A 57,671-nucleotide genomic window follows, 5' to 3' on the forward strand; every position below is an offset into this window, starting at 1 on the left:
AATCGCTGGCGATTTGTACGCTGCTGGATAAACCGGAGCGTCGTGAAGTGCAGGTGCCGGTAGAGTTTGTCGGTTTCTCCATCCCGGACGAGTTCGTGGTGGGTTACGGCATTGATTACGCGCAGCGTTATCGTCATCTGCCGTATGTTGGGAAAGTGGTATTGCTGGACGAGTAATTGCAGGCTGATGCCCTCACTCCGACCCTCTCCCACAGGGAGAGGGTGAAAACCCCCGGCTTTATTTATGGTTCACATGCTTAAGCTTGAGGTTGGCAATCCCCGAACGGTAACGCTGCTCCAGCGTTTCGCGATTGGTGGCGGTGACTTCCAGATTGCGCAGCAGGCCATCGTGAATACCGTACGCCCAGCCGTGGATTGATACCTTCTGCCCGCGTTTCCACGCCGACTGCATGATGGTCGAATGCCCAAGGTTATATACCTGCTCCATCACGTTCAGCTCGCACAGCGTGTCCATGCGTCGCTCCTGCGGCATTTCGCCGAGCAGTGAACTATGTTTGAACCAGATATCGCGGATGTGCAGCAGCCAGTTATCAATTAAACCCAGTTCCGGGTTTTCAACCGCCGCCTGCACGCCGCCGCAGCCGTAGTGGCCGCAAATAATGATGTGCTCGACTTCCAGGACGTCAACGGCATATTGAACCACGGAAAGGCAGTTGAGATCGGTATGAATCACCAGGTTGGCGACGTTGCGGTGAACAAACAGTTCGCCGGGCTCAAGGCCGGTCAGGCGCTCGGCAGGTACGCGGCTGTCTGAACAGCCAATCCAGAGAAAGCGCGGGTTCTGGGCTTGTGCGAGTTTTCCAAAAAATCCGGGGTCTTCCTCCACCAGCATTTTTGACCATAGTGCATTGTTGCTAATGAGTGTATCTATGTCGTTCATGGAGGTTAGCGACCTGTAACCAAGTAATTGCGTTGCGCTACTATAGGGTAACCCGACTTTTAATGAAACCACACAACGTGTGTAAGAACTGAAGGTAAGTTAAATTCATGGCAATTGCACTGGAGCTTGAGCAGCTTAAAAAAACCTATCCGGGTGGCGTTCAGGCGCTACGCGGGATAGATCTAAAAGTAGAGGCCGGGGATTTTTACGCGCTTCTGGGGCCGAACGGGGCGGGGAAATCCACCACCATCGGGATCATCAGCTCGCTGGTGAATAAAACGTCCGGACGGGTGAGCGTCTTTGGTTACGACCTGCAAAAAGATGTGGTAAACGCCAAGCGCCAACTGGGGCTGGTACCGCAGGAGTTCAACTTCAACCCGTTTGAGACGGTGCAGCAGATTGTCGTTAACCAGGCGGGTTATTACGGCGTTGAGCGTAAAGAGGCGCTTGAGCGTAGCGAAAAGTACCTGAAACAGCTCGATCTGTGGGAAAAGCGTAATGAACGTGCGCGGATGTTGTCCGGGGGGATGAAGCGCCGCCTGATGATTGCCCGCGCGCTGATGCACGAGCCGAAGCTGCTGATCCTTGATGAACCCACCGCAGGCGTGGATATCGAACTGCGTCGTTCTATGTGGGGTTTCCTAAAGGATCTTAACGACAAAGGCACCACCATCATTTTGACCACCCACTACCTTGAAGAAGCAGAGATGCTGTGCCGCAACATCGGCATCATTCAGCACGGCGAGCTGGTGGAGAACACCTCGATGAAGGATCTGCTCTCCAAGCTGAAATCCGAAACGTTTATTCTCGATCTGGCGGCAAAAAGCCCGCTACCGAAGCTTGAAGGGTACCAGTATCGCCTGGTTGATACCTCAACGCTGGAAGTGGAAGTGCTGCGCGAGCAGGGGATCAACAGCGTGTTCTCCCAGCTGAGCGCGCAGGGGATTCAGGTTTTAAGCATGCGTAACAAAGCGAACCGACTGGAAGAGCTGTTTGTCTCTCTGGTGCAGGATAAACAAGGAGACAAGGCATGACGCATCTTTATTGGGTCGCGCTGAAAAGTATCTGGGCGAAAGAGATTAACCGCTTTATGCGTATCTGGGTGCAAACCCTGGTACCGCCAGTCATCACTATGACGCTCTATTTCATTATCTTCGGCAACCTGATTGGTTCCCGCATTGGTGAGATGCACGGTTTTACCTATATGCAGTTTATCGTGCCGGGCCTGATTATGATGGCGGTGATCACCAACGCCTACGCAAACGTGGCCTCGTCGTTCTTCAGCGCTAAGTTCCAACGCAATATTGAAGAGTTGCTGGTGGCGCCGGTGCCAACGCACGTCATCATAGCCGGTTACGTGGGCGGCGGCGTGGCGCGCGGGCTGTGCGTGGGCATCCTGGTGACGGCGATTTCGCTGTTCTTCGTGCCGTTCCAGGTACACTCGTGGCTGTTCGTGGCGCTGACTCTGCTGCTGACGGCAATTCTGTTCTCGCTGGCCGGTCTGCTGAACGCGGTGTTCGCTAAAACGTTTGACGACATCAGCCTGATCCCGACCTTTGTGCTGACGCCGCTGACCTATCTCGGCGGGGTGTTCTACTCCCTGACGCTGCTGCCGCCGTTCTGGCAGGCGCTGTCGCATCTGAACCCGATCGTCTACATGATCAGCGGCTTCCGCTTTGGCTTCCTCGGCATTACCGATGTTCCGCTGTTTACCACGGTGGCGGTGCTGGTGGTGTTCATCATCGCCTTCTACCTGCTGTGCTGGTATCTGATCCAGCGCGGGCGCGGTCTGCGTAGTTAACCCTCAGCCCGGCGACGCTCTGGTTGCCGGGCACTTTCTTTGACGGTTATCACCGTAAGCAAACCTTCACTCCGCTAAACTACTTGCCTGCTAAGGAGAGAGTTATGCTGGGATGGGTGATCACCTGCCACGATGAACGAGCGCAGGACATGCTGGATAAGCTTGAGGCCAAATTTGGCCCGCTGGCGCAATGCCGGGTGGTTAACTACTGGCGCGGGTTGAGCACCAACATGCTCAGCCGGATGATGTGCGATGCCCTGCATGAAACGGATACCGGTGATGGGGTGATTTTTCTTACCGATAAATCCGGTGCCGCACCTTACCGGGCCGCGGCGTTGCTTAGCCACAAGCATAATAACTGTGAAGTAATCTCCGGTATCAACCTGCCTTTACTCGAAACCCTGTATCCTTTTCGCGCCTCATTAAGCAGTGCTGAATTTCGAAATGCCATTGTGGCGCAGGGCTCGCCGGGCGTGAGCAGCCTGTGGCACCAGCAGCAGAAAAACCCGCCTTTCGTTCTGCTTCACGATCTGTATAAGCATTAAACATTGGTATTGATGTCGCTTTTGCTACAATGGCGACTGATTTCCTGTGTCGATTTATATCCTATGTTCATGCGCGTGTTCTTTCTCCTTTTGCTGCTGGTTTCCGGCGGGGCGTCTGCCAGCCTGATAAGTCAGCAAGGGCTTCCTGCTCAATATATGCAAACCACTGAGGATGCTGCCATCTGGGCTCAGGTAGGTAACTCCGTGGTTAACGTGGGCAATATTCGCGCAGGGCAGATCATCGCGGTCTTTCCCGCCGCGGCGGATTATTACGAATTTCGCTTCGGGTTCGGTACCGGCTTTATTGATAAAGACCACCTTGAGAAAGTGCAGGGTAAGCAACGCGTTGAGGACAGCCTGGGCGACCTGAACAAGCCGCTCAGTAACCAGAACCTCATCACCTGGAAAGATACGCCCGTCTATAACGCGCCCAGCAGCGGAAGCGCGCCCTTTGGTACTCTGAGCGCCAACCTGCGTTATCCCATTCTGAACAAACTTAAAGACCGCCTGAACCAGACCTGGTTTCAGATCCGCATCGGCAACCGCCTGGCGTGGATAAGCAGCCTGGACGCGCAGGAAGATAACGGCATTCCGGTTCTGACCTATCACCATATCCTGCGCGATGAGGAGAACACCCGTTTTCGTCATACCTCCACCACCACCAGCGTGCGCGCGTTCAGCAACCAAATGACCTGGCTTCGCGACCAGGGGTACACCACGCTGACGATGTATCAGCTGGAAGGCTACGTGCGCAACAAGATGAACCTGCCCGCGAAGGCGGTGGTGATTACCTTTGACGACGGCCTGAAGTCGGTGAGCCGCTACGCGTATCCTGTGCTGAAAGAGTATGGCTTCAACGCGACGGCGTTTATCATTTCGTCACGTATTAAAGGCCATCCGCAGAAGTGGGATCCGAAATCGCTGCAGTTTATGAGCGTTCAGGAAATTAAGGGCATTCAGGATGTGTTCGACATTCAGTCGCACACTCACTTCCTGCATCGCGTTGACGGGTATAAACACCCGATCTTACTGAGCCGCAGCTATCACGTGACCCTGTTTGATTTTGAGCGTTCTCGTCGTGCGCTGTCACAGTTCAACCCGCGCGTGCTGTACCTTTCTTATCCGTTTGGTGGCTATGACAATAAGGCGATCAAGGCGGCGAACGACGCCGGTTTTCATCTGGCGGTGACGACGGTGAAAGGGAAGGTGAAGCCGGGGGATAATCCGTTCTTACTCAAACGACTATATATCTTAAGAACGGATTCGCTGGAGACGATGTCGCGGCTGATCAGCAATCAGCCGCAGGGATAAGCTATTCGTAGGTGATCTGCAACGTGCCGATGGCGCTGAACGTGCCTGAAGTGATTTTTTCTGTACCAGACTTAACCAACTGAGCCGTGAGAGACTCGCTAAATGAAGGGATGATAGTGTTCCCTTTTGTCGCATAGTTGTTAGTTGAATTAGGCACCGCCAGGCTGTTGTCCGGCCACTTCAGCAACACGCCCACGCCTTTTGCCGCATTCGACGATGCAGTGTTCGCGAGTAAAGAGCCATCAGTCCCGGTTGTCTTGCTGGTGGTCAACTTCATCGTAATTTTGCGTGTGTTGGTGCAATTCCCTGACACGGTAGCAGAGACTTTTTGCGTGTTATCGTTCTCGACATCGGAAACATCATACTCCCCCAGATCTACGGTTTTAGGGGCCGTAAGAGTGCAGGTCGGTTTTTCAACAGGAACATTGAAGGCCATATCGGGTATCGTGATTAACGGACGTGGATGGTCCTGTTCATCTGATGTGTTGGGGTTACCTACGACAATATTGCCAATATTCCCGGCCACTGGACCAATCTGTGTGACGCTTGCGGGCACGCCAGCATATGAGGGTAATTGATAAAATTCCATACGGGCAGACCACCATACTGCTTTAACCAGATCTGAATTATCTCCCTGATTGGCCGTTACTACATAACTTCCTGTAGTCGAAGGGAAAAAGGCATTAAAAGCGTTGTTGGTCGGGTACATGGCCAGCGTATAGGCGATCCCCGTTACGTTAGTTTTAAAGAGTGCTTTTCCGTCCACGCCACCGACAACCAGTGTACTGTCCGTTTTCTGATAGACGCGCTCGCCATCATTACCCATTGAGCACCAGGAGTAGAGGCCGGGAGTCACCTGCAACTCAATAAGGCCGCTTATTTTTGTTGGCGCGCTGACGCTCTCCAGGGGAACGATCTTGGGCTTTGCACCTTTGACATCCGAAATAGGCTGAACACTGTAACTATTAAATTTGCATTCCCATAAATCGGCCGATGCAGAGAAACTTATTGCAAGAATTGACAAAGCAAGGCCTGCACCTTTTATGAAGAAATGACTTGTTCCGGCTCCTGCTATATAACACATTCAAAAATTCCTTATATCGGATGCTTGGTATATTTTAATTGTAAATAACGCTGACCAGCACGCTTGTGGTAACTTTCCCCGCGCTGACAATCCCTGTGTCTTGATAACGGGCATAGAAATTATAATTTGTTAAATACTGGCTTTCGGTTTGGTTAGATACATCAAAAATAACATCTGACGTTCCTGACGCATTGACCACATTGGTATTGTCTTTTTCTGAGAAAATCACAATGCCGACGTTCTCTGCTCCTCCCCCGGAGGCGGGAATTTCATTGGCGAACACCTGTTGAGAGCTTCCGATAACTATCCCACTTTGAGGTTTAAACTCAAAATGCAGGGTTTTTGCCAGTCCAGATTCACTTTCCGCACAGCTTTTCAGCTGTATTTCGAAGCGAGTTCCCCCAGCTGCGTCACCGGGTTGTAGCCGTGGGCTGCCGTCGGAGTTATAAAACCAACCCTTGCCAACGATCGGTAAAATAACTTTGCCATCATTCGGAATACTTACCTGACACGTATTGTTGATGATGTTTGCCGTCATATCCATCTCCAGGCTCGAGGCAAAACCTGCTGCGGGAAACCCCAGACAGCAGGCGAGCCATAACATCGCACTTCTAAAGTTAAAGCGGGAGTGGAACATCCTGTTTAAGCTATCAGTCTTAATAAACATTATTGATAGGTCACGATAAAAGTCACAGGGGCGCTGACCGAACCAGTGGTCACGTCAGAAATGGTTTTATCTTTAGCAATAACGATGCGCGCATCCATTTCAAATTTTCCCGCCCCGTTAGACAGGTTGACGATAGAAGTTGGGGCCGTGGCGCAGTTCAGCAGGGAACCTGAGTCGACAGAACCTTTCCAGATTTCAAAACCAACGTTATGCCCGGCTGCATATGAGTTCCCATTTTTGGCATTGCCAGTACAGGACCCGCCAGCACCCGGCGTGGCTTGAACGGAGGCATTTTTGACCCCGGCACAGTTAGTGAACGCGATTTTGAATGCCCCTGTTCGGTTCTGGCTCACCAGATCGGACTTAAATACATCGCCAAACGGCAAAATGCTAATGGGAGCCCCGCTCGCATCCTGAATCTCGGCATTACAGGTTCCGGCTTCAATGGTGGACGTAAAGGTGGCCTGAACGCTCGTCGTACCCGTAATGGCGCTCAAACAAACGGAAGGCAGGATGGCAGTCATCGCAAACACCAGTGATGTCATTTTCTTTTTCATATTAACGCTCCGTATTGCGCCAGTTATTCATAGGTGAAATTAAACGTAGCGATACCGCTAAAGTTGCCGGTCATGCCTTGCCCGCTTGCAGTTTCCACCAGCGTCGCCAGGAGTTGAACTTCGCCAGCACTTATTTCTCCGCTCGACCAGACGAGGCGCTGAGTATCAGTGGATGAATTAATGACAAAAGGGGCATCCGGAGTGGCGGTGCGGGAAATCGCCACGCCAATATTTTCTGCGCTGCCCTCACCGGAGAGTGAATTTTTAATTGCCGTATTCAGTGGGCTGGCACTACCACTAATGGTCGTGTTCAGCTTTGTCAGACTCGAAGGGCATGAGACCATTTTGAGTTTAAAATTTGTTGTTGCTTTGGCATTTTTGAGGATGATGTAATCCAGGCGTACCTTGCCGTCGGTGCCAATGGGAATAACGTTGCTGGAGCCATCACCGCTGCCACCTTCAATTTTCATATCGCAGGTGGTGTCACGGATATTAGCGGTAAAGGTAATATCGAGATTATCGGCGTATGTTCCGAGCGACAGCGCCATCAGACTCGAACTTAATACCCATAATCCTGTTTTTTTCCCAGGTTTAAAAAGCATGCTCTAACTCCTTTTATAATACTGTGATGCGGCAGGTCTGGCCTGTCAGCAGCGTTGTTGGTCCAATCTTTTTCGCATTGGGCGGAATCTGATAGGAGACAGTACAGGATGTGCCGGACTCACTTCCCCAGACGATTTTTAACAACCCTTTATCTTCAATTCCGCGAATCCAGGCTTGCCCGGCCTGGCCTACGCTACCTACGGATACGCCTTGCTCAGTTTGAACATCGGCACCAAGCGGAATAAACCCACCGTCGTCACGCGTCAGTTCCATTAACACTGAACGCCCTTGATCGGTCTCAAAATTAACCAGCACAACGGCACCGCTACGCGGGACAGTAGTGGAACGGGTATTTTTCACTTCAACGTCAGAGCGCATATCGCTGATATCAAGACCGACGTTGTTTTCACGGTAGGCAGACAGATAGGGCATAAGGGCATAGCCTGAAGAGCCAATTTCACCGTTACCGATGGAGACTCGGGCACCTTCTGCTCCCTCAGCTTTAATCAGCGCAAGCGTATCGCTTTCGCTAATGCTGCCAGGGGCGAGTGTTATGCCACCAGAGTGCAGAATCATCCCGCCGCTATAGCTGGCGGAATATTGTCGGCTATCGTCATCGGATGCGGAGACGGAAAGACTCACCGGTCCATGCGGGCCGTTATAACTCCCGTAACCGCTTAGCTGATTTAATGTATCGTCGTTACGCGTGGTGCTTTCGGTGATGCTGTAACTGAACCGGTTATCTTCGGTGTTGCCGTTGGCGCTGGCGTTAAAACTTCCACCGCCTTTTAGATCGCTGCCGATGCCCGTGGTGAGGGATGAGAACCCGCCTGCACGCTTGCCGTTACCCATCAGCGTGTCGAAAGGAATTGTGAGGCTCAGATAGACACTATCATCTTTTTCCCCGAACTCGTTGTAGGTGCGCTGCACGGAGAGGCTGTAACTTCCCCAGCTTAACGATTGACTGTGGCCAACCGAGTACTGCGCTGATGAGCTGCTTTCATTCCAGTAATCCTGCCAGGTGGAGTTGACATACAGCGATCCCAAATCAAGGCCGTTAAAGGCCAACGGCTGGCTGATGTTCACCTGGATCTGGTTCTTCATGCGCTGGAAAGTCTGGTACACATCGCTGTTATCACGGTCAGGGTTAAGCTCCCTGTCACGGTATTTGATCTCGTTGGTCAAGGAAGCTGCATCGCTCAGGCTGAGATAGTCAGATGTCGAAAACCGGTATGCTGCTACGTTGAAAGAGGTATTCGTGGCTTCCATGAGTTTGCTGTAGGAGATACGATAACTCTCACCCTTAAGATGCCGTAAGCCGTCGATCCGGGCATCAGAATGCGTGACATCAAAGGCGAATGCGCCAATGCGGGTGTTCATAGCCAAACCCACTAATGCGGCGTAAAAATCGCTATCGGTGTACTCCAGACCCGCATAACCTGTGAAGGTATTGGTTAATCCATAATAGCCCGTGGCGTAACCTACCTTTGGCTTGTCACGTAGGTTATCGTCACGCAGTTCACCCACGCCGACATCCCATCGGGAGTAGCCCGGGCGCAGCATTTGCGCGACCGAGGAATACGCGACCGAGAAGGAACGTTTGCTGCCATCCGCTTCTTCTACAGTGACGATCAGATCGCTGCCATAACCCGTCGTACTCAGATCTGAGATTTCAAAGGGCCCCGGCGGGACGGAGGTTTCGTAAATCGTGTTTCCGCTCTGGGCGATCGTGACTTTGGCGTTGCTGTTTGCCACACCCCGAATCACCGGCGCATAAGTCGATATGCCATTAGGAAGCATACGATCATCGTTATATAAACGCGCCCCGCGCAGACTAATGGAATCGAAAGCATCTCCACGGGTGTAGGAATCTCCCGCGATAAACTGTGCTTTCAGCGGCGTGATATCACGCTGGAGATAAATGTCCTGGCTGGCGTAATGAGTACCGGAATCCCGATCCCAGTTCAGATTACCTCGTGCCCGGAGCCGCCACGGGCCCAGGTTTGCTCCATAGCGCAACCCTGCGTAGGCCGTATCGGTGCTGTAATCAGACGTGTCCGCGTGCCAGCCGTTAAGATCCCAGGAGAGCATCGCCGCCGGGATCCCGTCTTCCCAAAGTGAAGGATCGACAAATCCCGCCGGGCGCTGAATGACGAAAGCCTGGGGAATAGAAAGGTCCAACTCCTGTGTGGAAGGATCGTAAGCCACACGTGAGCCGGGATAGGCGTCTGACACAGAGATGCACGTATCTTCGGAATCATCCCCTGCTGGTTTAAGTTGCTCGGTTGCTACATTTGTCTGGGTGAGCAGTTTACGCGTGATGCAGGGCGTGGCGCGCGGTGTACCATTCTCCTTAAACACAAGATCCGTGGTAATGGAAGGTTTCCCGTTAATAACAACCTTCACCTTATACGTCCCGGCAAGAACAGGGTTGCCTTTTGAAAAACGGCTGACATCAATTGATGTACCGGTGTTATAAAGAAACTGATCGTTAAACTGCACGTCTTCTTCTTTATTATTTTCAGCAGCAAATGCACAAAACGGCAATACCGCACTTATCGATAAACATAGTAGTGAACGTTTAAACCGCATGATGTACTCTGTCCCAGAGTTAAGCTAATTATAGTTATTCCGAATGATACGAGGCGGATAAATAATTAATTCTGTATGGATTCATACTTATCAATTCCACCGAAATCATTGATGGCTTGCCAGGTGATTTTGTTATACCCCAAGGTGTTATGATTTTTTACGTTCATAGTCTGGCTTGAGAATGGCTCAATATAATGCGTTTCAATATCGTAGCTTTTAGCACCAGCAATAAGCGTTGCCCCCGCCAGTGATACATAATAAGGTGAATCATTCTTCGCACTTAAAACGATATTTTGACCTTGCCGGGTTTCAGTCCATTTAAGATTTTTAGCCGCATCTGTCGGTTCTCCTTTCAAACCTGTAGGCCGGAAAAAGAGTTTTATGCGGGTACGGAATGCCAGCTGAAGCATGCTTTGCGTATCGCTTTCCTTTGCCTTTGGCGGAACTTCCAGAACGTTAAACCAGAACAGGGATTCTTTATCTTTTGGCAATGACTGACCAAGCCAGGTGATTCTGACCGTTTGCCCTTTTTGCGGTTCTACACGCGATACAGGAGGCGTGACAATAAAGGGAAGTTTCAGCTCTTGAGGATTAGTGGTATCTCTTCCGTCATCGAGCCAGGTTTGTACCAGTAAAGGTCTGGTGCCACGGTTATCCATAGACACCGTTACGTCTTTTGCTGATTCTGGATAAATGACACGGGTGCCGGAAATCACAATATCTGCACTGGCGTTAAGAGCAAAAACGCTCACCGAGGCCAGCAGCAGGGCTTTTAATCCGCTCTTAATATTCAGTAAGTACATGTCTACTCTCAAATAATACGAAAAAATGTGCCCGGCTGGGCACATTAACAGGACGAATAAAATTATTCGTAGCTCATGGTGAAGTAAGCGTTGGCGCTAACTTTACCTGACTGCACAGGGCTAGTATCTTTCACCCAATTGGAGCCAGGGACATAAGCAACGCGGTAGAACAGTTTACCGGAGCCGGCTTTCAGGTCTGTTTTCTGCGTATTATTGTCAGGCTGGCCTACCATAATACGAGATGAAATGGTTGGGGCATTGTTAAACAGGGCAAGTGCAACGTTGGTTGCAGAGCCTTGTACGTTAGCATCGGGTTCAATAGTACCGTTCGCAATAGCGCCCATATTTTTTGACATGAAGCTTGCAGAGGCATTCTTTAATGTTTCAGGGCAATTGGTGAGCAGCAGTTCAAAGTTTTTGGAACCGACGCCAGTATCAATAGTTGTGGATTCAACTTCAGATTTTTTAACGACGGGTAAGGTAATAGTAATATTGCTTTGTGATTCACCATTAGAGGTGGAAATATTACATGTTGTGTCTGTTACCGCACCATCAAAGGTGATTAAACCAAGATCCGTATCTGCGATTGCTGAAAAAGAACCTACTGCAAACAAAGCTACAGCTGAAGCTAATAACGTTTTTTTTAACATAATTGAAATTCCATTTAAAAAACATTGTAATGATTTAATACAAGCAAAATGATGATAGGGATCTCTGTATACGTTGGGTATTTAGAATTACTAAAAGTTATAATTAGAAAAAATTAAAGATTGATAAGTCATTGAAAAAGATCTTGAAAATGATCTCAAAAAAAACACTGGGGGTTATTTTTTATTGCGTTGATATGCTATTGGCAGGCTTGGATTATTAATGACATTGATCATTTTCCCTTTGTATATAATTGAGGGGAATGTTTATTTAAGAAAGGAGACGCGAAAAGAGAGGTGAAAATAAGTGAAATGAGTAAAGAGATGCTATTTACATAATTCAGAATGATGTGTTTTTTCCCGTTAAGGAGCGGATCCAGAGGGTTCCGCTCCTTGTTGGAATCAGGCAACCTGAACCGGAATCGCCTTTGCGGTGCGCTTCATTTCATTGTCGCCTTCGAAGTAGGCCACTTTAGGCTGCCAGCGGCGGGCTTCTTCGTCAGACATCATCACGAAGCTGGCGATGATCACAATGTCGCCCACGTCCGCACAGTGCGCCGCAGCGCCGTTAACGGAGATGATTTTAGAACCGCGCTCGGCGGCAATCGCATAAGTAGAGAAGCGTTTACCGTTGTTCACGTTCCAGATATCAATCGCTTCGTTTTCAAGGATACCCGCCGCGTCGAGAAAATCCTGGTCAATGGCGCAGGAGCCTTCATAGTGCAGGTCGGCCTGGGTGACTTTCACACGGTGAAGCTTACCTTGCAGCATTTTGCGAATCATTACATTTACCTTTAATTATCAAGGGTGAAGAACTACGCCAGCTCAACCACTTTATTGTCAATCAGGCGTGCCTGGCCGAGCCATGCCGCCACCAGGATGACTGCGCGCTTGCTGTTCTGGGTTAATTCCAGCAGCGTATCAGCATCACGAATTTGTACGTCGTCAGCACGAAGGCCCTTATCGTTAAGCGCCTGCTCGGCAAGGGCAATAATCTCTTCTGCTGTTAACTCTTTTGCCAGCATCTGCTCTGCCATGGTGTTCATAACCTTGCTCAGGCCCGGCGCGATTTTACGCTGTTCGGCGGTCAGGTAACCATTCCGCGAGCTGAGTGCCAGACCGTCTTTCGCACGCACAATCGGTACGCCGACGATCTCAATATCGTAACCCATGTCAGCAACCATCTTGCGGATCAGCGCCAGCTGCTGGAAATCTTTCTCACCGAAGCAGGCAACGTCCGGCTGCACCAGGTTAAATAGCTTGCTGACGATGGTGGAGACGCCGCGGAAGTGGCCCGGACGGCTTGCTCCTTCCAGCATGGTAGAAATGCCCGGGACGTCAACGTAGGTCGCCTCTTCGGTACCCTGCGGGTAAACGTCCGCCGGTGCAGGTGAGAAGACGATATCCGCGTGGCGTTTTTTGAGCTTCTCGCAATCTTCCTGCAGGGTGCGCGGATAGCGTGCCAGATCGTCGGCGCGGTCAAACTGCATGGGGTTCACGAAGATACTGACCACCACGATATCTGCTCGCGCACGGGCTTCGTCGACGAGCTTCATGTGGCCGTCATGCAGATTGCCCATGGTCGGGACCAGTGCGATACGTTTACCTTCCTGACGCGCGCGGCGGATATGCTGGCGAAGCAGCGGCAGGGTTTCAATGATTAGCACAACGAGACTCCTTAATGGAAACTGTGTTCTTCACCCGGGTAAACACCGGATTCAACGTCGGCAATATACTGCCTGACCGCAGCGCGCATGTCGCCCGCTTCAGTGAGGAAATTTTTGGCAAATTTCGGGATATGCCCGCCTGTAATACCAAAGGCGTCGTGCATCACCAGAATCTGACCGTCGGTCACGTTGCCTGCACCAATACCAATCACCGGAATGGAGAGTGCGTCGGTGATGCGTTTCGCCAGCTCAACCGGCACGCACTCCAGCACCAGCAGCTGTGCGCCAGCGGCTTCCAGCGCCAGGGCATCCTCAAACAGCGTCTGCGCTGCGTCGCCGCGGCCCTGCACCTTATACCCGCCAAAGATGTTGACGGACTGCGGGGTCAGGCCCAAATGACCACACACCGGCACGGCGCGTTCGGTGAGCATTTTCACCGTATCCACCAGCCAGGCGCCGCCTTCAATTTTGACCATGTTAGCGCCAGCGCGCATCACTGCCGCCGCGTTTTCAAATGCCTGCTCTGGCGTGGCATAGGCCATAAACGGCAGGTCGGAAAGCAGAAGGCAGCCTGGCGCACCGCGGCGTACCGCACGGGTGTGATATGCAATATCTTCGACCGTGACCGGCAGGGTGGAATCATGTCCTTGTACCGTCATCCCTAACGAATCCCCGACCAGCATGACGTTGATCCCCTCTTCGGCAAACAGTTTGGCGAAGCTGTAGTCATACGCGGTGATGGTGGCGAAGCGTTTTTTTTCCTGTTTGCATTTCTGCAGTAAGGAGATGGTGGTTGGTTTCATACTGTTTCCTGATAGCCCAAAAGCGAATCTTTGCGCATTCTAACAGTAACATTCGAGGGAACAATGATTTTAGGCAACCGATTAACCACAATTATTTTGTGGTCAACCGGTGAGGGAAGAGGATCACCAGCGAGCGGGTCTTTCCGCGTTCAGGTTGTCCAGAACGGCCTTGAGCGGGATGCCTTCCGGGAAGGTGAGATCGGGCGCCACTTCAAAGAGCGGCCAGAGCATAAAGCCACGATTTTTCATGTCGTAATGCGGTACGGTGAGGCGTTCAGTGTTAATCACCTCATGGCCGAACAGCATAATATCGAGATCAAGCGTGCGCGGCCCCCAGCGTTCGGCTTTGCGTACGCGCCCCTGCTGCAGTTCGATGCGCTGAGTGTTGTCCAGCAGCGTTTCGGCATCGAGGGATGTTTCCAGCACCACGGCGGCGTTCAGATAATCAGGCTGATCCTGCGGGCCTAGCGGCGGCGTGCGGTAAAAGGAGGAGACCGCCACGATACGGCTTTGCGGGATCTCACCCAGCGCCTGTACGGCAGCATTCACCTGCTCCAGCGGAGAGGCTAAATTGCTGCCGATGGCGATATACGCGAGGGTCATGCTGTTCCTTCACGCCGCGGTGCGCGTTTGCGCGGACGACGATGACGGCGACGCGGGGCAGGTTCTTCATCCAGCCCGGTCAGCATATCTTTCTGCTCCGGCGGGGCGGAAACCTGGAATTCGGCCCACCACTGCGCCAGGCGCTGCAGCTCCTGATTGCGTTCAGTTTCCGCACGCAGCGACAGCAGGTCGAAGGCGGCGCGGAACTTTGGATGCTCCATCAGCTTCCAGGCACGTTTGCCCTGACGGCGGGACATGCGCAGCTGAAGCTGCCAGATGTCGCGCACCAGCGTGGTAATACGTTTTGGGATAGCCAGCGTGCGGCACCCTTCGTCCAATACATCGTTCGCGGCCAGCGCGAAGGCATCGTAATAGGCGAGGCCGCTCTCCTGGGTGATTCTTTGAGCCGTTTCCAGCAGCGGGTACCAGAACATTGCCGCAAACAGGAATGCCGGGTTCACGCGCATATCGTTATGGATGCGGGTGTCAGTATTTTTCAGCACCTGCGCAATCATCCGCTCCATTGGGCTGTCACCGTTTTCGGTGAAGTAACGGGTAATGGTCGGGAACAGAGGCTGGAACAGGTTGTATTCGCGCAGCAGATTGTAGGTTTCGAACCCGTAGCCGGCCTGCAGCAGCTTCAGCGCCTCTTCAAACAGGCGGGCAGGCGGCACGTCGTTAATCAGCGTCGCCAGACGCGGGATCGGCTCTGCGGTTTCCGGGCTGATGCGCATGTTCAGCTTGGCGGCAAAACGCACGGCGCGCAGCATGCGCACCGGATCTTCACGATAGCGCGTTTCCGGCGTGCCGATCAGGCGGATCAGACCCTCTTTCAGGTCCTGCATGCCGCCGACGTAATCACGCACGGTAAAATCCGCCACGCTGTAATAAAGGCTGTTGATGGTGAAGTCGCGACGCTGGGCATCTTCTTCGATAGAGCCGAAGATATTGTCGCGCAGCAGCATACCGTTCTGGCCGCGCTGTGACGTGGTGCGGTCGGATGCACCCGCTTCGTGGTGGCCGCGGAAGGTCGCCACTTCGATGATTTCCGGCCCAAACATCACGTGAGCCAGACGGAAACGGCGGCCAACGAGACGGCAGTTGCGGAATAATTTACGCACCTGCTCGGGCGTGGCGCTGGTCGTCACGTCGAAATCTTTCGGTTTTTTGCCCAGCAGTAAATCACGCACCCCACCGCCAACGAGATAGGCCTCGTAGCCCGCTTTATTCAGACGATAGAGTACCTTGAGGGCATTTTCACTGATATCTTTGCGGGAAATATTGTGCTGCTCACGCGGAATAACCGACATGTGTGGCTGTGCAATAGCGTCGTTCGCCATGCTCTCTTCGCGACTTAGCACTTTTCGGCAAAAATTAGCGACTCGGGTAAAAATGGTACACCTCGTAGTGTGTTTTGTTATGAAAAAAGCGGCTAATCATAGCTCAGCGCAACGCATTTGAGAATGCTGGATTTTTGGCACTGCCGCGAGCGTCCAGTTGGCAATGGCTATTTTCAGCAATTCGTCAATGCGCAGATCCTGCCATTCGTTGGTTACATTCTGGTTGAGAAATCGCAGCGCGTCGATCAAAACAGGACGCGGATCGCCGTCTGGCAGGGCCGGGGCGTGGTTCTGCTTGGAGAGCTTAACGCCCTGCGCATTGACCGCCAGCGGCAGATGAATGTAATCCGGCACCGTCCAGCCAAACTGATGATAAAGCGAGATTTGCCGTACGGTCGGTTCGACCAGGTCCGCCCCGCGCACAATTTCCGTCACGCCCTGGAAATGATCGTCGACGACCACCGCCAGGTTATACGCAAACAGACCATCACGACGGTGAATAATAAAATCTTCACATGCCAGACGTTCATCCGCCCTAATCTCACCGGAGAGCCGATCGTGGAAGCGGGTGACGGGCGCGCGCTGTAGCAAGCGTACGGCGGCATTTTCCGGGGGAAGATTCAGCGTGCGGCAGTGGCCGTCATACACACCTCCCACGCTCTGGATACGCGCGCGGGTGCAGGTGCAGTTATAGGAGAGTCCCTGAGCGCTGAGCCAGGCCAGACGTTCCCGATAAGCCTCATGACGTTGTGACTGCCACAGAACGTTGCCGTCCCAGTGAAGACCGTAATGTTCCAGCTGACGCAGAATGGTGTCTGCAGCACCGGGAACTTCACGCGGAGGGTCAATATCTTCGATGCGGACGAGCCATTTACCCTGACTGGCGCGAGCCTGCAGGTAGCTGCCAAGCGCGGCAATTAATGAGCCGAAGTGTAATTCACCGGAAGGAGATGGCGCAAAGCGCCCGATATAGTGTGATTCAGACATATCAACAGTAACAAGGCGGGAGAGACTCCCGCCTTTGAAGTGTATAAACAGCGCTGGCGTTAGCCGGCCATCTGTTTTTCGCGGATTTCGGCCAGCGTTTTACAGTCGATGCACAGATCGGCGGTTGGACGCGCTTCCAGGCGACGAATACCGATTTCAACACCGCAGGATTCGCAGTAGCCAAAATCTTCGTCTTCGACTTTTTTCAGCGTTTTCTCGATCTTTTTGATCAGTTTGCGTTCGCGGTCACGGTTACGCAGTTCGAGGCTGAACTCTTCTTCCTGAGCGGCACGGTCTACCGGATCCGGGAAGTTAGCAGCTTCATCCTGCATATGCGAAACGGTGCGATCCACTTCATCCCTGAGTTGATTACGCCATGCTTCAAGAATACGCTTGAAGTGCGACAGCTGGGCTTCGTTCATATACTCTTCGCCCGGCTTCTCTTGATACGGCTCCACCCCAGCGATGGCGAGAATACTCAGGGACGATGTTTTACGGTTTTGCCCTTCTTGCATGTTGCTTCTCCTTAACACGCACTATCGATCCCCGTGTTGGGGGAAAAATCAGGTCGCTATAAATAGCAGATGCTTTTCCGTATGGCAATTATCTAAACGTAACACTTGACAAGCCTGTGAGGAAAAGCGTATTTGCGCACGCGGCCAGAACACTTATTCATCAATCGTCTAATCCCTTATAAGACAATGGGAAGAGACGATCTCAGAGTCATATTATCGGCAGAAAGTTCCGCTTTATAAGCTAAAACCTCTACCCCCTGCTTTTGTGCCTCATTCAACAGTTGTGCGTATTTAGGATCGATATGGCGGGCAGGGGAAAACCGTTCAATCGCTGTATGCAACACCGCAAACAGCAATACGGCGCGTTTGCCCGCCGCCGCAACACTCATTAGCTCTCGCAGATGCTTCTGCCCGCGCAGCGTTACCGCATCCGGAAAGAAGCCGTTTTCCTGTTCCGCTAACGTCACTGATTTTACTTCAATATAGCACTCAGGACGGCCTTCCGCCTGTAACATGAAGTCAATTCTGCTGCCTTCATCGCCGTATTTCACTTCTGTTTTATGCGTACCGTAACCCACCAGTTCGGGAATGGCGCCATTCGTCAGCGCTTCCTTAACCAGCTGATTTGCACGCAGAGTATTAACACAAATAAACGCCCCGTTTTGCGTTTCGGTTATTTCCCAGGTATGGGGATATTTGCGTTTAGTATTTTCTGAAGTGGAATACCAGACCGTGTCACCCGGTGCGGCGCAACCGGTCATGGCGCCGGTGTTGGGGCAGTGCAGGGTGAGCTCTTCGCCTTCCGGCGTCACCACGTCGGCGAGGAAGCGTTTGTAGCGTTGGATCAGCGTGGCGGACTGGAGTGCAGGACTAAACTTCATCGGAATTCCTTGTGGTGTCGCCCAACGTCCAGCGCTGTAGCGGCCTGTAGCGGGTGCGTCCCCGTGCAAAGACGGATTCATAAAGCGCGAATTCATTAACCGGAAAAGCCCAGTGAAAACCCGGCGGCGGAATGGCAACAGCCTGACCGGCATCGCGCAGCAGCGTGACGTGCGGATGAAACGGCTGCGGGCTCTGGTAACAGCCGCTGCGCGCTGCCTGCGCGCGCAACATATTGGCGAGCTGTAACAACCCGCGCGGCGGCTGGCGCGTACCCAGCCAGACCACGCGCGAACGCAGCCACTGACCCGCATCGTCAAGGTGCAGCGTAAACGCCGGCTGGACAATACGCCCGGCCATGGCGGCTAATGCCCGCTGTTTTTCGGCGCTCACGTCACCCAAAAAGGCCAGCGTCAGGTGCAGGTTTGCCGCCGCAACGGGTCGGCCCGCTTCCGGTGGAAAATGTTCCGCGCGCCAGCGAACGATTTGCCGCTGAAGGGGGGTGGGCAATTCAATGGCAAAAAACAGCCGTTTCGAATCAGACATACGGGGGACTCGGTAATGATATGCGCCGATGCTACAATGTACGCCGACTAATGTTAACCCTCTGGAGCTGTTAGTGTCCTCATTGCCGGTCGCCGTCGTTCTTCCTGAGCTTCTCGCTGCCTTACAACATGCCCCGCAGGTTTTGCTTAACGCGCCTACGGGGGCGGGTAAATCTACCTGGCTGCCGCTGCAGATCCTTAAAGAGGGGAAGATTGCCGGGAAAATTATCCTGCTGGAGCCGCGCAGGCTGGCCGCGCGCAACGTGGCGCAGCGCCTGGCGGAACTGCTGAATGAAAAACCGGGTGAAACGGTAGGCTACCGGATGCGCGCCGAAACCTGCGTCGGCCCGTCCACGCGGCTTGAGGTGGTCACCGAAGGCATTCTTACCCGCATGCTGCAAAACGACCCGGAGTTGAACGGCGTCGGGCTTGTGATCCTGGATGAATTCCACGAGCGCAGCCTGCAGGCCGATCTGGCCCTCGCGCTGTTGCTCGACGTTCAGCAGGGGCTGCGCGACGATCTGCGGCTGCTGATTATGTCGGCGACGCTGGATAACGAGCGGCTACGACAGGCATTACCCGATGCGCCGGTCATCATCTCAGAAGGACGGGCATTTCCTGTTGAGCGGCGCTATCAGCCGCTTCCTGCCCATCAGCGCTTTGACGAAGCGGTAGCTATTGCCACTGCTGACCTGCTTCGCCAGGCGCCCGGCTCGCTGCTGCTGTTTTTGCCCGGCGTGGGGGAGATTCAGCGCGTGCAGGAGCGGCTGGCCTCCAGGGTGGGCAGTGACGTACTGCTTTGCCCGCTCTATGGCGCCCTGTCGTTGACCGAGCAGCGTAAAGCCATCCTTCCCGCCCCGGCGGGGCAGCGTAAAGTCGTCCTGGCAACCAACATTGCCGAAACCAGTTTAACCATCGAAGGCATTCGCCTGGTGGTGGATAGCGCGCAGGAGAGGGTGGCGAGCTTTGATCCGCGCACCGGGCTGACTAAACTGCTGACACAACGCATCAGTCAGGCGTCAATGGTGCAGCGCGCGGGCCGTGCGGGGCGTCTTGAGCCGGGTATTTGCCTGCATTTGACCAGCGCGGAGCAGGCTGAACGCGCGGCACAGCAAAGCACGCCGGAGATTTTACAAAGCGATCTCTCCGGGCTGGTGATGGATCTCCTGCTTTGGGGTTGCCCGGATCCTGAACAGCTCACCTGGCTTAATCCACCGCCTGTCGTGAATCTCGCCGCCGCGCGCAGCCTGCTCACCCAGCTTGGCGCGCTGGAAGGGGAACGTCTGACGGCGCGCGGTCAGAAAATGGCGGCGCTGGGCAACGATCCGCGTCTGGCGGCGATGCTGGTGGCCGCTCAGGGCGAAGATGAAATTGCCACAGCGGCGAAACTGGCGGCTATTCTTGAGGAGCCGCCGCGCGGAGGCAGCAGCGATCTGGGGCAGGCGTTTTCGCGCAATCAGGGAAACTGGCAGCAGCGGGCGCAGCAGCTGTGCAAACGCCTGAACTGCCGGGGCGGTTCACCTGACGGCGATAAGATTGCCTCCCTTCTGGCGCTGGCCTTCCCGGACAGGATTGCGCGCCGCCGCGGGCTGGATGGACGCTACCAGCTGGCAAACGGCATGGGGGCGATGCTGGACAGCGATGATGCCCTGACGCGACATGAATGGCTGATCGCGCCGCTCCTGCTTCAGGGCAGCCAGTCTCCTGATGCCCGTATTTTACAGGCGATTGCCGTGGACATAGATGCCCTGACGCGTACCTGCCCGCAGCTGCTCCAGCAATCGGACATCATGGAATGGGATGACGCTCAGGGGACGCTAAAGGCGTTTCGGCGTAGTCAGATTGGCAAACTGATCCTCGGGACGAAACCGCTGGCGAAGCCGTCGGAAGAAGAGTTACACCAGGCAATGCTGAACGGCATTCGGGAAAAGGGCCTTAACGTCCTGAACTGGACGCCGGAAGCTGAACAGTATCGCATTCGTCTGCACTGCGCCGCGAAGTGGCTACCGGAATACGGCTGGCCCGCGGTGGATGATGAGACGCTGCTCGCGACGCTTGAGCAGTGGCTGCTGCCGCAAATGAGCGGCGTGCACTCTCTGCGCGCCCTTAAGGCGCTTGATGTTAAGACCGCGTTACAGAATTTACTGGACTGGTCATTACGTCAACGTCTGGATAGTGAGCTTCCTGGGCATTACACTGTGCCCACCGGGAGCCGGATTGCCATTCGTTATCATGAGGATAATCCTCCGGCGCTGGCGGTTCGGATGCAGGAGATGTTTGGTGAGGCAACCACGCCGTCTATTGCGGAAGGGCGGGTGCCGTTGGTGCTTGAGCTGCTCTCGCCTGCGCATCGTCCGTTGCAGATCACCCGCGATCTGGGGGCGTTCTGGGCGGGAAGCTACCGTGAAGTGCAGAAAGAGATGAAAGGGCGCTACCCCAAACACGTATGGCCGGACGATCCGGCGAATACGGCGCCGACGCGGCGGACGAAGAAATATTCGTAGTGGGGAAAGTGCGGTCTGATGCCCTCACCCCGGCCCTCTCCCACGGAGAGAGGGAGAAAACCAATTTTGAGAGATTTCTTCTTTCACAGGCCTGTGGAAGAAAAGAAAATCTGGCCTTTGCGCCTGAAAGTTGCGGAGAAAAAGCATGGCGGGGAATGACCGCGAGCCAATAGGACGTAAGGGAAAACCCGCGCGTCCGGCGAAAGAAAAGGTAAGCCGTCGTCGCCTCAGAGATGAGGAGTATGACGATGACTATGAAGACGATTATGAGGATGAAGAACCCATGCCGCGTAAAGGAAAAGGCAAAGGGCGTAAGCCTCGTGGGAAGCGCGGCTGGTTCTGGCTGCTGCTGAAGCTGTTCATTGTTTTTGTTGTGCTGATCGCGATTTACGGCGTTTATCTGGATCAGAAGATCCGCAGCCGTATCGACGGGAAAGTCTGGCAATTGCCGGCGGCAGTGTATGGTCGCATGGTGAACCTTGAGCCGGACATGTCCATCAGCAAGAACGAGATGGTGAAACTGCTGCAAGCTACGCAGTATCGTCAGGTCACGAAAATGACCCGCCCGGGCGAATTTACCGTCCAGGCGAAAAGCATTGAGATGATCCGCCGCCCGTTCGACTTCCCGGACAGCAAAGAGGGGCAGGTGCGCGCGCGTCTGACTTTTGACGGCGATCGGCTGGAAACCATTGAGAACATGGACAATAACCGCCAGTTCGGTTTCTTCCGTCTTGATCCGCGTCTGATCACCATGCTCTCGTCCGCCAATGGCGAACAGCGCCTGTTCGTGGCGCGTAACGGCTTCCCGGATCTGCTGGTGGATACCCTGCTGGCAACCGAAGACCGCCATTTCTACGAGCACGACGGTATCAGTCTCTACTCCATCGGCCGTGCGGTGCTGGCGAACCTGACTGCGGGCCGTACCGTGCAGGGAGCGAGTACGCTTACCCAGCAGTTGGTGAAGAACCTGTTCCTCTCCAGCGAGCGTTCTTACTGGCGTAAAGCCAACGAAGCGTACATGGCCGTGCTGATGGATGCGCGCTACAGCAAGGATCGTATCCTTGAGCTGTACATGAACGAGGTGTACCTCGGCCAGAGCGGCGATAACGAGATCCGCGGCTTCCCGCTGGCGAGCCTGTACTACTTTGGCCGTCCGGTGGAAGAGCTGAGCCTCGATCAGCAGGCGCTGCTGGTGGGCATGGTAAAAGGGGCGTCAATCTATAACCCGTGGCGTAACCCGAAACTGGCGCTGGAGCGTCGTAACCTGGTACTGCGTCTGCTGCAACAGCAGCAGGTGATTGACCAGGAATTATACGACATGCTTAGCGCACGTCCGCTGGGCGTGCAGCCGCGCGGTGGGGTGATCTCTCCGCAGCCTGCTTTCATGCAGATGGTGCGCCAGGAGCTGCAAAGCAAGCTCGGTGATAAGGTCAAAGATCTCTCCGGCGTGAAGATTTTCACAACCTTTGACTCGGTAGCCCAGGACGCTGCAGAAAAAGCGGCGGTGGAAGGCATTCCGGCGCTGAAGAAACAGCGCAAGCTGAGCGATCTGGAAACCGCGATGGTGGTGGTTGACCGCAATACCGGCGAAGTGCGCGCGATGGTGGGCGGCGCAGAGCCGCAGTATGCGGGCTACAACCGCGCGATGCAGGCGCGTCGTTCGATTGGCTCTCTGGCTAAACCGGCGACCTATCTCACCGCGCTGAGCCAGCCGAATTTGTATCGCCTGAACACCTGGATCGCCGATGCGCCAATCTCCCTGCGTCAGCCTAACGGCCAGGTCTGGTCACCGCAGAACGATGATAAACAGTTCAGCGGCCAGGTGATGCTGGTGGATGCGTTAACCCGCTCCATGAACGTACCTACGGTTAACCTCGGTATGGCGCTGGGTCTGCCGGCCATTGTCGATACCTGGCAGAAGCTGGGCGTACCGAAAGATCAGCTGCACCCTGTTCCGGCGATGATTCTGGGGGCGCTTAACCTGACGCCGATCGAAGTGGCGCAGGCGTTCCAGACCATTGCCAGCGGGGGTAACCGCGCACCGCTCTCTGCCCTGCGTTCGGTGATTGCCGAAGATGGCTCCGTGCTGTATCAGAGCTTCCCGCAGGCTGAACGTGCCGTTCCTGCGCAGGCGGCCTACATGACGCTGTGGACGATGCAGCAGGTTGTGCAGCGCGGTACCGGTCGTCAGCTGGGGGCGAAGTATCCTGGTCTGCATCTGGCGGGTAAAACCGGGACCACCAACAACAACGTCGATACCTGGTTTGCCGGTATTGATGGCCGTGAAGTGGTGATCACCTGGGTAGGCCGTGACAACAACCAGCCGACCAAACTTTACGGGGCGAGCGGGGCGATGTCGATTTACCAGCGCTACCTGGCGAACCAGTCACCTGTGCCGCTGAACCTGGTCGCGCCGGAAGATATCGTCGATATGGGCGTGGATGGTTCCGGGAACTTTATCTGCGGCGGCGGGATGCGTACCCTGCCGGTCTGGACGACCAACCCGGACTCACTGTGCCAGCAGAGCCAGCCTGAACAGCCAACGGGCAACCCGTTCGATCAATCTTCTCAGCCGCAGCAGCCGCAGCAACAACCGGCCCAGCAGCAGAACGAGAAGAAAGACAGTGATGGCGTGGCCGGCTGGATCAAGGATATGTTTGGTGGGAATTAATTAATTCCCTGAATAAAAAGCCGCTTTAATATAAAGCGGCTTTTTTGTTTTTTACATTCTGCAATTTTTAAAAAAATTAAATATCTAATTTAGAATTTTTAAGTTCTCATTTTTTTCATCTAAAACATGCATTTGAAATCTTCTACATGTTGCGTAACTTTATCCTCTCTGGACACAATGAAGAATAATCTGATGTAATCGCCATAAGAAATTCACTGGCTCAAAGGATATTCCTATTTAGTCAGTCATGTGTAACATGCTGGATAACATTTCGACTCAAAATATTTGTAGTGCGAATGGATGCCACAATTGTCAAATATAAGGATATTTTTCATGAACAAAAAAATTGTCTCTACATTTTTAGCCGGAAGCGTTATGGCCGCGCTGTCTCTGCCTGTATTTGCATCAAACGATTCCGGTACGGTGAACTTCGCCGGAAAAATTGTTGCCGATACCTGTGAAATTAACGTTGATGGCACAGGGACTAACGCTTCCACCGTCACTTTCGCAGATACCTATCCTTCGGATTTTGGCGCTGACGGTACGGTTGGCACCTCAAAAGCCTTTAAGATTGAAGTGAAAAAATGTGACCCGCTGGTCGCTAAACTGAACCTCAAGTTTAGCGGCACGACAACAGACGCCGCTAACAAGCGTTTGAGGAACGATCTGACTGGCGCAGGCAATGCGACCAACGTTGGCATCATCGTCAGCAATGAGAACGGCGCTAAAGGCGATGTTGTTTTCGACGGTTCAGTACCGGATACGGGTACCGATGTGAATAACGACGCGACCGGGGCAACGGCTTCTGTCTTTAACTACACCGCGAAAGTGATTCAGGTGGGGGATACCGCGCCAACCGCGGGCCATTACTCCTCCTCTGCAACATTCGAGGTTGTCTATCGCTAAGCAATGACGGGCAGCCTGAACGGCTGCCTTTTTGGAACATTGTATGAAGACTTTATTTAAATTGTTATGTGGTTGTTTAATTATTTCCTGCTGTTCAGTACAGGCAAGTGTTGTTCTCGGTGGTACGCGAATTATTTATCCATCGAATAAATCAGAAATTCAGATAGCACTTAAAAATAAAGATCCGCATACACGTTATCTGGTGCAAAGCTGGGTCACTTACCCCAATGATGCGAAAGCGCCGTTTATTATTACTCCCCCTGTTTACAAATTGCAGGAAAATCGTCAAACCCTTTTGCACGTTATTTTTACCGGCGATAAAAAAAGCCTGCCCGCAGACCGGGAATCTCTGTTTCTGGCAAACGTTAAATCCGTATCGGCACTCTCGCCGGAGCTGAAAGAGAAAAACACGCTGCAATTTGCGATGAAAACGCGCCTGAAGCTTTTCTGGCGTCCGGCTCAGCTGAAGGAAAGCGATGCCCTGGGAGCCTACGCAAAAATCACATTCCAGCGTCAGGGCGACACGCTAATTGCAAACAACCCGACCCCGTTTTACGTCTCGTTTGGCGAGCTGGCCGTTGGTGGGAAAAGTGTTCCGGTGAAAGAGACCAAAACCACGCCAGGCGCCATTTCAATGATGGTGGCTCCGTTCAGCGAGCAGCGTTTCGCGTTACCGAATTCAGCAAAGGGCGCGGTGACCTGGACGGCAATCAATGATTTCGGTGGGCAAACCCCACAGCGCAAGCAGGCTCTTTAAATCATCATGTTGGTATTTTATGTCGTCATCTCTGCTTCACAAACAGGTACTGTACGGGATCGCGCTGACGCTGCTCGCCGCGATCCAGCCTGCAAGTGCTGATGACGAATTTAACCTGCGGATCCTTGAGCTGGATACGCCCCTCGAAAATACCTCTACATTAAAAAACTTCATTAACGATAACGGGCTACTTGCCGGAAGCTACCTTACGACTGTTATGTGGGATCGGGACGTTGTGGATAAACGTCCCATCGCTTTCGTGCTGTCTGACGATAAACAGCGCCTGCTGCCGGAGCTGACGAAAGCGGATCTGCGCGATTACGGCGTGAAAGTCGACACGATCCCGGACTTAAAAGATCTGGATGACGGCGCTTATGTCCGCGATATCTCCCATTTCATTGAAAATGCCCGTTACGAATACAATCAGGATGACCAGACCCTGAAGCTGGTCATCCCGCAGGCGTATCGCGACCATGCTGCCGCTGGCGCGATACATCCAAAATTCTGGGATGACGGCGCGCCTGCCGCCTGGACAAGCTATCAACTCAGCGGTTCTCAGCAGCACTACAGTTCGGGCAAAACCTCTTCGACCTGGCTTGGCCTGGAGTCGGGGATTAACCTTGGGGCGTGGCGGCTGCGGAATAACAGCACCTGGAGCGACGCTTCTGGCTGGGAGGGCATTGCCAGCACGTTACAACGCGACATCAAAACGCTGAAAAGCCAGCTTGAGATTGGTCAGACATATACCAATGGTGAACTTTTTGACAGCGTCCAGATGACCGGCGTGAAGCTGGAAACGGATACTTCTATGCTGCCTGTTAGTCAGCAGGGCTTTGCGCCCGTCGTGCGCGGTATTGCCAATAGCGATGCGAAAGTCACTATCAAGCAAAACGGCTACACCATCTATCAGACAAACGTCTCGCCGGGGCCGTTTGAGATCCGCGATTTAAGCCAGGTAACATCCGGAGCCGATCTGGAAGTGACCGTCGAAGAGGCGGACGGCAGCGAGCATAGCTTCATCCAGGCCAGCGCGTCGGTGCCGGTGTTACAGCGGGAAGGCGGCTTTAAGTATTCGCTGGCCGCAGGGCGCTATCGCGGTAATGAAGGTGAAGACGAACCCACCTTTGCGCAAGGCACGGCCATCTATGGTCTGCCTTACGGCGTCACGGCGTATACCGGCGCGCTGGGTTCATCACTGTATCACGCGCTGCTGCTGGGGCTCGGTGCCGATCTGGGGCATTTCGGCTCCGCCTCTGTCGACCTCACGGCCGCGCGTACCGCGTTTGATGACGGGCGTGACGATGCCAGCGGTTTATCCTGGCGGGCGCAGTATTCAAAAGATATTCCCGATACGGATACCACCATCACGCTTGCCAGCTATCGCTACTCCACATCGGGGTTCTATACCTTTCAGGAAGCTATCGATCAGCGTGACAGCGAAATCGATGACGGCATTTATACCTACCGCAGAACTAATAACCGCCGTAGCCGCATGCAGCTCAACCTTTCCCAGCGGGTTTCTGACTGGGGCTCGGCCTATCTCAACGGCTATCAGCAGGACTACTGGGATATGGACGGCCATGAGCGTAGCGTCAGCGCGGGGTTCAGCTCCAGCTGGCGCGACATCACCTGGTCGATAAGTTACAACCTGACCCGCACGCCAGATGCCGATACCGACCGGCAAATGGCGTTGACGGTCAACATTCCGTTATCAAAGTGGCTGCCGAATTCCTGGGCAACCTACAGTGCCAATACCTCCAGTGGCGGATTTGTCTCGCATCAGGTTGGGCTTGGCGGTACCGCGCTGGAGGACAATAAGCTGAGCTACAACCTCCAGCAGACCTATGCCAACCAGGATACGGGCTACGGCGGCAGCCTGTCCGGGCGTTATCGCGGGGCTTCCGGTGAGGTAGGGATGGGGTACAGCTACGGTGGTAACAATCGGCAGTGGAACTACAGCGCTCAGGGGTCAATCGTTGCTCACGAGCATGGCGTAACGCTGGGGCAACCCGTACGCGACGCCTTCGCCATTGTGCACATTAAAGATGGTGATAACGTCAAAGTGCAAAACGGGCGCGGTATCGCGACGGACCGTTTTGGTAACGCGATTGTTCCTTCTCTGACGGCCTACCGGCACAACATCATCACCGTGAATACGCAGGATCGGGAAGATATTGATATCGACGCGGCAACGCTGGATCTCGTGCCGACGAAAGGGGCGGCAGTGCCGGCCACGTTCGACGCGCGCGTGGGACGACGCGCGCTGGTGACCTTGCTCTACGCGGGTAAGCCCGTGCCGTTTGGTGCCCTGGTGGCGCTGGACAACACCACGGCCATCGTGGGCGATGATGGGGAGGTTTACCTGACCGGGCTGTCCGGCAAAACAACGTTTAGCGTGCAGTGGGGAGAAGAGCGCGATCGGCAGTGTCACGGGACGCTGGATCTTCCCTCGCACAGCGCGGCAGGGATCGTGAAAGCCACGGTCAACTGCCTTAACTGAGGTATCTCATGAACCTACGACGTATCGTTAACTCTTTTCTGCCACCGGTACTGCTTGTGCTGGCGGGGGCATTTTGCCATTCAGCCAGGGCAGATTGTACCTTCAACGGCAGCGCTGACGCGGATGCCGTGGTGACGTTCCAGCTTCCTCCGGTCATTATTGTCGCCCCCGACACGCCCGTCGGCACCGTGCTTTATGACGCCAGCGTCGAGAGTAAAGCGGTAACGGTGGATTGTAGCGGTGACGCGCAAATTCGACGCGGGTATTTGTACCTCGCGGATGCGGATGCGCGCGAAGGTGTGATGAGCGGGGTTTATCAGACCAACGTGCCTGGTATTGGCATCCGCGCGGCGTCGTCGACCGAACGGCTTCCCGGTTACACTGAACAGGATTTAGTCCGGCCCATGCAATTTCTGGGATCGATCCACGGTTATTCGCAAAGTACATCTGTATTTCGCGCCGCTGCCCAGCTGGTCGTCACGGGCGCTATCCAGGAGGGCGATCTTGATACCTCACGGTTAACCTCAATGGATATCCTGGGCAACGCGCCGATCGGTGAAATGCGCTTCTCTCCCACCACTATTCGCATCACCACAAATACCTGTAACCTGGTCGATCGCAACATCTATGTGCCGCTGAAAACGGTCAATACCCAGGACTTTAGCGGCCAATATTCTGACATCCTCACGGACGACAGCTTTAAGATTGAGATCACCGACTGCGCGGCAGGCACAAAGGTGGATTATCAGTTTACCAGCGCGGGCTCAACGGGCGTCACGAAAGGCAATATTTTGGGGATCGCCTCCGGAGATTCCGCCGCTGAAGGCGTCGGCATTCAGATCCTTGACCAGAATGATACGGTGCTGCAGTTCGATCGGAACTATACGGCGATAACTGGCGCGCAGGACAACGTTCCTGTCGAGATCCCACTCAAGGCTCGCTACGTCAGGACGGGGGAGATAAAAGCCGGCAAAGTCGATTCTGTCGCGACGTTCGAGCTCTTTTACCGTTGATTCATCCTGCCCGCTCTGGCGGGCTAAGGATCATTTCACTAACTTCGTTAACCCTCTCTTTTCATCTGGTTAATTCTTAAACCCTTAAATCTTGTAGGGCCGCTTACTGCTTGCTATGCATCCAGCGTTTCGCATATTATTCTGCGGTCATAATAATAATTCTCGTTTACGTTATCATTCACTTTTCCATCAGAGATAAACATGGCGCTTTCCAATACTGCTCAGCCAATTAACACGTCGCTGCGTAAAGTCGCGGTTGTCGTAGCCACAGCGGTTGCCGGCATGTCTGCATTTGCTCACGCTGCCGAAACCCCGAAAAAAGAAGATACTATTACCGTTACCGCTGCACCTGCTGCACAGGAAAGTGCCTGGGGACCAGCTGCGACTATCGCCGCCCGCCAATCTGCGACCGGTACCAAAACAGACACCCCAATTCAAAAGGTTCCACAGTCTATTTCTGTGGTGACGGCCGAAGAGATGGCGCTGCACCAGCCGCGTTCGGTTAAAGAAGCCCTGAGCTACACGCCGGGCGTTGCGGTGGGCACGCGTGGTGCGTCCAACACCTATGATTATCTGGTTATTCGCGGTTTCGCGGCCGATGGCCAGAGCCAGAACAACTACCTCGACGGCATGAAGATGCAGGGCAACTTCTATAACGACGCGGTGATAGACCCGTACATGCTGGAGCGCGCCGAAATCATGCGCGGTCCGGTTTCCGTTCTGTACGGTAAAAGCAGCCCGGGCGGCCTGCTGAACATGGTAAGTAAGCGCCCAACAACCGAGCCGCTGAAAGAGATCCAGTTTAAAGTGGGTACCGACAGCCTGTTCCAGACAGGCTTTGACTTCAGCGATGCGATCGACGATGAGGGTGTCTATTCATACCGCCTGACGGGCGTTGCGCGCTCGAACAATTCGCAGCAGGAAGATAAGGGCGAGCAGCGTTATGCCATCGCGCCATCCTTCTCCTGGCGTCCGGATGATAAAACCACCTTCACGTTCCTCTCCTACTTCCAGAACGAGCCTGAAACGGGCTACTACGGCTGGCTGCCAAAAGAGGGGACGGTTGACCCGCTGCCAAACGGCGATCGTCTGCCGACTAACTTCAATGAAGGCGCGAAGAACAACACCTATTCCCGTAACCAGAAAATGGTGGGATACAGCTTCGACCACGAATTCAACGATACTTTCACCGTGCGTCAGAATCTGCGCTTTGCCGAGAACAAAACCTCGCAAAACAGCGTTTACGGCTACGGCATGTGTTCCGATCCGCTCTATTCGAGTAATCCGGCATCCAGCCCTTGCGCGAGCATTCCTCAGTCACAATGGGGGCATACGCTGACTCGCCAGTATGTGATCGATGACGAGAAGCTGCAAAACTTCACCGTTGATACGCAGCTTCAGAGCAAGTTCGCGACGGGGGCTCTCGACCATACTCTGTTGACAGGCGTTGATTTCATGCGCATGCGTAATGACATTAACTCCTGGTTCGGCTACGCCGGCTCCGTTGCGCCATCCGATATTTACGATCTCGATCGTGGCGATTTCGATTTCGGTTCACACCCTGGACCATCTGGTGCTTACCAGGTGCTGAACAAGCAGAAGCAGACCGGCGTTTACGCTCAGGATCAGATCGAATGGGATAAAGTGCTGGTGACACTGGGCGGCCGTTACGATTGGGCCGATCAGGAGTCCTACAACCGCGTATTAAATACCACCGCCAAGCGTGATGATACTCAGTTCACCTGGCGTGGCGGCGTTAACTACCTGTTCGACAACGGGGTAACTCCTTATTTCAGCTACAGCGAATCCTTTGAACCGGCTTCCCTGACCGACGCTCAAGGTAAACCATTCTCACCGTCTAAAGGCAAACAGTACGAAGCGGGCGTGAAATACGTGCCTAACGATCGTCCGATCGTGATCACCGGTGCAGTGTATCAGCTGACCAAAACCAACAACCTGATGGCTGACCCAACTGGCTCACCCTTCTCCGTTGAAGGCGGCGAGATCCGCGCCCGTGGCGTAGAGCTGGAAGCCAAAGCGGCGTTATCTGCCAGCGTGAACGTTGTCGGTTCTTATACCTATACCGATGCGGAATACACCACCGACACCAACTACAAAGGCAACACGCCGGCGCAGGTGCCAAAACATATGGCATCCCTGTGGGGTGATTACACGATGTTTGACGGCCCACTGTCTGGCCTGACGCTGGGTACCGGCGTGCGTTATACCGGCTCCAGCAAAGGTGACCCGGCGAATAGCTTCACTGTTGGAAGCTATACACTGGTTGATGCACTGGTCAGATACGATCTGGCGCGTGTAGGCATGGCCGGATCAAACGTCGCGCTTCACGTGAACAACCTGTTCGATCGTGAGTACGTTGCCAGCTGCTTCAACACCTACGGTTGCTTCTGGGGTGCTGAACGCCAGGTTGTCGCCACCGCGACCTTCCGCTTCTAACCTCTTTATGGGCACGGTTCGCCGTGCCCTTTTTATTTAAGTTGGCTGACATGCAGGATAATAAAACGCAATCCGACACCACCTTTACGCTCAATAATCTCTCCTTTCGCGTACCCGGGCGCACCCTGCTGCATCCGCTCTCTCTGTCGTTCCCTGCCGGTAAAGTGACGGGCCTGATTGGCCACAACGGTTCCGGTAAATCCACGCTGCTCAAGATGCTGGGACGCCACCAGCCACCTTCTGAAGGGGATATTCTGCTGGACGATCGGCCGCTGGAGGGCTGGAGCAGTAAAGCCTTTGCCCGCAAGGTGGCCTACTTGCCGCAGCAGCTGCCGCAGGCGGAAGGGATGACGGTGCGTGAACTGGTAGCGATTGGCCGCTATCCGTGGCACGGGGCGCTTGGCCGCTTCGGCGTCGCCGACCGGGAGAAAGTAGAGGAGGCGATTGCGCTGGTAGGGCTAAAACCGCTGGCGCATCGCCTGGTGGATAGTCTGTCCGGCGGTGAACGTCAGCGGGCGTGGATTGCGATGCTGGTGGCGCAGGACAGCCGCTGCCTGCTGCTGGATGAACCGACCTCTGCGCTGGATATCGCCCATCAGGTCGACGTGCTGGCGCTGGTGCATCGCTTAAGCCAGCAGCGCGGCCTGACGGTGATTGCCGTTCTGCATGACATCAATATGGCGGCGCGCTATTGCGACTATCTGGTGGCGCTGCGCGGCGGTGAAATGATCGCTCAGGGCACGCCGTCTGAGCTGATGCGCAGCGAAACGCTGGAACATATTTACGGTATTCCGATGGGTATTTTGCCTCACCCTGCCGGGGCAGCTCCCGTGAGCTTTGTCTACTGATGCTGGATTCAACATACATTAGCCGCCGTCGCCTGCTGACGGCCATGGCGCTCTCGCCGCTGCTGTTGAAGATGGCCCCGGCCCGCGCCGCCGCTATCGACCCGCACCGCATCGTGGCGCTGGAGTGGTTACCCGTCGAGCTGATGATGGCCCTGGGTATCACGCCCTACGGTGTGGCCGACATTCCCAACTACACCCTGTGGGTGAATGAGCCAAAACTGCCGGACTCGGTCATCGACATCGGTCTGCGCACGGAGCCAAACCTTGAGCTTCTCACGCAGATGAAACCGTCTTATTTATTCTGGTCTGCGGGGTATGGCCCGTCGGAAGAGATCATGGCGAAGATTGCGCCGGGACGAGGCTTTTCCTTTAGCGACGGTAAAAAGCCGCTGACCATGGCAAAAAATTCCATCCACGAGATGGCCCAGTTCCTCAACCGGGAAGCGGAAGCAAAACAGCATCTCGATGAGTTTGATGCGCTGATTGAGTCTCTTAAGCCGCGCTTTGCGCACCGTGGCGATCGGCCTTTGCTGATGGTGACGCTGCTGGATGCCCGCCATATGCTGGTCTTTGGAAAGAACTGCCTGTTCCAGGAAGTGCTCGACAACTTCGGCATTCGCAACGCCTGGGAAGGCGAGATGACGTTCTGGGGAAGCACCGCCGTGGGCATCGACCGCCTGGCGGCGTTTCGCGACGTCGACGTGCTGTGCTTTGACCACGGCAACGAGCGTGAAATGCAAACCCTGATGGCGACCCCGCTCTGGCAGGCGATGCCGTTCGTGCGCGAGCAGCGCTTCCTGCGCGCCCCAGCGGTATGGTTTTACGGCGCGACGCTGTCGGCAATGCACTTTGCCCGCGTGCTGGACAACGTGATGGGGGGCAAAGCATGAGTACGCGTATTGCCCGTTTCCCGGCGCTGCTGCTGGGGCTGATTTTTCTGGCGGCGCTGGCGCTAACCGGGTTCAACCTCTCCACGGCACTGCCGCGCGAGCAGTGGGCGGCCGCGTTTGCCGCTCCGGATATCGACAATATTCAGCAGATGTTGTTCCACTACAGCCTGCTGCCGCGTCTTAGTATCTCCCTGCTGGTCGGGGCGGGGCTGGGACTGGTGGGCGTGTTGTTCCAGCAGGTGCTACGTAACCCGCTGGCGGAGCCAACCACGCTGGGCGTGGCGACGGGGGCACAGCTGGGGATCACCATCACCACCCTCTGGACGCTGCCGGGGGCATTAACCTCTCAGTTTGCCGCGCTGGCAGGCGCCTGCGTCGTGGGCGCGCTGGTCTTTGGCGTGGCCTGGGGAAAACGTCTCTCGCCGGTCACGCTGATCCTCGCCGGGCTGGTCGTCAGCCTCTACTGCGGTGCGATCAACCAGCTGCTGGTGCTGTTTCACCACGACCAGCTGCAAAGCATGTTTATGTGGAGCACCGGCACGCTCACCCAGACCGACTGGAGTATCGTCCAGCGCCTGTGGCCACAATTGTTTGGCGGCGTGGTGCTCACGCTGTTGCTGCTGCGCCCGCTCACTCTGATGGGGCTGGATGATGGCGTGGCGCGCAACCTGGGGCTGGCGCTGTCGCTGGCTCGTCTGGCGGCGCTCACGCTGGCGATTGTGTTAAGCGCTCTGCTGGTTAACGCGGTTGGCATCATCGGGTTTATCGGCCTCTTTGCGCCGCTGCTGGCGAAAATGCTCGGGGCGCGTCGCCTTCTGGCACGTCTGCTGCTGGCGCCGCTGATCGGGGCGCTGCTCCTCTGGCTTTCCGATCAGATCATTCTCTGGCTGGCGCGCGTCTGGATGGAAGTGTCTACCGGGTCGGCAACGGCGCTTATCGGTGCGCCGCTGCTGCTGTGGCTGCTCCCGCGTCTGCGCAGCATCAGCGCCCCAGCGATGGACGCGGGCGATAAGGTCTACGCTGAACGTCAGTCGGTGCTGTGGTTCAGCCTTGCCGGTCTGGCGGTGTTGCTTATCGCCTCGTTTGCCGCCCTCGCGTTTGGGCGCGATGCCGCAGGCTGGCACTGGGCAACGGGAGACTTACTCAACGAACTGCTGCAGTGGCGCTGGCCGCGTATTCTCTCCGCGCTGATTGCCGGGGTGATGCTGGCGGTGGCGGGCTGTATTATTCAGCGTCTGACCGGTAACCCGATGGCAAGCCCTGAAGTGCTGGGGATCAGCTCCGGCGCGGCCTTTGGCGTGGTGCTGATGCTCTTCCTGGTGCCGGGCAATGCGTTTGGCTGGCTGATGCCTGCCGGGAGTATCGGTGCGGCGGCCACGCTGATGATTATTCTGGTTGCCTCTGGCCGCGGCGGATTTTCTCCGCACCGCATGCTGTTGGCTGGTATGGCGCTCAGCACCGCCTTTACTATGCTACTGATGATGCTGCAGGCGAGCGGCGATCCGCGCATGGCGAAGATCCTGACCTGGATTTCCGGCTCAACGTACAACGCCACCTCCAGCCAGGTTGCCTGGTCAGGAAGCGTTATGATCGTGCTGCTGGCGATAGTACCGCTGTGCCGTCGCTGGATGACCATTCTGCCGCTGGGGGGCGAAACCGCGCGTGCGGTTGGCTTAGCGCTGACGCCAACGCGCGTCGCGCTTCTTCTGCTGGCGGCGTGTCTGACGGCAACCGCCACCATGACCATCGGTCCACTAAGCTTTGTAGGGTTGATGGCGCCGCATATCGCCAGAATGATGGGTTTCCGACGGACGATGCCACATATTGTGATGTCGGCCCTGACGGGCGGGGTCATTCTGGTGTTTGCCGACTGGTGTGGAAGGATGGTGCTGTTCCCGTATCAGATCCCGGCGGGCCTGTTGTCGACCTTTATCGGAGCGCCTTACTTTATCTATCTGTTGAGAAAGCAGAGTCGGTAGTCAGGTGCGGCCTGATACCCTCTCCCACGGGGAGAGGGAGAACATCGTTGGCCGGGTAAGCGTTAGCGCCACCCGGCAATGCCCTTAAAGCTTCGCAAACACCTTACGCGCCGCGTCGATGGTGTTATTGATATCTTCTTCGCTGTGCGCCACGGACATAAAGCCCGCTTCGAACGCGGACGGTGCCAGGTACACGCCTTCTTCCAGCATCAGGTGGAAGAAGCGCTTGAAGCGTTCAACGTCGCACTTCACCACGTCCTGATAGCGGGTCACGGTTTTCGCATCGGTGAAGAAAATCCCGAACATGCCGCCCACGTGGTTAACAACCAGCGGAATTCCCGCTTCTTCTGCGGCTTCCAGCAGACCGTTTGCCAGCTGCGTGGTGCGGTCCGTCAGGGTTTCATGAATACCCGGCTGCGCCACTTCGTTCAGACAGGCGAAGCCCGCAGCCATGGCAATTGGGTTACCGGAGAGCGTGCCCGCCTGGTAAACCGGGCCGGTTGGTGCCAGGGCTTCCATCACGTCCTTACGACCGCCGAAAGCACCGACCGGCATGCCGCCGCCGATGATTTTGCCGAGGCAGGTCAGGTCCGGCTCAACCTCATAATAAGACTGGGCGCCCGCCAGTGCCACGCGGAAGCCGGTCATCACTTCATCGATGATCAGCAGCGCGCCGAACTCATCGCACAGCGCGCGCAGGCCCGGCAGGAAGTCAGGCTGCGGTGGGATGCAGTTCATATTGCCCGCAACCGGTTCAACGATAATGCAGGCGATCTCCTGCGGATACTGCTCGAACGCCGCGCGAACGGTGTTCAGATCGTTGTAGGTGCAGGTCAGGGTGTGCTTCGCAAAATCAGCAGGTACGCCAGGCGAGTTTGGCTGGCCGAGGGTCAGCGCGCCGGAGCCCGCTTTCACCAGCAGGCAGTCCGCATGGCCGTGGTAGCAGCCTTCGAATTTGATGATTTTGTCGCGACCGGTAAAGCCGCGCGCCAGACGGATGGCACTCATGGTGGCTTCGGTACCGGAGTTCACCATACGCACCATGTCCATGGTCGGCACCAGTTCGGTAACCAGCTCCGCCATTTTCACTTCCATCTCGGTCGGCGCACCGAAGCTCAGGCCGCGCTGCGCGGCTTCGATGACCGCGTTACGAATGGCAGGATGGTTATGTCCGAGAACCATCGGCCCCCAGGAACCGACGTAATCGATATAGGCTTTGCCATCGACATCATACAGATACGCGCCGTTAGCACGTTCAATAAACAGCGGCGTGCCGCCCACGCCGGTAAAGGCGCGTACTGGCGAGTTCACGCCACCGGGGATTAGCTCGCGGGCTGCACTGTAGAGGTTTTCAGACTTGCTCATGGCGTCGTTCCTGGTTCGTATAAAATGATTAAGCACACTATTCTAAGTGATCCACAGAAGGTTATGAAATTTTTAGCCTGTTAATGCTTTAAGATTTGTTAAGTATTTTTCAGGCGTCGCAGGGAAGGTCTCTGGTAAAATCTTCGCGGCTTTTTGTATGACGAATAAGAACAGGACATGAAATCAGATTCCCCGTCTTTTGAAGAACAACAGTTTACGCGCGCCCAGCACCGAATCAGCATTCGGCGGCTGCTCAATCGCGATAAAACGCCGCTGGCGATCCTGCTGGCCGCTGCCGTGGTGGGTACCCTTGCAGGGCTGGTTGGCGTGGCGTTTGAAAAAGCGGTTAACGCCGTACTCAACTGGCGAGTGGGTACCGTAGCCGGTTTTGCCGATCGCGAATGGCTGGTCTGGGTAGCGGCATTCGGCCTGTCTGCGCTGTTTGCCATGGTGGGGTATTTTCTGGTGCGTAAATTCGCCCCGGAGGCGGGCGGGTCTGGCATCCCGGAAATTGAAGGCGCGCTGGAGGAGCTGCGCCCGGTGCGCTGGTGGCGGGTGATCCCGGTTAAGTTTATTGGCGGCATGGGGACGTTGGGCGCAGGGATGGTGCTCGGCCGGGAAGGGCCAACGGTGCAGCTGGGGGGGAACGTCGGCCGCATGGTGAGCGATCTGTTCCGCATGCGCAGCGCCGAGGCGCGCCATACGCTGCTGGCCACCGGTGCAGCGGCGGGGCTTTCTGCGGCGTTTAACGCGCCGCTGGCCGGTATTTTGTTCATCATCGAAGAGATGCGCGCGCAGTTCCGCTACAACCTGATCTCCATTAAAGCGGTGTTTACCGGCGTCATTATGTCGAGCATCGTCTTTCGCATCTTTAATGGCGAAGGGGCGGTGATTGAAGTCGGTAAACTGACCAACGCACCGGTTAACACCCTGTGGCTGTACCTGATCCTCGGCATGATTTTTGGTGTGGTGGGCCCGCTGTTTAACACCTTTATCTTACGCGCTCAGGATATGTTCCAGCGCGTTCACGGCGGCAATACCACGAAATGGGTGCTGATGGGCGGCCTGCTGGGCGGCATTTGTGGCGTGCTCGGCTTTATCGAACCGAATGCCGCGGGCGGCGGTTTCGGGCTGATTCCCATTGCCGCAGCCGGGAATTTCAGCGTGGGTTTGCTGCTGTTTATGTTTTTCTCCAGGGTCATTACGACGGTACTGTGCTTCTCCTCCGGCGCGCCCGGCGGAATTTTTGCCCCGATGCTGGCGCTGGGAACCTTGTTGGGCACCGCATTTGGTATGGCGGCTGAAGCGGGCTTTCCCGCCTATCACCTTGATGCAGGGACCTTTGCGGTAGCCGGGATGGGGGCGCTGCTGGCCGCCTCCCTGCGCGCGCCGTTAACCGGCATCGTGCTGGTGCTGGAGATGACGGATAATTACCAGCTCATTTTGCCAATGATCATTACCTGTCTCGGCGCGACACTATTAGCCCAATTCCTGGGTGGAAAACCGCTATACTCCACCATCCTCGCGCGTACCCTGGCAAAACAAGAGGCGGAGCGGGCCGCCACGCAGAATACTTGAATGAATTACCAGGGTATTAGATAATGACGAAAAGAATTGGGTGAATTTTACCCAATAGCAGTATTCATGGGAGCATAAGATGAGTGATGACGTAGCTGTGCCGCTGGAGTTTACCGAAGCAGCAGCCAATAAAGTGAAAACCCTGATTGCCGACGAAGACAATCCGGATCTGAAACTGCGTGTCTATATTACCGGTGGCGGCTGCAGCGGCTTCCAGTACGGTTTTACCTTTGACGATCAGGTGAACGACGGCGATATGACCATCGAGAAGCAAGGCGTCGCGCTGGTAGTTGACCCGATGAGCCTGCAGTATCTGGTGGGCGGTTCGGTGGATTACACCGAAGGTCTGGAAGGTTCGCGTTTTGTGGTGACCAACCCGAACGCAACAAGCACCTGCGGGTGTGGTTCTTCGTTCAGCATTTAAGCCTGAATGCGGATTGTAGGCCCGGTAAGCGAAGCGCCACCGGGCTTATAAACGACGCCTATCTTGAAGTTTCATCCAGCGCAAACGTCGGCAGCTTCAGGTGCCAGCGTATCGCCGCTAAACGTATCACCAGCGTCACGACCATCCCCAGCATCGCGGCGTTTTCCAGCGGAATTGCAAACGTGTAGTACGCGGTCGCGTGGACAATGCCGCCCGCAATACAGGCCGTTGCGTAAATTTCAGTACGCAGGATCATCGGCACCTCACGCGCCAGAATGTCGCGAATGATGCCGCCGCCCACGCCGGTTAACACGCCCATGCAGATCGCCACCATCGGGCCGGTACCCGCATTAAACGCCTTATTGACGCCAATACCGACAAACACGGCCAGACCCACGGCATCCAGCACCGGCAATATCCATTTGGGTAATCGGCGGGGCTGGCGAACCAGCACAATGGTTAACAGACAGGTGACCATCGCGACCACAAGATCGGTAGGATCTTTCACCCAAAACACCGGGCCATTTGCCAGCGCCATATCGCGGATTGTCCCGCCGCCAACGGCGGTCACCACGCCAAGCACCAGCACGCCAAACGGATCCATGCGTAGTTTTCCGGCGAGCAGGACGCCGGAGATAGCAAAAACGGCTGTACCAAGAATATCCAGCCAATAAACGAGCATCGTTAAATCCTCGAACGTATGTTAATGACCCTCTGCCAGGGCGGCACAGAGCTGTTTTGCGGCGAGGATAATACGCGGGCTGGCGCGTTCAAACCAGTCACCGTTGAGTGGGATCACCGGAATTTTTAGCTGGCTCTGCCAGAATTGTTTAATTTTAGGAATCTCGCCCGCATTTCCGACCACGACGATAGCCTGCGGCTGGCGCGCCAGAACCTGCTCACGGCTCACCTGAGGCCACGGTACCCGGCTGGCAGCAAAGATATTTTCACCGCCGCACACTTCCAGCACCTGGTTCTGAATCGAGCCTTTTCCGGTGGTAAACAGCGGCTGGCTGCCGAACTGCAGGAAGATGCGCTTTTTAACAGGCGTATCGTATTGGGCTTTCAGCGCGGCATAGTCGCTGAGCATCTGGTTCGCCGCACTCACGGCTTTTTGAGGCGCAGGGCTATAAGGGGCCAGGGCGCGCAGAGCCTGAGCGACCTGCTCAATACTTACCGCGTCAACCCACATGACCTTGATGCCAAGCGAGGTGAGCTGGTTAACCTGCCGCTCGGCGTTACCGCCGCGCCAGGCCAGCACGAGATCCGGCTTAAGCGCTACAATGCGCTCAAGGTTCATCCCTTGCCAGGTTGCCACTTGCTCAATGCCGGCCGCCTGTGGGGGGTAATCTGAAAAGCTGCTGACGCCAACGGGGGTGATCCCGGCGGCAAACGCCAGTTCGGTATTAGCGGGAGAGAGGGTAATCACACGCGGCGCGGCGAACAGCCACGCCGGTGTAAGCAGCAGCAGGGCGGCCAGCGCCCTGATAGACCGTTTAGCCACGCGCCAGGTTCTGTACCAGGCGTTCCACCATCACGGTGGACTGTTTTGCCGCAACGGCCAGGAACTCGTCGAAGCTGATGTGAGACTGCTGGTCTGCCACGTCAGAGATGGCGCGAACCACCACGAACGGTACGCTGAAATTATGGCAAACGTGCGCAATCGCGGTCGCTTCCATCTCTACGGCAACCGCCTGCGGGAAGTTATGACGGATTTTCGCCAGACCGACGGAGCCATTGATGAACGCATCACCGCTGACAATCAGGCCGCGTACCGCGTTGAGATTGAGCTCAGCAATGCAGGCTTCAGCCGCCGCAATCAGTTTATCGTCAGCTTTAAACCCTGCCGGGCAGCCCGGAAGCTGGCCATACTCGTAGCCGAACGCGGTGACGTCAGCATCGTGGTAACGCGCTTCGTCGGAGACAACGATATCGCCCACTTTCAGCGTCGGTGCCAGACCGCCTGCTGAGCCCGTGTTAATGATGACGTCCGGCTTGCAGCGCTCAAGCAGCAGGGTCGCACCCAGCGCAGCAGCCACTTTACCGATGCCTGATTTCAGCAGAGCCACCTCAACACCGTTCAGCTGTCCGGTGTAGATCTCACAACCCCCGAGAGAGAGGGTCTGACGGTTCTCAATTTTGTCACGCAGGAGCGTAACTTCTTCTTCCATTGCACCAATAATGCCGATTTTCATAGATTTACTCGCGATGTGCCTTGTTAAGAGGCATAGTCTATCATGCGGTTAAGGGGAAACGCATTCTCACGCGGGGGAGCACATGTCACCAATCGATTTTCGTACCAAAATTAACTGGCACCGACGTTTCCGTTCGCCGCAGGGCGAAAAGAGCGAACATGAGATCCTGCGTATCTTCGAAAGCGATCGCGGCAGGATTATTAACTCGCCCGCCATCCGGCGTCTGCAGCAAAAGACCCAGGTATTCCCGCTGGAGCGTAACGCGGCGGTGCGCACGCGCTTAACCCACTCCATGGAAGTGCAGCAAGTCGGGCGTTATATTGCCAAAGAGATTTTAAGCCGCCTCAAAGAGCAGCGTTTACTGGAAACCTATGGCCTGGATGAGTTGACGGGGCCCTTCGAGAGCATCGTTGAGATGGCCTGCCTGATGCATGACATCGGCAACCCGCCTTTTGGCCATTTTGGCGAGGCGGCTATTAATGACTGGTTTAAACAACGGCTTTATCCGTCGGATGCGGCAAGCCAGCCACTCAGCGATGACCGCTGCATCGTGCGCGATTTACGCCTGCGTGAAGGCGAAGAAGGGCTGAACGATCTGCGCCGCAAAGTGCGCCAGGATCTCTGTCACTTTGAGGGCAACGCGCAGGGGATCCGGCTGGTGCACTCCCTGATGCGCATGAACCTGACCTGGGCGCAGGTTGGCTGCATTTTGAAATATACGCGTCCCGCGTGGTGGATGGGGGAGACGCCCGCATCCCACAGCTATTTAATGAAAAAACCGGGCTATTACCTTTCCGAAGAGGCCTATATAGAACGGCTGCGTAAAGAACTTTCCCTGACGCCAAACGGCCGATTCCCATTGACGTGGATTATGGAAGCCGCCGACGATATTTCCTATTGCGTGGCTGACCTGGAAGATGCCGTTGAGAAAAGAATATTCAGCGTCGAGGAGCTTTATCAGCATCTTTATGCGGCATGGGGAACCCATGAAAAAGGATCGCTGTTTGCGCAGGTTGTCGAAAATGCCTGGGAAAAATCGCGCTCAAATACGTTGAGCCGCAGTACGGAAGATCAGTTCTTTATGTATTTGCGGGTCAATACATTAAATAAACTGGTGCCGTATGCCGCCTCGCGCTTTATTGATAATTTGCCGCAAATCTTTAGCGGGGAATTCAATCATGCGCTGCTGGAAGATGACAGCAGTTTCAGCCAACTCCTTGAGCTTTATAAACATGTGGCGATGCGGCATGTGTTCAGCCATCCTGATGTCGAGCAACTGGAACTGCAGGGATACCGTGTAATCAGTGGATTACTGGAAATTTATTCACCGTTGCTTCAGCTCTCCGTCGAGGAGTTTAGCGAGCTGGTGGAAAAAGAACGCGTGCGGCGAATTCCTATCGAATCCCGGCTTTATCAGAAACTTTCTACCCGCCATCGGCTGGCGTATGTCGAAGCGATGGGTAAGCTGGATCGCCACGCTCTGGAATGGCCGGTGATGGAATATTATTATCGCTGCCGTCTAATCCAGGACTATATCAGCGGCATGACCGATTTGTATGCCTGGGATGAATACCGCAAGCTCATGGCCGTGGAATAATTCCGGAGTTTTGTAAAGAAGGCCAATAAATTTTTACCTTTTCCATAAACTTATGGCCGGAACTAAGCGGTATAAAATGAATCTGAGTTACACAGCAATTTTGCGTTACCTGTAAATCGAGATTGAGAAACATGAAAAAAACCACATTAGCAATGAGTGCACTGGCTCTGAGTTTAGGTTTAGCGCTGTCTCCTCTGACTGCTACTGCAGCCGAGACCGCGTCGTCGGCAGCAACCGCGCAGCAGATGCCAAGCCTGGCACCGATGCTCGAAAAAGTGATGCCATCGGTGGTGAGTATTAACGTTGAGGGCAGCACGACCGTCAATACGCCGCGCATGCCGCGTAACTTCCAGCAGTTCTTCGGTGACAATTCACCGTTCTGCCAGGACGGTTCGCCATTCCAGAGTTCTCCGTTCTGTCAGGGCGGTGGCGCAGGGGATGACGGCCAGGGCGGCGGCCAGCAACAGAAATTCATGGCGCTTGGTTCCGGTGTGATTATTGATGCCGCAAAAGGCTACGTGGTCACCAACAACCACGTTGTGGATAACGCCAGCACCATTAAAGTTCAGCTGAGCGATGGTCGTAAATTCGATGCTAAAGTGGTGGGTAAAGATCCGCGCTCCGACATCGCGCTGATCCAGATTCAGGATCCGAAGAACCTGACGGCGATTAAAATTGCCGACTCCGATGCGCTGCGCGTGGGCGATTACACCGTCGCTATCGGTAACCCGTTCGGTCTGGGTGAAACCGTGACCTCGGGTATCGTCTCTGCGTTGGGCCGTAGCGGCCTGAATGCGGAAAACTATGAAAACTTCATCCAGACGGATGCGGCCATTAACCGTGGTAACTCCGGCGGTGCGCTGGTGAACCTGAACGGCGAGCTGATCGGTATCAACACCGCTATTCTGGCACCGGACGGCGGTAACATCGGTATCGGCTTTGCTATCCCGAGCAACATGGTGAAAAACCTGACTGCTCAGATGGTGCAGTACGGCCAGGTGAAACGCGGTGAGCTGGGTATTATGGGTACCGAGCTGAACTCCGAGCTGGCGAAAGCGATGAAGGTGGATGCGCAGCGCGGTGCGTTCGTCAGCCAGGTTATGCCGAACTCCTCTGCAGCGAAGGCGGGCATTAAAGCGGGTGATGTGATCACCTCTCTGAACGGTAAACCGATCAGCAGCTTTGCCGCCCTGCGTGCGGAAGTGGGCTCGATGCCAATTGGCAGCAAAGTGACCCTTGGCCTGCTGCGTGACGGCAAACCGGTTAACGTAAGCCTGGAACTGCAGCAGAGCAGCCAGAATCAGGTGGACTCCAGCACCATCTTCAGCGGAATTGAAGGCGCAGAGATGAGTAACAAGGGCCAGGACAAAGGCGTGGTGGTGAACAACGTGAAAGCAAATTCACCTGCTGCCCGTATCGGCCTGAAAAAAGGCGATGTGATCATGGGGGCTAACCAGCAACCGGTGAAAAACATCGCTGAACTGCGCAAAATTCTCGACAGCAAACCGTCCGTGCTGGCGCTGAATATCCAGCGCGGTGACACCTCAATTTACCTGCTGATGCAGTAATTCTCTTAAGCCCCTGTACGCAGGGGCTTTCTTGTTTCTGTGACGCCTACCGCAACTCCATACTTCCCCCTCTCACTTTGTGCATTCGCACAATGCAGTCGCTGCTGAACTTCCCTATGCTTGAGCTCTGCTCACAGGAGGGTTACATGGCTGGCTGGCATCTTGATACCAAAATGGCGCAGGATATCGTGGCGCGCACCATGCGCATCATTGATACCAATATCAACGTAATGGATGCCCGCGGGCGCATTATTGGCAGCGGCGATCGCGAGCGTATTGGGGAATTGCACGAAGGAGCCCTGCTGGTGCTCTCTCAGGGTCGCGTGGTTGATATCGATGATGCGGTAGCGAAACATCTGCACGGCGTGCGTCAGGGGATCAACTTGCCGCTGCGTCTGGAAGGGGAAATTGTTGGCGTCATCGGCCTGACGGGCGAACCGGAATCCCTGCGTAAATACGGCGAGCTGGTCTGTATGACGGCGGAAATGATGCTGGAGCAGTCGCGCCTGATGCATCTGCTTGCCCAGGACAGTCGTTTACGTGAAGAGCTGGTGATGAACCTGATTCAGGCGGAAGAACATACGCCTGCACTCAGCGAATGGGCGCAGCGTCTGGGGATCGATCTGAACCAGCCGCGCGTGGTGGCGGTGATTGAGGTCGATAGCGGACAGCTTGGCGTAGACAGCGCGATGGCCGAGCTGCAGCAGCTGCAAAATGCGCTGGCGACGCCGGAGCGCGACAACCTGGTGGCGATCGTCTCGCTGACGGAAATGGTGGTACTCAAACCCGCGCTCAATGCGTTCGGCCGCTGGGATGCGGAAGATCATCGTCGTCGCGTGGAACTGCTGATTTCCCGTATGCAGGAGAACGGCCAGTTGCGTTTTCGCGTTGCCCTGGGCAATTACTTTACCGGGCCGGGCAGCATCGCCCGGTCCTGGCGTACCGCGCGCACCACCATGATGGTGGGCAAGCAGCGGATGCCGGAGAGCCGCAGTTATTTCTATCAGGATCTGATGCTGCCGGTGCTGCTCGACAGCCTGCGCGGCGGCTGGCAGGCCAATGAGCTGGCCCGGCCATTAGCGCGCCTGAAGGCGATGGACAACAATGGGTTGCTGCGCCGGACGCTGCAGGCGTGGTTTCGCCATAACGTGCAACCGCTGGCGACCTCAAAAGCGCTGTTTATTCACCGCAATACGCTTGAGTATCGGCTAAACCGGATCTCGGAGCTGACGGGGCTGGATTTGGGAAACTTTGACGACAGGCTGCTGCTCTATGTCGCGTTGCAGCTGGACGAACAGAGATGACTGAGTGCGGTCTGGTGCCCTCACCCCATCCCTCTCCCACGGGGAGAGGGCGCAAACACTAAAAACGGCAATCAGGGATTGCCGTTTTGCTTTTATTTCCGCGTTAATTTCTCAAGATCTGCTTCAATCTCGCTGATCTTGTTGGTGACAACGCTTTCAAGGTGACGCAGATCGTCGAGGATCTTACGCTTGAGATCGACTTCGGTGCGATCGCGCTGGCAAATCTGATCGAGTTCATCGATCACATAGCGCAGGTTAGGGCTGATTTCCTGCACCTCTTTGTACCCTTGTCCTACGCCGTCAGCGACGACGGTCTTACGCTGGCGTGGATATTTAAACTTCACGCTCTTGGCGAAAAACTCTCCTTTATCCTTGTGAAAATAGATTTTTAAAATGTCGTTGTTGGCTTCCTGGCGAAGGCTGTAACGATCGATTTCATCAGGATTGGTAATGCCCAGACTTTTCAGATTATCGTACATAGCGGTACCCTTATCTCAACATAACCTTTGAATAATTAATGAAAAAATTCCTTTTTGCCACCCTCATATATAAAAAAAGCGGGGTCGATCCTGATTACATTTCACTGAAATTACCGGGCAGGGAAGGTGCATTGCCCCCACTCGTTTATTGTTGTTTTTAACGACTACGTCAAGTGGAAATCATTTTAATACCAAAACCTGACGATCTGAGCGCTAGCGCAGTAAGGCGATGGAGGCCAGCATTTCGCTTTCCGTGGTGGTAATTTCCTGTTCCAACAGTTCGTCGATCCGCTGTTTTTTGATTGCCTGATTGACGCCGAACAGATCGAGCTTATCCAGCAGGAACATCACCAGCGCCGTAATCACGGCGGTCAGGACCGATGAGAGTAAAATGGGAAGCGGTCCTGGTAGACCAAGGCCGCTGAGCCATGACTCAAGGCCAATAGCCGCAAAGACGGAAAGAGAACCTGCTACAAGCTTAAGAATGGCATCGCCTTTTTGGGCCATACTGCTGTGTTTATCCCTGAGGATCGGTACCGTCTGCATCAGGACCTTAAAGCCTTCTTTTACCATCCGCATGATGTTTTTGAACACGCCAACGAAGCAGTTAACCATCCCTTCCAGCAGCATCGACACGAAATTTTTAATAAAACCGACGGCAACATCTTTTAATAAAACGACAGCGTTTTTGAGAATGTAATCTTTCATGCGACCAAGACGAATCGACAGAGCCTGCGAAAAATCGCTCGCACCTACGCCAGCTTCAATACCGTGCGTTAAACAGCTGCGCAGCTCATAGTAAAGAGGCTTGATAATGAAGAGAATGAGATCGCCCAGCGACTGATGACCTGATGCCTGGGCCGCATCTTTCGCCAGAACTTTTTGGACGTCGCGATCCTTGCGGATATTATCAAATACGGTTTCATTGGTTTTGGTATCCATCGTTTGCTGCGCGATGTCCATTTTCTCGACCATCACCTGCCGCGTTTTGATTTCCTCTTCTGTCAGCGGATGCGCGACATCTTTTTTCCCTTTTTTGACAACTACAAAGCCCTGATCGATCTCCTGCTGGATTTCTTCGCGGGTTTTAGCGAACTTACCGGTTTTCTCGCCACGGTTGTTTTGCATGCTGGTAACAGCATAATTTTCGTCAATATTGAGAATATTTTTGATGTCATCAAGCTTCAGAGCCTTGTTGCTTTTGAGGTTGTTGCATACTTCGGCGCACGAGACGACATGATCGACTTCGGCAGCCTGCTTCTGCTCTCCCTCGCTTTTCGCATGTTTTTTGTACTGGTAGATCGTGCCGTTACCATATTCATCCTCAGCGCGCAGATTACCGGAGAAATGGTTCTCTTTACGGGCCTTCATTTTTGCACCATCGCGCATGTTCAGAGAGTCGTTGTTGCGCGCCATTTCGCCGCCGTTAAACGACGATTGTTCAGAAAAACGGTCAATGTTTTGACGCTCGTTCAAGTGCTCGCTGTAGCTATCCAGCATAAAGGCATTTCTTTCGGGCGCTTCGTAACTGAACGCCCGGCACTCCTGGTACAGGCGGGACGGGGTAACACCTTGTCGGGTGCCGATATTGCAGGCGCGCATTGTGCCGTCGAGCAGGCTGAGAAACACGGGTTCGAGGATATTGTCGATGGCGCTGCCCGTTGAGATTACCTCCAGGCGGGCCATAACGTCGTCGTTGCTGACCGTCAGGTTGGCCCCCATGATCGCTTCGCGGTAAATGCTGCCGGTATCGCACCCCTTTATAAATGCAGCATCGACTTCTCCGGTCAGATGAGCTTCGATGGCGGACGCCGTCGCCACGGATTTTAGCGCAGGGGCATTCCGCACCTGTTGCAGCTTTTTCATTCTGGCGAGATGTGCATTAAGATTTGTCATCCGTCGTCCTCAGGCCGCAACCAGTAAGTTCCAGGAGGCCATAAAATCACTTTCGCTTTGTGTTCTTAGCTCATCCTGACTTGCCATCATGCCAACAATGAGGCTAAACCTCTCCAGACTTTTCGCATCGTTAAGCTGATATTCATTTATAAGTGACCAAACCGTTGGTAGATTGGGCGGTGTTTCGACCATCTCGACGATCTTCTGCTGAACGGCTTGAGGTAACTTTTCACGCGGAACAAGACCAGACACTGCATCATCCAGCAGGGCGATATTTTCCGCCGGGGGCTTGCCATTAGCCTTGATGCAGCATGTCCCCAGCGCATACGCCGCGAGGATAAAGTCATCCCGCTTACTGATATCGCGCGTCATGTCCGCCAGTTCAGTCTGGAGTTTTTTGATCTTTTCGGCGTATTCAGCTTTTGCGATCTGCTGCCCTTCAGCAATCCCTTCGTCTTTGCCGTTATTTTTTCCCAATAAATACGTCCCGGCCAGAGTGACCAGACCTGCGATCCCCGCACCAATTATTTTGCCGTAACTACTCATTGCACGATTCCCGTTTATCGCCCGCAAGGCCAGATTATTATTTGCTGTTCACGAATAATATCGTTAATCCTGTTTTTCAACAAACCTATGTTTTAAAAGAAAAAATTTGCATTAAGTAACGAGGCAAACTTGCTTGTAAAGAGATTCATCATTGTTACTTCAGCTGAGAAAAGGCGAGCGAGACGGGTATTCAAAAGCGGGGAAATGAGGCAAAGTTATCGCACGAAAGCGTAGCCCGCGGGGATAATGACATGTCAGGACGCATTGATTATCAGATCGAAAAATACAGCTTTGGCGCCGCAGATGAGAGCCCAAGGCTCACGCACCAGTGGGCAGAAGTTGCCGCAGAGTGCCGCCAGCTAAAGGCGGGTGCGGAAGAGCGTTTACGTATTGCCTTACTGAACGTGGATTATGTCACCAGCTTCGAACTGCCGTTCCGACTGGTGCTGACCCGCGCCCCTCAGCTTATCGCCGGGCTGCGCGATGAGTTTCAGCTAAGCCAGAAGAACGTCATCTTTAACGGCAAGCGCTTTGGCTGCGTCTACAGCCTGAAAGCCGATCTCAATGCGATTCCTGAGGCTTTTCAGTACCGCATGAGCACCCGCATTCGGCGGATCGATCCCACCGGGCTTACTGCAGAGCCCTTCCGGCAGATCGCCAAAGAGGTAAAAGCGCCGCGTGAGCGACTGAAGCTGGCGCTGGAGTCGGGTCTGGCCGTGACGGCTCTCGACGGGCTTTTCTGGCTGGGGAGCCAGCGTATGGCGGCGGATATCGCAGGGTTGAGAAAAAAGGGAATGGCAATCGCCACTGCGGAAACGGACGTTTTTGATGATTATACCGGGACGCACAGGCGCGTCCCGGTTTATCAACGCGTCGGGGATTAGTCGATGGTGCGCAGCAGTTCGTTGATGCCCACTTTACCGCGGGTTTTCGCATCCACTTTCTTCACGATAACGGCACAGTACAGGCTGTATTTACCGTCTTTTGACGGTAGGTTACCGGAAACGACCACGGAGCCCGCCGGAACGCGACCGTAGTGCACTTCGCCGGTTTCGCGATCGTAAATGCGGGTGCTCTGGCCGATGTAAACGCCCATGGAGATCACGGAGCCTTCTTCCACGATCACGCCTTCAACCACTTCTGAACGCGCGCCGATGAAGCAGTTGTCTTCGATGATGGTCGGGTTAGCCTGCAGTGGCTCCAGAACGCCACCGATGCCGACGCCGCCGGACAGGTGAACGTTTTTACCGATCTGCGCGCAGGAACCGACGGTTGCCCAGGTATCGACCATGGTGCCTTCGTCAACGTACGCACCGATGTTCACATAGGATGGCATCAGCACGGTGTTACGTGCGATGAATGCGCCCTGACGAACTGCCGCTGGTGGGACTACGCGGAAGCCTTCTTTCTGGAAACGCGCTTCGTCGTAATCCGCGAATTTCATTGGCACTTTATCGAAGTAGCGGCTTTCTGCTCCGTCGATAACCTGGTTATCGTTGATGCGGAAAGAGAGCAGCACGGCCTTCTTCAGCCATTGATGAGTGACCCACTGACCGTCGATTTTTTCTGCCACGCGCAGGGCGCCGGAATCCAGCAGGGAAATAACCTGGTTTACCGCTTCACGGGTCACGGTATCCACATTTGCCGGAGTGATCTCGGCGCGACGCTCAAAAGCGGACTCAATAACGTTCTGTAACTGCTGCATTGTTTACTCTTTCCATTTTACTAAAAAACACGTCACCCTTTATCGTTTGGATTGAGGGCTGCTGTCAACCGTTGTTGCACTTCAAGCTGCAGGTCATTATTAAGGGCACGCCGGTCGGCGGTGGCGATTATAAATAAATCTTCTACTCGCTCGCCAATGGTTGTAATTCGGGCCCCATGAAGCGAAATTCCCAGATCGGCAAAAACCTGGCCGACGCGGGCAAGCAGCCCTGGCTGGTCGAGCGCGATCAGCTCCAGGAACGATTTACGGTCGGTGTGGGTCGGCAGGAAGTTGACCTCGGTATCGACAGTAAAATGACGCAGTTTCGCCGGCTGACGGCGCGGCTGCGGTGGCTGCCAGCTGCGCTGCGTGATCGCCTGCTCCAGACCGAAGCGTATCCCTTCATGCCTGTCCGAGGACAGCGGGCTGCCGTCCGGCTCCAGCACGATAAAAGTATCCATCGCCATGCCGTCGCGGGTGGTAAAAATCTGCGCGTCGTGAACGCTCAGGTTACGCCTGTCCAGCTCGGCGCAGACGGCAGCAAACAGATAAGGCCGGTCCGGGCTCCAGATGAATATCTCCGTTCCGCCGCGCGTGGCCTGCGGGCTCAGCAGGATCATCGGTTGAGACAGATCGTGCTTCAGCAGGTGCCGCGCGTGCCAGGCAAGCTGGTTTGGGCTGTGGCGCACAAAATAGTTGGCACGGCAGCGGGCCCAAATCTGATGCAGCGCTTCTTCATCAATGTTATCCATCCGCAGCAGCGCCAGCGCCTGCAGCTGGTGATGACGCACGCGCTCGCGCATGTCCGGGGTGTTTTGCATCCCGCGTCGCAGCTGTTTTTCGGTGGCGAAGTACAGCTCGCGCAGCAGGCTCTGCTTCCAGCTGTTCCACAGGGTCTCGTTGGTGGCGCAAATATCGGCCACCGTCAGGCAGACCAGATAGCGCAGACGGTTTTCCGTTTGAACTTCTTCGGCGAACTGCTTAATAACCTCAGGGTCCTGAATATCGCGACGCTGTGCGGTAACCGACATCAGCAGGTGATGGCGCACCAGCCAGGCGACCAGCTGCGTTTCGCGCGAGTTGAGACCGTGCAGTTCGGCAAATTTCAGCACGTCCTGCGCGCCCAGCACCGAGTGATCGCCGCCGCGGCCCTTGGCGATGTCGTGGAACAGGGCGGCAATCAGGATCAGTTCCGGATGGGTCAGGCGCGGCCACAGCTCCACGCACAGCGGGTGGCGGGAGCGCGTCTCTTCTTTGGCAAAGCTTTCCAGCTTGAGCATCACGCGGATGGTGTGTTCATCCACCGTGTAGGCGTGGAACAGATCGAACTGCATCTGCCCAACGATGTGTGACCACTGCGGCATATAGGCCCACAGCACGCTGTGGCGGTGCATCGGCAGCAGCCCGCGGCTAACGGCACCCGGATGGCGGAGCATGCTCAGGAACAGCGAGCGCGCTTCCGGGATGTAACACAAAGGCTGCGTCAGATGGCGGCGCGCGTGGCGCAGATGGCGCAGGGTGGTGGAGTAGATCCCGGTGATGGTGCTGTTGCGCACCATGGTGTAGAACATCCGCAGGATCGCTTCCGGCTCACGGATAAACAGCGTTTCGTCGCGCAGATCGATCAGCGTGCCGCGCAGCTGGAATTCATCGTCAATCGGGCGCGGCTTTTCGTCGGCAGTCAGGGCCAGAATGGCCTCGTCGAACAGCTGCAACAGCATCTGGTTCAGCTCGGTGACCCGGCGGGTCACGCGGAAGAAATCCTTCATCATCTGCTCAACCGGCTCGTTGCCTTCGCCCTGATAGTTCAGCCGCTGCGCTACGCTGAGCTGACGGTCAAACAGCAGGCGGTTATCGTAGCGGGTAACTTCCAGATGCAGGGCAAAACGGATGCGCCACAGCAGGTGCAGACACTCGTTCAGCTCGTTACGCTCGGCCTCGGTCAGGAAGCCAAAGCCGACCATCTCGTCCATCGAGGTGGCGCCAAAGTGGCGACGGGCGACCCACTGTAACGTGTGAATGTCGCGCAGGCCGCCGGGGCTGCTTTTAATATCGGGTTCAAGATTATAGCTGGTGCCGTGGTAGCGCTGGTGGCGCTGGTTTTGCTCCTCGACCTTGGCGGCGAAGAATTTCTCGGATGGCCAGAAGCCGTCGCTGAAAATATGCTTTTGCAGCTCCAGAAACAGCGCGACGTCGCCAATCAGCAGGCGGGTTTCAATCAGGTTGGTGGCGACGGTCAGGTCCGAGAGCCCCTCCAGCAGACACTCTTCCAGGGTGCGCACGCTGTGGCCCACTTCAAGCTTGACGTCCCACAGCAGAGTCAGCAGCTCGCCTATTTTCTGCGCCTGTTCGTCCGGCAGCTTTTTGCGGCTCAGGATCAGCAGGTCGATATCGGAAAGCGGATGCAGCTCCCCGCGGCCATAGCCCCCGACGGCAACCAGCGCGACGTCGCTCACCTGCCCGAAACCGTAGTCGATCCACAGACGCTGCAGGAGCTGGTCGATAAATTCGGTGCGCGCTTCGATGAGCTGCTCGGCAGAGACGCCGGCGTCGAACGCGCTGCCCAGCCAGCGGTGGAAAACATCCATATGGGCTTTTATGTGCGCGCAGGTCAGCTCGTGCGGCGGCCAGACGCCCGGGTTATCGGGCTGGTCGGGGAGGGTGGGAAGTGCTGTGTTAGCATACTGTTCGGGTAATAGATTACTCATCGTGCGCCACCCATAAGAAAAAGCTATCGCCATTAAAAAAGCCGGCATTTGCCGGCTTCTTATCACTCAATGTTCGTCAGTATCGCCGGGATGGTGTCATCCTTGCGCAACGTCATAATTTCGCAGCCGTTGTCCGTTACCACAATAGTATGCTCGTACTGGGCAGACAAGCTTCTGTCTTTGGTTTTCACCGTCCAGCCGTCTTTCATGGTACGGATGCGGTAGTCACCCGCGTTGACCATTGGCTCAATGGTAAAGGTCATACCTTTTTGCAGCACCACGCCGCCGTCATCAGCATCATAGTGCAGCACCTGCGGCTCTTCATGGAAGACGCGGCCAATGCCGTGACCGCAGTATTCGCGCACCACGGAGAAACCTTCCGCTTCCACGAATTTCTGAATTGCGGCACCGAGAGTGCGCAGGCGAATACCCGGCTTAACCATTTTCAGCGCCAGGTACAGGCTCTCTTGCGTCACTTTGCACAGACGCTCGCCCAGAATCGTTGGTTTGCCAACGATGAACATCTTCGAGGTGTCACCGTGGTACTCGTCTTTAATGACGGTCACGTCGATATTGACGATATCGCCATCTTTCAGCAGTTTTTCGTCGTCCGGAATACCGTGGCAAACCACTTCATTAATAGAGATGCAGACGGATTTCGGGAAACCGTGGTAGCCGAGACAGGCGGAAACCGCGTGCTGCTCGTTAACGATATAGTCATTACAGATGCGATCCAGTTCGCCGGTGCTGACGCCCGGCTTCACGAACGGCTCGATCATTTCCAGCACTTCCGCGGCCAGACGACCGGCGACGCGCATCTTTTCAATTTCTTCAGGTGTCTTAATAGAGATAGCCATGTAATCTGTCCATCGGTGTCGATTTTTTCGACAATACTAGTCTAAGTGTCGTCAATGGTATCAGTCAGGCACGCCCCGTGCCAAATTGAGAATCATTAACAGCACACTCCGCCAACAACTGTTGGTTTCTGGTCGTGTTTTGTGGTATAAAGCGCGCCGGACTTCCGATCCATCTCAGATACACAGGCTGGACGGAAGCGACAAATCTCACTTTGTGTAACAACACACACGTATCGGCACATATTCCGGGGTGCCCTTCGGGGTCGGTAATATGGGATACGTGGAGGCATAACCCCAACTTTCAATATAGAGGTTTTAAAACATGGCAACTGTTTCCATGCGCGACATGCTCAAGGCTGGTGTTCACTTTGGTCACCAGACCCGTTACTGGAACCCGAAAATGAAGCCTTTCATCTTCGGCGCGCGTAACAAAGTTCACATCATCAACCTTGAGAAAACTGTACCAATGTTCAACGAAGCCCTGGCTGAGCTGAACAAGATCTCTTCCCGTAAAGGTAAGATTCTGTTCGTTGGTACTAAGCGCGCTGCAAGCGAAGCTGTGAAAGATGCTGCTAACAGCTGCGACCAGTTCTTCGTGAACCATCGCTGGTTGGGCGGCATGCTGACCAACTGGAAAACTGTTCGTCAGTCCATCAAGCGCCTGAAAGATCTGGAAACCCAGTCTCAGGACGGTACTTTCGACAAGCTGACTAAGAAAGAAGCGCTGATGCGCACTCGTGAACTGGACAAGCTGGAAAACAGCCTGGGCGGTATCAAAGATATGGGCGGCCTGCCAGACGCGCTGTTCGTAATCGATGCAGACCACGAGCACATCGCTATCAAAGAAGCTAACAACCTGGGTATCCCGGTATTCGCTATCGTTGATACCAACTCCGATCCGGACGGTGTTGACTTCGTTATCCCGGGTAACGACGACGCAATCCGTGCTGTTAGCCTGTACCTGAGCGCTGTAGCTGCTACCGTTCGTGAAGGCCGTTCCCAGGATCTGGCTTCTCAGGCGGAAGAAAGCTTCGTAGAAGCTGAATAATAAGGTTTTACCCCTTATTAGTACCGTGTATGAATAGGGGCCCATTATCGGCCCCTTTTTTCAATTTACACTGTTTGGCCTCCGGCCGGGCAGTTCACATCTCCCGAGGATTTAAGAATGGCTGAAATTACCGCATCCCTGGTAAAAGAGCTGCGCGAGCGTACTGGCGCAGGCATGATGGATTGCAAAAAAGCGCTGACTGAAGCGAACGGCGACATCGAGCTGGCAATCGAAAACATGCGTAAATCCGGTGCGATCAAAGCAGCTAAGAAAGCAGGCAACGTTGCTGCTGACGGCGTGATCATCACTAAAATCGACGGCACCTACGGCATCATTCTGGAAGTTAACTGCCAGACTGACTTCGTTGCTAAAGATGGCGGTTTCCAGGCATTTGCGAACAAAGTTCTGGACGCAGCTGTTGCTGGCAAAATCACTGACGTTGAAGTTCTGAAAGCACAGTTCGAAGAAGAACGTGTTGCGCTGGTTGCTAAAATCGGTGAGAACATCAACATCCGTCGCGTATCTTCCCTGGAAGGCGAAGTACTGGGTTCTTACCAGCACGGCGCACGTATCGGTGTTCTGGTTGCGGCTAAAGGCGCTGACGAAGAGCTGGTTAAACAGCTGGCAATGCACATCGCTGCAAGCAAACCAGAATTCGTTAAGCCAGAAGACGTGTCTGCTGAAGTGGTAGAGAAAGAGTACCAGGTTCAGCTGGACATCGCGATGCAGTCTGGTAAGCCAAAAGAAATCGCAGAGAAAATGGTTGAAGGCCGCATGAAGAAATTCACCGGCGAAGTTTCTCTGACTGGCCAGCCTTTCGTTATGGATCCAAGTAAGTCTGTTGCTCAGCTGCTGAAAGAGCACAACGCTGACGTAACTGGCTTCATCCGCTTCGAAGTGGGCGAAGGCATCGAGAAAGTTGAGACTGACTTCGCAGCAGAAGTTGCTGCAATGTCCAAGCAGTCTTAATGATTGAAAAGGAGCCGCCTGAGGGCGGCTTCTTTTTGTCACCCGTCACAGGAAATCAGACAGGCTCCAGTATCGCCGTGCTGATTTGCGGCATATTATGTCGCCAGAATTAACTCCCATCTTAATCGTTGACAGTCTCAGGAAAGAAACATGGCTACCAATGCAAAACCCGTGTACAAACGCATTCTGCTTAAGCTGAGTGGCGAAGCGCTGCAGGGATCGGAAGGCTTCGGTATTGACGCAAGCATCCTTGATCGCATGGCACAGGAAATCAAAGAACTGGTCGAACTGGGTATCCAGGTTGGCGTGGTCATTGGCGGTGGCAACCTTTTCCGTGGTGCTGGTCTGGCGAAAGCGGGGATGAACCGCGTTGTGGGCGACCACATGGGTATGCTGGCAACCGTGATGAATGGCCTGGCAATGCGTGATGCGCTCCATCGCGCCTACGTGAATGCCCGCCTGATGTCCGCGATTCCCCTGAATGGCGTTTGCGATAATTACAGCTGGGCAGAGGCCATCAGCCTGCTGCGCAACAACCGCGTGGTGATCCTCTCCGCCGGTACGGGTAACCCGTTCTTTACCACCGATTCCGCTGCCTGCCTGCGCGGTATCGAAATTGAAGCCGACGTGGTGCTGAAAGCGACCAAAGTAGACGGCGTGTTTACTGCCGACCCGGCAAAAGATCCTTCTGCGACCATGTACGATCAGCTGAGCTACAGCGAAGTGCTGGATAAAGAGCTGAAAGTGATGGATCTTGCCGCCTTCACGCTGGCTCGCGACCACAAACTGCCGATCCGTGTCTTCAACATGAACAAGCCTGGCGCACTGCGTCGCGTAGTCATGGGCGAAAAAGAAGGCACTTTGATCACGGAATAATTTCCGTCGACGATAAATACAGGTAAGATTCCGCTTTACTTTGTAGTGGTATCTTACCTGGACGCGCCTTTGGCGTTGTCATGAATTAAACGCGACTATACTTAGCACACCTGTAGCGCTGTGCTGGCGGATAGTCTGCCTGAGACAAGTTTTCAAGGATTCGTAACGTGATTAACGACATCAGAAAAGATGCTGAAGTACGCATGGACAAATGCGTAGAAGCGTTCAAAAACCAAATCAGCAAAATCCGTACTGGCCGTGCTTCCCCAAGCCTGCTGGATGGCATCATCGTAGAATACTACGGTACGCCAACCCCTCTGCGTCAGCTTGCGAGCGTGACGGTTGAAGATACCCGTACGCTGAAAATCAACGTCTTCGATCGCTCTATGAGCCCGGCCGTTGAGAAAGCGATCATGGCTTCTGACCTGGGTCTGAACCCAAGCTCAGCGGGTGCTGACATCCGCGTTCCGCTGCCTCCGCTGACGGAAGAGCGTCGTAAAGATCTCATCAAAGTGGTTCGCGGTGAAGCTGAGCAGGGTCGTGTCTCCGTGCGTAACGTGCGTCGCGATGCGAACGATAAAGTGAAAGCACTGCTGAAAGAAAAAGAGATCAGCGAAGATGACGATCGTCGTTCTCAGGACGACATTCAGAAAATGACCGACGCTGCCATCAAGAAAATTGATGCGGCGCTGGCAGAAAAAGAAGCGGAACTGATGCAGTTCTGATTTCTGTCGTACACTGATAAACGCCGTTCAGAGGGACTTCGGGTCTTGCTGGCGGCGTTTTGCTTTTATCTGGTCTAACTTTTTTCGGGCATCTCATGAAGCATTTAACACTCCTCGGCTCAACCGGTTCCATTGGTTGCAGTACCCTCGACGTCGTCCGCCATAATCCTGAACTTTACACCGTGACAGCGCTGGTGGCCGGTAAGAATGTGCAGCGTATGGTCGAGCAGTGCCTGGAGTTTATGCCCCGCTATGCGGTGATGGATGACGAAGAGAGCACGCGCCTGCTAAAAGCCCAACTGCGTGAGAAGGGCAGCCGAACCGAGGTGCTGAGTGGCCAGCAGGCGGCCTGCGAGATGGCGGCGCTGGATGAGGTGGACCAGGTTATGGCGGCCATTGTCGGCGCGGCCGGGCTGCTGCCGACTCTTGCTGCGATCGATGCCGGTAAAGATGTTTT

At 54.8% G+C, this 57,671-nt stretch carries 53 protein-coding genes (2 of these 53 cut by a window edge); 26 read left to right on the top strand and 27 right to left on the bottom strand.

Features of this window, described 5'->3' with window-relative positions; translation table 11 throughout:
* Window positions 1-176, top strand: the end of a protein-coding gene (gene hpt, locus IM291_RS10800) for a hypoxanthine phosphoribosyltransferase (RefSeq protein ID WP_032644976.1). The gene continues 361 nt to the left of window position 1, outside the view; the window shows 176 of its 537 coding nt (coding positions 362-537); its start codon lies beyond the left edge, outside the window; the stop codon is at window positions 174-176.
* Window positions 177-237: 61 nt separating this feature from the next.
* Here the strand turns inward: hpt and can are convergent, their stop codons facing one another.
* A complete protein-coding gene (gene can / locus IM291_RS10805; protein ID WP_014882586.1) occupies window positions 238-900 on the bottom strand; it encodes a carbonate dehydratase in 663 nt (220 codons plus the stop codon).
* Window positions 901-1,007: 107 nt separating this feature from the next.
* Between can and IM291_RS10810 the strand changes: the two genes are divergently transcribed.
* The 4 genes from IM291_RS10810 to IM291_RS10825 all read left to right on the top strand — a co-directional run bounded on the left by IM291_RS10810 (window position 1,008) and on the right by IM291_RS10825 (window position 4,557).
* Window positions 1,008-1,934, top strand: a complete 927-nt coding sequence (locus tag IM291_RS10810) for an ABC transporter ATP-binding protein (protein ID WP_028015540.1) — start codon at window positions 1,008-1,010, stop codon at window positions 1,932-1,934.
* On the top strand, window positions 1,931-2,701 hold the full coding sequence (locus tag IM291_RS10815) for an ABC transporter permease (RefSeq protein WP_023334536.1): 771 nt from the start codon (window positions 1,931-1,933) through the stop codon (window positions 2,699-2,701). Before IM291_RS10810 ends, IM291_RS10815 begins: the two co-directional genes overlap by 4 nt.
* Before the next feature lie 104 nt (window positions 2,702-2,805).
* Complete coding sequence (locus tag IM291_RS10820) at window positions 2,806-3,246, top strand: PTS sugar transporter subunit IIA (RefSeq protein ID WP_192986833.1); 441 nt, start codon at window positions 2,806-2,808, stop codon at window positions 3,244-3,246.
* A 63-nt stretch (window positions 3,247-3,309) separates the two neighbouring features.
* Window positions 3,310-4,557 (top strand): polysaccharide deacetylase family protein, encoded by a 1,248-nt coding sequence (locus IM291_RS10825; protein ID WP_192986835.1) that lies wholly within the window; start codon window positions 3,310-3,312, stop codon window positions 4,555-4,557.
* 1 nt (window position 4,558) lies between these two features.
* On the opposite strand, the gene IM291_RS10830 is transcribed toward IM291_RS10825, so the two are convergent.
* From IM291_RS10830 to thpR, 16 genes are all read right to left on the bottom strand, one after another.
* Window positions 4,559-5,641 (bottom strand): fimbrial protein StkG, encoded by a 1,083-nt coding sequence (locus IM291_RS10830; protein WP_192971616.1) that lies wholly within the window; start codon window positions 5,639-5,641, stop codon window positions 4,559-4,561.
* Between the two features lie 34 nt (window positions 5,642-5,675).
* The gene (locus tag IM291_RS10835) at window positions 5,676-6,308 is read right to left on the bottom strand and encodes a fimbrial-like protein (protein ID WP_320699138.1); all 633 of its coding nucleotides are present in this window, start codon (window positions 6,306-6,308) and stop codon (window positions 5,676-5,678) included.
* Window positions 6,308-6,865: a fimbrial protein gene (locus IM291_RS10840; protein ID WP_047367344.1), complete on the bottom strand. Its 558-nt coding sequence runs from the start codon at window positions 6,863-6,865 to the stop codon at window positions 6,308-6,310. Before IM291_RS10840 ends, IM291_RS10835 begins: the two co-directional genes overlap by 1 nt.
* 23 nt (window positions 6,866-6,888) lie before the next feature.
* Window positions 6,889-7,467 (bottom strand): fimbrial protein, encoded by a 579-nt coding sequence (locus IM291_RS10845; protein WP_047367345.1) that lies wholly within the window; start codon window positions 7,465-7,467, stop codon window positions 6,889-6,891.
* A gap of 13 nt (window positions 7,468-7,480) precedes the next feature.
* The gene (locus tag IM291_RS10850) at window positions 7,481-10,060 is read right to left on the bottom strand and encodes an outer membrane usher protein (RefSeq protein ID WP_048961414.1); all 2,580 of its coding nucleotides are present in this window, start codon (window positions 10,058-10,060) and stop codon (window positions 7,481-7,483) included.
* A gap of 65 nt (window positions 10,061-10,125) precedes the next feature.
* Window positions 10,126-10,863: a fimbrial chaperone gene (locus IM291_RS10855; protein ID WP_047367347.1), complete on the bottom strand. Its 738-nt coding sequence runs from the start codon at window positions 10,861-10,863 to the stop codon at window positions 10,126-10,128.
* A gap of 62 nt (window positions 10,864-10,925) precedes the next feature.
* Window positions 10,926-11,513 (bottom strand): fimbrial protein, encoded by a 588-nt coding sequence (locus tag IM291_RS10860; RefSeq protein ID WP_047367348.1) that lies wholly within the window; start codon window positions 11,511-11,513, stop codon window positions 10,926-10,928.
* A gap of 399 nt (window positions 11,514-11,912) precedes the next feature.
* Window positions 11,913-12,293: an aspartate 1-decarboxylase gene (gene panD, locus IM291_RS10865; protein WP_003856284.1), complete on the bottom strand. Its 381-nt coding sequence runs from the start codon at window positions 12,291-12,293 to the stop codon at window positions 11,913-11,915.
* A 32-nt stretch (window positions 12,294-12,325) separates the two neighbouring features.
* Window positions 12,326-13,177 carry a pantoate--beta-alanine ligase gene (gene panC / locus IM291_RS10870; RefSeq protein ID WP_008501942.1) on the bottom strand — a complete coding sequence of 284 codons (852 nt, stop codon included), beginning with the start codon at window positions 13,175-13,177 and terminating at the stop codon, window positions 12,326-12,328.
* 11 nt (window positions 13,178-13,188) lie between these two features.
* Window positions 13,189-13,980 carry a 3-methyl-2-oxobutanoate hydroxymethyltransferase gene (panB, locus tag IM291_RS10875; RefSeq protein WP_063438126.1) on the bottom strand — a complete coding sequence of 264 codons (792 nt, stop codon included), beginning with the start codon at window positions 13,978-13,980 and terminating at the stop codon, window positions 13,189-13,191.
* Between the two features lie 123 nt (window positions 13,981-14,103).
* Window positions 14,104-14,583 (bottom strand): 2-amino-4-hydroxy-6-hydroxymethyldihydropteridine diphosphokinase, encoded by a 480-nt coding sequence (folK, locus tag IM291_RS10880; protein WP_047367349.1) that lies wholly within the window; start codon window positions 14,581-14,583, stop codon window positions 14,104-14,106.
* Window positions 14,580-15,977 (bottom strand): polynucleotide adenylyltransferase PcnB, encoded by a 1,398-nt coding sequence (gene pcnB / locus IM291_RS10885; protein ID WP_028015552.1) that lies wholly within the window; start codon window positions 15,975-15,977, stop codon window positions 14,580-14,582. Before pcnB ends, folK begins: the two co-directional genes overlap by 4 nt.
* Before the next feature lie 42 nt (window positions 15,978-16,019).
* A complete protein-coding gene (gene gluQRS, locus IM291_RS10890) occupies window positions 16,020-16,910 on the bottom strand; it encodes a tRNA glutamyl-Q(34) synthetase GluQRS (RefSeq protein WP_192986837.1) in 891 nt (296 codons plus the stop codon).
* Between the two features lie 59 nt (window positions 16,911-16,969).
* Window positions 16,970-17,425 carry an RNA polymerase-binding protein DksA gene (dksA, locus tag IM291_RS10895; RefSeq protein WP_013095632.1) on the bottom strand — a complete coding sequence of 152 codons (456 nt, stop codon included), beginning with the start codon at window positions 17,423-17,425 and terminating at the stop codon, window positions 16,970-16,972.
* Window positions 17,426-17,601: 176 nt separating this feature from the next.
* Window positions 17,602-18,306 carry a DNA/RNA nuclease SfsA gene (gene sfsA / locus IM291_RS10900; RefSeq protein ID WP_041911210.1) on the bottom strand — a complete coding sequence of 235 codons (705 nt, stop codon included), beginning with the start codon at window positions 18,304-18,306 and terminating at the stop codon, window positions 17,602-17,604.
* A complete protein-coding gene (gene thpR / locus IM291_RS10905) occupies window positions 18,296-18,850 on the bottom strand; it encodes an RNA 2',3'-cyclic phosphodiesterase (protein WP_059357885.1) in 555 nt (184 codons plus the stop codon). The genes sfsA and thpR overlap by 11 nt, the downstream gene beginning before the upstream one ends.
* Before the next feature lie 73 nt (window positions 18,851-18,923).
* Between thpR and hrpB the strand changes: the two genes are divergently transcribed.
* The 10 genes from hrpB to fhuB all read left to right on the top strand — a co-directional run bounded on the left by hrpB (window position 18,924) and on the right by fhuB (window position 35,374).
* Window positions 18,924-21,353, top strand: a complete 2,430-nt coding sequence (gene hrpB, locus IM291_RS10910; RefSeq protein WP_192986839.1) for an ATP-dependent helicase HrpB — start codon at window positions 18,924-18,926, stop codon at window positions 21,351-21,353.
* A gap of 145 nt (window positions 21,354-21,498) precedes the next feature.
* On the top strand, window positions 21,499-24,024 hold the full coding sequence (gene mrcB, locus IM291_RS10915) for a bifunctional glycosyl transferase/transpeptidase (RefSeq protein WP_045631651.1): 2,526 nt from the start codon (window positions 21,499-21,501) through the stop codon (window positions 24,022-24,024).
* A 333-nt stretch (window positions 24,025-24,357) separates the two neighbouring features.
* Window positions 24,358-24,930: a fimbrial protein gene (locus IM291_RS10920; protein ID WP_126326320.1), complete on the top strand. Its 573-nt coding sequence runs from the start codon at window positions 24,358-24,360 to the stop codon at window positions 24,928-24,930.
* A gap of 43 nt (window positions 24,931-24,973) precedes the next feature.
* Window positions 24,974-25,687: a molecular chaperone gene (locus IM291_RS10925; RefSeq protein ID WP_192986871.1), complete on the top strand. Its 714-nt coding sequence runs from the start codon at window positions 24,974-24,976 to the stop codon at window positions 25,685-25,687.
* A 19-nt stretch (window positions 25,688-25,706) separates the two neighbouring features.
* Entirely contained in the window at window positions 25,707-28,187 is a 2,481-nt protein-coding gene (locus tag IM291_RS10930) for a fimbria/pilus outer membrane usher protein (RefSeq protein ID WP_192986840.1), read from the top strand.
* An 8-nt stretch (window positions 28,188-28,195) separates the two neighbouring features.
* The gene (locus tag IM291_RS10935) at window positions 28,196-29,200 is read left to right on the top strand and encodes a fimbrial protein (RefSeq protein WP_192986842.1); all 1,005 of its coding nucleotides are present in this window, start codon (window positions 28,196-28,198) and stop codon (window positions 29,198-29,200) included.
* A gap of 201 nt (window positions 29,201-29,401) precedes the next feature.
* On the top strand, window positions 29,402-31,657 hold the full coding sequence (fhuA, locus tag IM291_RS10940; protein WP_192986843.1) for a ferrichrome porin FhuA: 2,256 nt from the start codon (window positions 29,402-29,404) through the stop codon (window positions 31,655-31,657).
* Between the two features lie 50 nt (window positions 31,658-31,707).
* A complete protein-coding gene (gene fhuC / locus IM291_RS10945) occupies window positions 31,708-32,505 on the top strand; it encodes a Fe3+-hydroxamate ABC transporter ATP-binding protein FhuC (RefSeq protein WP_048961424.1) in 798 nt (265 codons plus the stop codon).
* Window positions 32,505-33,395 (top strand): Fe(3+)-hydroxamate ABC transporter substrate-binding protein FhuD, encoded by an 891-nt coding sequence (gene fhuD / locus IM291_RS10950; protein WP_192986845.1) that lies wholly within the window; start codon window positions 32,505-32,507, stop codon window positions 33,393-33,395. Before fhuC ends, fhuD begins: the two co-directional genes overlap by 1 nt.
* Window positions 33,392-35,374, top strand: a complete 1,983-nt coding sequence (gene fhuB / locus IM291_RS10955; RefSeq protein WP_192986847.1) for a Fe(3+)-hydroxamate ABC transporter permease FhuB — start codon at window positions 33,392-33,394, stop codon at window positions 35,372-35,374. Before fhuD ends, fhuB begins: the two co-directional genes overlap by 4 nt.
* An 84-nt stretch (window positions 35,375-35,458) precedes the next feature.
* On the opposite strand, the gene hemL is transcribed toward fhuB, so the two are convergent.
* Window positions 35,459-36,739, bottom strand: coding sequence for a glutamate-1-semialdehyde 2,1-aminomutase (gene hemL, locus IM291_RS10960; RefSeq protein ID WP_192986849.1), 1,281 nt, complete (start codon window positions 36,737-36,739; stop codon window positions 35,459-35,461).
* A gap of 177 nt (window positions 36,740-36,916) precedes the next feature.
* Between hemL and clcA the strand changes: the two genes are divergently transcribed.
* Together clcA and erpA are read left to right on the top strand one after the other, a co-directional pair.
* Window positions 36,917-38,317 (top strand): H(+)/Cl(-) exchange transporter ClcA, encoded by a 1,401-nt coding sequence (gene clcA / locus IM291_RS10965; protein ID WP_192986851.1) that lies wholly within the window; start codon window positions 36,917-36,919, stop codon window positions 38,315-38,317.
* 79 nt (window positions 38,318-38,396) lie between these two features.
* A complete protein-coding gene (gene erpA, locus IM291_RS10970) occupies window positions 38,397-38,741 on the top strand; it encodes an iron-sulfur cluster insertion protein ErpA (RefSeq protein WP_008501923.1) in 345 nt (114 codons plus the stop codon).
* A gap of 58 nt (window positions 38,742-38,799) precedes the next feature.
* On the opposite strand, the gene IM291_RS10975 is transcribed toward erpA, so the two are convergent.
* The 3 genes from IM291_RS10975 to mtnN are packed head-to-tail and all read right to left on the bottom strand — an operon-like array spanning window position 38,800 to window position 40,936.
* A complete protein-coding gene (locus IM291_RS10975) occupies window positions 38,800-39,423 on the bottom strand; it encodes a TRIC cation channel family protein (protein WP_023616579.1) in 624 nt (207 codons plus the stop codon).
* Between the two features lie 21 nt (window positions 39,424-39,444).
* Window positions 39,445-40,245 carry a vitamin B12 ABC transporter substrate-binding protein BtuF gene (btuF, locus tag IM291_RS10980; RefSeq protein ID WP_192986853.1) on the bottom strand — a complete coding sequence of 267 codons (801 nt, stop codon included), beginning with the start codon at window positions 40,243-40,245 and terminating at the stop codon, window positions 39,445-39,447.
* The gene (gene mtnN, locus IM291_RS10985) at window positions 40,238-40,936 is read right to left on the bottom strand and encodes a 5'-methylthioadenosine/S-adenosylhomocysteine nucleosidase (protein WP_028015570.1); all 699 of its coding nucleotides are present in this window, start codon (window positions 40,934-40,936) and stop codon (window positions 40,238-40,240) included. The genes btuF and mtnN overlap by 8 nt, the downstream gene beginning before the upstream one ends.
* Before the next feature lie 82 nt (window positions 40,937-41,018).
* On the opposite strand from mtnN, the gene dgt reads away from it, so the two are divergent.
* From dgt to cdaR, 3 genes are all read left to right on the top strand, one after another.
* Window positions 41,019-42,533, top strand: a complete 1,515-nt coding sequence (gene dgt / locus IM291_RS10990; protein WP_028015571.1) for a dGTPase — start codon at window positions 41,019-41,021, stop codon at window positions 42,531-42,533.
* Window positions 42,534-42,664: 131 nt separating this feature from the next.
* Entirely contained in the window at window positions 42,665-44,101 is a 1,437-nt protein-coding gene (gene degP / locus IM291_RS10995) for a serine endoprotease DegP (RefSeq protein ID WP_028015572.1), read from the top strand.
* Between the two features lie 146 nt (window positions 44,102-44,247).
* Window positions 44,248-45,405: a DNA-binding transcriptional regulator CdaR gene (cdaR, locus tag IM291_RS11000; protein WP_032644978.1), complete on the top strand. Its 1,158-nt coding sequence runs from the start codon at window positions 44,248-44,250 to the stop codon at window positions 45,403-45,405.
* A gap of 92 nt (window positions 45,406-45,497) precedes the next feature.
* On the opposite strand, the gene IM291_RS11005 is transcribed toward cdaR, so the two are convergent.
* The 3 genes from IM291_RS11005 to IM291_RS11015 all read right to left on the bottom strand — a co-directional run bounded on the left by IM291_RS11005 (window position 45,498) and on the right by IM291_RS11015 (window position 48,326).
* Window positions 45,498-45,884, bottom strand: a complete 387-nt coding sequence (locus IM291_RS11005; protein WP_014168696.1) for a DUF3461 family protein — start codon at window positions 45,882-45,884, stop codon at window positions 45,498-45,500.
* Window positions 45,885-46,097: 213 nt separating this feature from the next.
* The gene (locus tag IM291_RS11010) at window positions 46,098-47,780 is read right to left on the bottom strand and encodes a hypothetical protein (RefSeq protein ID WP_192971624.1); all 1,683 of its coding nucleotides are present in this window, start codon (window positions 47,778-47,780) and stop codon (window positions 46,098-46,100) included.
* 9 nt (window positions 47,781-47,789) lie between these two features.
* Window positions 47,790-48,326 (bottom strand): hypothetical protein, encoded by a 537-nt coding sequence (locus IM291_RS11015; RefSeq protein WP_192971625.1) that lies wholly within the window; start codon window positions 48,324-48,326, stop codon window positions 47,790-47,792.
* 251 nt (window positions 48,327-48,577) lie between these two features.
* On the opposite strand from IM291_RS11015, the gene IM291_RS11020 reads away from it, so the two are divergent.
* Window positions 48,578-49,210, top strand: a complete 633-nt coding sequence (locus IM291_RS11020) for a DNA-binding protein (RefSeq protein WP_041911197.1) — start codon at window positions 48,578-48,580, stop codon at window positions 49,208-49,210.
* On the opposite strand, the gene dapD is transcribed toward IM291_RS11020, so the two are convergent.
* The 3 genes from dapD to map all read right to left on the bottom strand — a co-directional run bounded on the left by dapD (window position 49,207) and on the right by map (window position 53,596).
* Window positions 49,207-50,031 (bottom strand): 2,3,4,5-tetrahydropyridine-2,6-dicarboxylate N-succinyltransferase, encoded by an 825-nt coding sequence (gene dapD / locus IM291_RS11025; protein WP_008501915.1) that lies wholly within the window; start codon window positions 50,029-50,031, stop codon window positions 49,207-49,209. The genes IM291_RS11020 and dapD overlap by 4 nt on opposite strands.
* 32 nt (window positions 50,032-50,063) lie before the next feature.
* Window positions 50,064-52,739, bottom strand: a complete 2,676-nt coding sequence (gene glnD, locus IM291_RS11030) for a bifunctional uridylyltransferase/uridylyl-removing protein GlnD (protein WP_008501914.1) — start codon at window positions 52,737-52,739, stop codon at window positions 50,064-50,066.
* A 62-nt stretch (window positions 52,740-52,801) separates the two neighbouring features.
* Window positions 52,802-53,596 carry a type I methionyl aminopeptidase gene (gene map, locus IM291_RS11035; protein WP_028015578.1) on the bottom strand — a complete coding sequence of 265 codons (795 nt, stop codon included), beginning with the start codon at window positions 53,594-53,596 and terminating at the stop codon, window positions 52,802-52,804.
* 322 nt (window positions 53,597-53,918) lie between these two features.
* Between map and rpsB the strand changes: the two genes are divergently transcribed.
* From rpsB to ispC, 5 genes are all read left to right on the top strand, one after another.
* A complete protein-coding gene (gene rpsB, locus IM291_RS11040; protein WP_003856207.1) occupies window positions 53,919-54,644 on the top strand; it encodes a 30S ribosomal protein S2 in 726 nt (241 codons plus the stop codon).
* Between the two features lie 117 nt (window positions 54,645-54,761).
* Window positions 54,762-55,613 (top strand): translation elongation factor Ts, encoded by an 852-nt coding sequence (tsf, locus tag IM291_RS11045; protein WP_028015579.1) that lies wholly within the window; start codon window positions 54,762-54,764, stop codon window positions 55,611-55,613.
* Window positions 55,614-55,763: 150 nt separating this feature from the next.
* Window positions 55,764-56,489: a UMP kinase gene (gene pyrH / locus IM291_RS11050; protein ID WP_008501910.1), complete on the top strand. Its 726-nt coding sequence runs from the start codon at window positions 55,764-55,766 to the stop codon at window positions 56,487-56,489.
* Between the two features lie 167 nt (window positions 56,490-56,656).
* On the top strand, window positions 56,657-57,214 hold the full coding sequence (gene frr / locus IM291_RS11055) for a ribosome recycling factor (RefSeq protein ID WP_003856180.1): 558 nt from the start codon (window positions 56,657-56,659) through the stop codon (window positions 57,212-57,214).
* Between the two features lie 95 nt (window positions 57,215-57,309).
* A protein-coding gene (ispC, locus tag IM291_RS11060; protein ID WP_192986854.1) for a 1-deoxy-D-xylulose-5-phosphate reductoisomerase crosses the window boundary here: on the top strand, window positions 57,310-57,671 show its beginning. The gene runs 838 nt beyond the window's last position; 362 of the gene's 1,200 nt are visible here — the first part of the coding sequence; the start codon lies at window positions 57,310-57,312; its stop codon lies off the right edge, out of view.

The sequence above is a fragment of the Enterobacter cloacae complex sp. P27C genome, assembly GCF_014895705.1.
In the GTDB taxonomy this organism is placed as follows: Bacteria; Pseudomonadota; Gammaproteobacteria; order Enterobacterales; family Enterobacteriaceae; genus Enterobacter; species Enterobacter bugandensis.

What these genes read in the sequence shown, in the direction of transcription:
- can (WP_014882586.1), bottom strand. Translation starts at nt 900, where the DNA reads ATGAACGACATAGATACACTCATTAGCAACAATGCACTATGGTCAAAA.
- IM291_RS10810 (WP_028015540.1), top strand. Translation starts at nt 1,008, where the DNA reads ATGGCAATTGCACTGGAGCTTGAGCAGCTTAAAAAAACCTATCCGGGT.
- IM291_RS10815 (WP_023334536.1), top strand. Translation starts at nt 1,931, where the DNA reads ATGACGCATCTTTATTGGGTCGCGCTGAAAAGTATCTGGGCGAAAGAG.
- IM291_RS10820 (WP_192986833.1), top strand. Translation starts at nt 2,806, where the DNA reads ATGCTGGGATGGGTGATCACCTGCCACGATGAACGAGCGCAGGACATG.
- IM291_RS10825 (WP_192986835.1), top strand. Translation starts at nt 3,310, where the DNA reads ATGTTCATGCGCGTGTTCTTTCTCCTTTTGCTGCTGGTTTCCGGCGGG.
- IM291_RS10830 (WP_192971616.1), bottom strand. Translation starts at nt 5,641, where the DNA reads ATGTGTTATATAGCAGGAGCCGGAACAAGTCATTTCTTCATAAAAGGT.
- IM291_RS10835 (WP_320699138.1), bottom strand. Translation starts at nt 6,308, where the DNA reads ATGTTTATTAAGACTGATAGCTTAAACAGGATGTTCCACTCCCGCTTT.
- IM291_RS10840 (WP_047367344.1), bottom strand. Translation starts at nt 6,865, where the DNA reads ATGAAAAAGAAAATGACATCACTGGTGTTTGCGATGACTGCCATCCTG.
- IM291_RS10845 (WP_047367345.1), bottom strand. Translation starts at nt 7,467, where the DNA reads ATGCTTTTTAAACCTGGGAAAAAAACAGGATTATGGGTATTAAGTTCG.
- IM291_RS10850 (WP_048961414.1), bottom strand. Translation starts at nt 10,060, where the DNA reads ATGCGGTTTAAACGTTCACTACTATGTTTATCGATAAGTGCGGTATTG.
- IM291_RS10855 (WP_047367347.1), bottom strand. Translation starts at nt 10,863, where the DNA reads ATGTACTTACTGAATATTAAGAGCGGATTAAAAGCCCTGCTGCTGGCC.
- IM291_RS10860 (WP_047367348.1), bottom strand. Translation starts at nt 11,513, where the DNA reads ATGTTAAAAAAAACGTTATTAGCTTCAGCTGTAGCTTTGTTTGCAGTA.
- panD (WP_003856284.1), bottom strand. Translation starts at nt 12,293, where the DNA reads ATGATTCGCAAAATGCTGCAAGGTAAGCTTCACCGTGTGAAAGTCACC.
- panB (WP_063438126.1), bottom strand. Translation starts at nt 13,980, where the DNA reads ATGAAACCAACCACCATCTCCTTACTGCAGAAATGCAAACAGGAAAAA.
- folK (WP_047367349.1), bottom strand. Translation starts at nt 14,583, where the DNA reads ATGACCCTCGCGTATATCGCCATCGGCAGCAATTTAGCCTCTCCGCTG.
- gluQRS (WP_192986837.1), bottom strand. Translation starts at nt 16,910, where the DNA reads ATGTCTGAATCACACTATATCGGGCGCTTTGCGCCATCTCCTTCCGGT.
- dksA (WP_013095632.1), bottom strand. Translation starts at nt 17,425, where the DNA reads ATGCAAGAAGGGCAAAACCGTAAAACATCGTCCCTGAGTATTCTCGCC.
- sfsA (WP_041911210.1), bottom strand. Translation starts at nt 18,306, where the DNA reads ATGAAGTTTAGTCCTGCACTCCAGTCCGCCACGCTGATCCAACGCTAC.
- thpR (WP_059357885.1), bottom strand. Translation starts at nt 18,850, where the DNA reads ATGTCTGATTCGAAACGGCTGTTTTTTGCCATTGAATTGCCCACCCCC.
- mrcB (WP_045631651.1), top strand. Translation starts at nt 21,499, where the DNA reads ATGGCGGGGAATGACCGCGAGCCAATAGGACGTAAGGGAAAACCCGCG.
- IM291_RS10920 (WP_126326320.1), top strand. Translation starts at nt 24,358, where the DNA reads ATGAACAAAAAAATTGTCTCTACATTTTTAGCCGGAAGCGTTATGGCC.
- IM291_RS10925 (WP_192986871.1), top strand. Translation starts at nt 24,974, where the DNA reads ATGAAGACTTTATTTAAATTGTTATGTGGTTGTTTAATTATTTCCTGC.
- IM291_RS10930 (WP_192986840.1), top strand. Translation starts at nt 25,707, where the DNA reads ATGTCGTCATCTCTGCTTCACAAACAGGTACTGTACGGGATCGCGCTG.
- IM291_RS10935 (WP_192986842.1), top strand. Translation starts at nt 28,196, where the DNA reads ATGAACCTACGACGTATCGTTAACTCTTTTCTGCCACCGGTACTGCTT.
- fhuA (WP_192986843.1), top strand. Translation starts at nt 29,402, where the DNA reads ATGGCGCTTTCCAATACTGCTCAGCCAATTAACACGTCGCTGCGTAAA.
- fhuC (WP_048961424.1), top strand. Translation starts at nt 31,708, where the DNA reads ATGCAGGATAATAAAACGCAATCCGACACCACCTTTACGCTCAATAAT.
- fhuD (WP_192986845.1), top strand. Translation starts at nt 32,505, where the DNA reads ATGCTGGATTCAACATACATTAGCCGCCGTCGCCTGCTGACGGCCATG.
- fhuB (WP_192986847.1), top strand. Translation starts at nt 33,392, where the DNA reads ATGAGTACGCGTATTGCCCGTTTCCCGGCGCTGCTGCTGGGGCTGATT.
- hemL (WP_192986849.1), bottom strand. Translation starts at nt 36,739, where the DNA reads ATGAGCAAGTCTGAAAACCTCTACAGTGCAGCCCGCGAGCTAATCCCC.
- clcA (WP_192986851.1), top strand. Translation starts at nt 36,917, where the DNA reads ATGAAATCAGATTCCCCGTCTTTTGAAGAACAACAGTTTACGCGCGCC.
- erpA (WP_008501923.1), top strand. Translation starts at nt 38,397, where the DNA reads ATGAGTGATGACGTAGCTGTGCCGCTGGAGTTTACCGAAGCAGCAGCC.
- IM291_RS10975 (WP_023616579.1), bottom strand. Translation starts at nt 39,423, where the DNA reads ATGCTCGTTTATTGGCTGGATATTCTTGGTACAGCCGTTTTTGCTATC.
- mtnN (WP_028015570.1), bottom strand. Translation starts at nt 40,936, where the DNA reads ATGAAAATCGGCATTATTGGTGCAATGGAAGAAGAAGTTACGCTCCTG.
- dgt (WP_028015571.1), top strand. Translation starts at nt 41,019, where the DNA reads ATGTCACCAATCGATTTTCGTACCAAAATTAACTGGCACCGACGTTTC.
- degP (WP_028015572.1), top strand. Translation starts at nt 42,665, where the DNA reads ATGAAAAAAACCACATTAGCAATGAGTGCACTGGCTCTGAGTTTAGGT.
- cdaR (WP_032644978.1), top strand. Translation starts at nt 44,248, where the DNA reads ATGGCTGGCTGGCATCTTGATACCAAAATGGCGCAGGATATCGTGGCG.
- IM291_RS11005 (WP_014168696.1), bottom strand. Translation starts at nt 45,884, where the DNA reads ATGTACGATAATCTGAAAAGTCTGGGCATTACCAATCCTGATGAAATC.
- IM291_RS11010 (WP_192971624.1), bottom strand. Translation starts at nt 47,780, where the DNA reads ATGACAAATCTTAATGCACATCTCGCCAGAATGAAAAAGCTGCAACAG.
- IM291_RS11015 (WP_192971625.1), bottom strand. Translation starts at nt 48,326, where the DNA reads ATGAGTAGTTACGGCAAAATAATTGGTGCGGGGATCGCAGGTCTGGTC.
- IM291_RS11020 (WP_041911197.1), top strand. Translation starts at nt 48,578, where the DNA reads ATGTCAGGACGCATTGATTATCAGATCGAAAAATACAGCTTTGGCGCC.
- dapD (WP_008501915.1), bottom strand. Translation starts at nt 50,031, where the DNA reads ATGCAGCAGTTACAGAACGTTATTGAGTCCGCTTTTGAGCGTCGCGCC.
- glnD (WP_008501914.1), bottom strand. Translation starts at nt 52,739, where the DNA reads ATGAGTAATCTATTACCCGAACAGTATGCTAACACAGCACTTCCCACC.
- map (WP_028015578.1), bottom strand. Translation starts at nt 53,596, where the DNA reads ATGGCTATCTCTATTAAGACACCTGAAGAAATTGAAAAGATGCGCGTC.
- rpsB (WP_003856207.1), top strand. Translation starts at nt 53,919, where the DNA reads ATGGCAACTGTTTCCATGCGCGACATGCTCAAGGCTGGTGTTCACTTT.
- tsf (WP_028015579.1), top strand. Translation starts at nt 54,762, where the DNA reads ATGGCTGAAATTACCGCATCCCTGGTAAAAGAGCTGCGCGAGCGTACT.
- pyrH (WP_008501910.1), top strand. Translation starts at nt 55,764, where the DNA reads ATGGCTACCAATGCAAAACCCGTGTACAAACGCATTCTGCTTAAGCTG.